We start from the raw sequence: 47,531 nt of genomic DNA, 5'->3' as shown, positions 1-47,531 counted from the left end.
CAACCGTTTCGATTTTTGGTTTTTCTATTTCGATCATCAATAAACCCTCCTTCAAAACGTCAAAACCCCGGCAAGTAAACCAAGTCACTTAAACCGAAATTCCCCATGTATACGTTCCCGCTGTGCGCAACAACTGAAAATTAATCCTCTGTAAGAACGCAAACTCAGTATTATATCCCATTATAGACAGGAATACAAAATCTATACAGAAAAATTAAACACGGCGACGTTTTGGTGGACGGCATCCGTTATGTGGAACTGGAGTTACATCTTTAATTGCAGTTACTTCTAGGCCAGCAGCTTGAAGTGCACGAATGGCAGCCTCACGTCCAGCACCAGGTCCTTTAACTGTAACTTCAAGAGTTTTCATACCATGTTCAATTGATGTTTTAGCAGCTGTTTCAGCAGCCATTTGTGCAGCGAATGGAGTGGATTTACGAGATCCACGGAATCCTAGAGCTCCAGCACTTGACCAAGAAATAGCATTACCATGAGAGTCAGTGATCGTAACGATAGTGTTATTGAATGTTGAACGAATATGTGCAATACCAGTTTCTATATTCTTTTTCACACGACGTTTACGTGTATTAGTTTTACGTGCCATGAAAAGTAACCTCCTTTACTAATTATTTTTTCTTGTTAGCTACAGTACGACGAGGTCCTTTACGCGTACGAGCATTGTTTTTTGTATTTTGACCGCGGACAGGAAGACCACGACGGTGACGTAAACCACGGTAAGAACCGATTTCCATTAAACGTTTGATGTTTAGGGAGATTTCACGACGAAGGTCGCCTTCTACTTTAAGCTTGTCAATGATATCACGAATTTTGTTCAATTCGTCTTCCGTTAAGTCACGAACGCGAGTTTCTTCAGAAACGCCTGCTTCTGCAAGAATCTTGATCGCTGTTTGTTTTCCAATACCATATATATATGTTAATGAGATAACAATACGTTTGTCACGGGGAATATCTACTCCAGCAATACGTGCCATGCTTGAGTGCACCTCCTTCTATTTAGCCTTGTTTTTGTTTATGTTTAGGGTTTTCGCAAATAACCATAACTTTACCTTTTCTGCGGATAACTTTACACTTTTCGCAGATTGGTTTGACTGATGGTCTGACTTTCATTGCTATCTAACCTCCTTATACAGATCGGAGCGTAACCGGATTATTTGAACCGGTATGTGATTCTGCCGCGAGTTAGATCATACGGGGAAAGCTCAACCGTAACTTTATCTCCAGGCAAAATGCGAATAAAGTGCATACGAATTTTACCGGATACATGAGCTAAAACAGTATGACCATTTTCTAATTCTACCTTAAACATTGCATTTGGCAAAGTCTCTTGTACTGTGCCTTCTACTTCAATTACATCATCTTTCGCCATTAAAGTGATTCTCCCTTCTCTATGCGTGAACCTATTAAAGGTGCACATCTTTCCGTCAACATTACTACAGTCCAATTATCCTCATAAGTCTTACAATTCTGCATCAAGTATTCACCATTTTGTAGAACCAGGCTTTAACTGAGGACCTTTATCAGTTGGACCGAAATGAGGAATTTATGGGTCCTCATGTAAGTCTTGACCGATTCCGTGACCGACATACTCTCGAAATAGAGAAGCAATTAGTCTCGACATAGGTTTGAATAGCATGGGAGATGTTTGAAAGGCGCACGCCTGACATAGCTTCTTTCAACCCTCTATATCACGACTCTTTAGGAATCCCAATAGAGTCACTGCATTTCTTCATCAATTTTGCCGACCGGATATGTCCATGAAGATCACTTAAAAAGTAATCGCCCAATTCAGGGAATACCAAGTACAAGAACCTGATTAATAAATGTGCGAATGCTCTCGCGAAATCCATTATACCCTTTGTATTATAGGAATGCACCAAGTTTAACTAGTAAGTTATAAAAATGGTATGAATTTCATAAATCAATACGGATGATTAATTTTGTAAAGCACCAAGCAACACATCGATATCTTCAAATACCTTATTAATATCTTGCTGTCCGTTAATGTTGACCAAGTATCCTTTGTCTCCGTAGAAGTCAAGAAGTGGCTTGGTTTGTTTCAAATTCACATCTAAGCGATTTTGAACCGTTTCCGCATTATCGTCGGCACGTTGATATAATTCTCCGCCGCAGCGGTCGCATACATCATCTTTAGCTGGAGGATTGAATACAAGATGGTATGTCGCACCACATGATTTGCAAATACGACGTCCTGTCAACCTTTCCATTAAGATGCTTTTATCAACATCGATATTAATGACAAAATTCATATTGCGATCTAAATCAGTAAGAATGCTTTCAAGTGCCTCTGCCTGTGCCACAGTACGTGGAAATCCATCAAGCAAAAACCCTCTTAGGCAGTCTTCCTTGCTTAAACGTTCACGTACGATGCCAATGGTAACTTCATCAGGTACCAATTCGCCTTTGTCCATGAATGATTTTGCCTTTAGACCTAATTCTGTTCCATCTTTGATAGCTGTTCGGAACATATCTCCAGTAGAGATATGAGGGATATTATATTTTTCTACGATTTGTTCAGCTTGAGTGCCTTTACCAGCACCCGGCAGACCCATTAACACTAGATTCAATTTTCTTCCCCCTCAAACTCTATAATGGGTAGAGGGAACAAGCCGTTCCCAAAACTCATTACTTTATAAAGCCCTTATAGTGTCTCTTCACAAGTTGTGATTCCAGCTGCTTCATCGTATCAAGGGCAACCCCCACTACGATCAGCAAACTGGTGCCACCAATCTGTGCAGATTGAGGTAGATCAGCAAGCTTAATGAAAAATACCGGTAAAACGGCAATGATGGCCAAGAATATAGAGCCTACAAACGTCAAACGGTATAAAACACGTGTTAAATATTCTTGTGTACTCTTACCTGGACGAATCCCCGGCACATAGCCACCTTGCTTTTTCAAATTCTCAGCCATTTGTTCAGGGTTAACCTGAATGAATGCATAAAAATACGCAAAAGCAATGATAAGAGCAACATATATGATCATACCAATTGGCTTGGTGTAATCAAGATTTGTTGATATCCAACTAGTCACGCTGTTCTTTCCAAAGAAAGAAGCGATTGTAGTGGGAGTAATGATAAATGCCATTGCAAAGATTACCGGAATAACCCCCGCAGCATTTACTTTCAATGGTAAATGAGTAGACTGGCCACCCATTTGCGTACGACCTACCGCAGCACGTTTCGCATACTGAATAGGAATTTTACGTAATGCCTGCTGAATGAAGATAACAGCAACCACGATTGCTAATACTGCTAAAACAATGAGGATAATCGTTATGATTCGTAAGAATAATTGATCACCGGCATTTTCAAATTGCTGAGCGTAAATCTGATTTGCCGTAGTAGGCAAACTAGCTACGATACCAGCAAAGATAATGATGGAAATCCCATTACCCACACCCTTAGCAGTGATCAGCTCCCCTAACCACAAAAGAAAAGCTGTTCCTGCCGTTAAGACAGTCGCAATAAGCAAGTATGTTGCAATTCCAGGATTTTCAATCAACTGTCCACCTGACATATTATTGAACCCATAGGACATACCAACTGCTTGGATAAATCCTAGGATAATAGTGAAGTAACGAGTGAATTGAGCTAATTTACGGCGCCCTGCTTCCCCTTGTTTAGACCATTCAGTGAACTTAGGAACAACATCCATCTGTAACAGCTGAACGATGATCGATGCCGTGATGTACGGCATGATACCCATCGCTAATATGGAGAAGTTTTGCAGTGCCCCGCCGCCAAAGGTATTTAAAAGCCCGATGACGCTCAGCTGGTCCTGTTCAGCGAGAAAATCGGCATTCACATGCGGTACAGGTATAAATGTACCGATGCGATAGACGATTAACATTAGAAGGGTAAAAATAATCTTATTCCTTATTTCACCCACGCGCATAAAATTGGAGATCGTGCGAAACATTAGATCACCTCTGTATTACCGCCAGCAGCTTCGATAGCTTCTTTAGCAGTAGACGAGAATTTGTGAGCTTTAACAGTAAGCTTTTTCTCAATGCTTCCTTTGGCAAGAATCTTGATTCCTGCTTTTTCTTTACTTACAACGCCAGTCTCAAGTAAAAGAGCTGGTGTTACTTCAGTACCGTCTTCGAAAAGATTTAACGTATCAAGGTTCACGATAGCATAGTCTTTACGGTTGATGTTGGTAAATCCACGTTTAGGTAAACGTCTGAATAGAGGAGTTTGACCCCCTTCAAATCCAAGACGCACACCGCCGCCGGAGCGAGCGTTTTGTCCTTTGTGTCCTTTACCTGCTGTTTTACCGTTACCAGATCCAATACCGCGACCTTTACGTTTACGTTCTTTACGAGAACCTTCTGCAGCTTTTAACTCATGAAGTTTCATGTTGGCACCTCCTTGTTAAGTTAAAAATTATTTTATTGTTCTTTTACAGTAACAAGATGAGCAACTTTGGTAATCATACCGCGAATCGCAGGGTTATCTTCTTGAACAACCGTTTGATGCATTTTGCGTAAACCCAAAGTGTTAACTGTAACACGTTGATCTTCAGGACGACCAATCAAGCTGCGAGTGAGGGTGATTTCTAATTTATTAGCCATAATTCGATTTCCCTCCTTATCCTAACAGTTCTTGTACTGATTTTCCACGTAACTTAGCTACGTCTTCAGCACGTTTCAATTGCTTCAATCCTTCAATTGTTGCGCGAACCATATTAATAGGTGTATTAGTACCTAGTGATTTAGACAAGATATCGCTAACTCCGCCTAATTCAAGTACCGCACGAACAGGACCACCAGCAATTACTCCTGTACCTTCAGAAGCTGGTTTCAATAGAATGTGACCTGCGCCATAGCGACCGTTCACAAGGTGAGGAATAGTAGTACCAACCATCGGTACAGTAATTAGATTTTTCTTAGCATCCTCAATAGCTTTACGGATAGCATCCGGAACTTCTTGAGCTTTACCAGTACCAAATCCAACATGACCATTTTTATCACCAACAACAACTAGTGCAGTGAAACGGAAACGACGTCCGCCTTTAACAACTTTAGCTACACGATTTACTGTAACTACGCGTTCTTCAAGTTCTAATTTATTAGGATCAATGCTACGCATCTGTTATGTCCCTCCTTATCCATTAAAATTCTAAGCCGTTTTCACGAGCAGCGTCAGCCAATGCTTTAACACGACCATGGAAGAGGTAACCACCGCGGTCAAATACCACAGCTTTGAAACCTTTTTCAACAGCACGTTTCGCAATAAGTTCGCCAACTTTTTGAGCTGCTTCAGCATTGCTACCTGCTTCGATACTGATCTCTTTATCAAGAGTTGAAGCACTTGCCAATGTTACGCCTTTTGCATCGTCAATTAATTGTGCGTAAATGTGTTTGTTTGAACGAAACACATTTAAACGAGGACGAGCTTCTGTTCCAGAAAGCTTAGCACGTACACGCGCATGTCTTTTCTGACGAGTAGCATTTTTATCAAGCTTCGTAATCATTTACGTCACTCCTTTCGTTTACTTATGCGGCATTACTTACCAGTTTTACCTTCTTTACGACGAACGAATTCGCCTTCGTAACGGATACCTTTACCTTTATACGGCTCAGGCGGGCGAACATCACGGATATTAGCTGCTAGAGCTCCTACACGTTCTTTGCTTGCACCTTTGACGATTACTTTTGTATTAGAAGGAACTTCGACTTCAACGCCAGCTTCTGGCTCTATTTCTACAGGGTGGGAATATCCTACGTTAAGGATAAGCTTGTTACCTTGCTTTTGTGCACGGTACCCAACCCCAATAAGTTCAAGTGATTTTACGAAACCTGTTGATACGCCTTCAATCATGTTAGAGATAAGTGCGCGAGTAGTACCGTGTAAAGAACGGTGAGTCTTCTCGTCAGACGGACGTGTAACAGTTAACACGTTCTCTTCAACAACGATTGAAAGGTCAGGACTGAATGATCTAGATAATTCACCTTTAGGTCCTTTAACAGTTACTTCACTTCCAGTAACAGTAACTGTTACGCCTGCAGGGATTTCAATAGGTTTTTTACCTATACGAGACATAATGTGCACCTCCATTCTTGTGAAAATGTATTACCAAACGTATGCTAAAACTTCTCCGCCAACTTGTTTAGAGCGAGCTTCTTTGTCTGTTAAAACTCCGTGAGAAGTAGAAACAATTGCGATACCTAAACCGTTAAGAACGCGTGGTACCTCTCCAGTTTTTGCATATACACGCAAACCAGGTTTGCTGATACGTTTTAGACCAGTGATAACACGTTCGTTGTTTGCACCGTATTTTAAGAAGATACGGATGATACCTTGTTTGTTGTCTTCGATTAATTCAAAGTCACGTACGAAGCCTTCACTTTTTAAGATCTCAGCAATTTCCTTTTTGATCTTTGAAGCAGGAACTTCCAGTTTTTCGTGACGAACCATATTCGCATTACGGATGCGAGTAAGCATATCTGCAATAGGATCTGTCATGACCATTATATTTTACCTCCTTCCCAAACTCGGGTTTTACCAGCTAGCTTTTTTAACGCCAGGAATTTGTCCTTTATATGCAAGTTCGCGGAAACAAATACGACAAAGTTTAAATTTACGTAATACAGAATGTGGACGTCCGCAACGTTCGCAACGTGTATATTCTTGTACTTTAAACTTCTGTTCGCGTTTTTGCTTTACGATCATAGACTTTTTAGCCACGATTTCGCCTCCCTTTATTTAGAGATTACTTTTGGAACGGCATTCCAACTTGAGTAAGTAGTTCACGAGCTTCTTCGTCAGTGTTGGCAGTCGTTACGATAACGATGTCCATACCACGAACTTTGCTCACTTTATCGTAATCAATCTCAGGGAAGATAAGTTGTTCTTTAACGCCTAATGTATAGTTTCCACGTCCGTCAAAGGATTTCTTTGAAACGCCGCGGAAATCACGTACACGCGGTAAAGATACAGATACTAGCTTATCAAGGAATTGATACATACGCTCACCACGTAATGTAACTTTCGCTCCGATAGGCATACCTTCACGCAAACGGAAGCCTGCGATTGATTTTTTTGCTTTTGTTATAACTGGTTTTTGACCAGTGATCAATGTAAGTTCTTCAACAGCTGTATCTAAAGCTTTCGAGTTAGAAACTGCGTCACCCACACCCATGTTAATAACGATTTTCTCAATGTTTGGTACTTGCATTACTGATTGATAGTTGAATTTACCCATCAATGACGGTGTAATTTCACTTTTGAATTTTTCTTTAAGGCGGCTCATTGCTTAGTGTACCTCCCTTCATTTATGACTTATTTATCTAAAGATTCACCTGATATTTTAGCTACGCGTACTTTTTTACCATTTTCGATCTTATATCCAACACGAGTCGGTTTACCTGATTTAGGATCAAGTGGCATTACATTGGATACGTGAATAGCAGCTTCTTTACTGATAATTCCACCTTGTGGATTAAGTTGAGATGGCTTGGAATGCTTTTTCACGATGTTAATTCCTTCAACAAGCACACGATTTTGTTTCGGATATGCAGAAAGAATTGTTCCTTGTTTGCCTTTGTCCTTACCAGAGATGACTACGACTTTGTCACCTTTTTTAACATGCATTAGCTTGGCACCTCCTTGAAAGGCTTTATACAAATTTTACATATTATAGAACTTCTGGAGCAAGAGAAACGATCTTCATGAAACTATTGTCACGTAATTCACGAGCAACAGGTCCAAAAATACGTGTTCCACGTGGGCTCTTATCGTCACGGATAATTACACATGCGTTTTCATCGAAACGAATGTAAGAACCGTCAGGACGACGCATACCACGTTTTGTACGGACAACAACAGCCTTAACGACTTCACCTTTTTTAACAACGCCTCCTGGTGTTGCCTGTTTAACTGTACAAACGATGATATCACCGATGTTTGCAGTCTTACGGCCTGAACCACCTAGGACTTTAATTGTTAGCACTTCACGAGCACCTGAATTGTCAGCGACTTTTAAACGAGATTCTTGTTGAATCATGTACGGTACCTCCCTTCGGAATTAGCTTAATCCGAACTAGATTAAATGATTACTGCTTTTTCTACTACTTCTACAAGACGGAAGCGTTTTGTAGCTGAAAGTGGACGAGTTTCCATGATACGTACTACGTCGCCTGCTTTAGCTTCGTTTAGCTCGTCATGAGCTTTAAACTTTTTAGAATATTTCACGCGTTTACCGTATAAAGAATGCTTTTTATAGGTCTCTACAACAACTGTAACTGTTTTATCCATTTTGTCGGATACTACGCGTCCAGTGTAGATTTTGCGTTGGTTGCGTTCGCTCATTCTGCAAACCTCCATTCATTATCGATTAGTGACACCGATTTCTCTTTGACGAACAACTGTTTTCATACGAGCAATCGATTTGCGAACTTCACGGATGCGAGCTGTATTTTCAAGTTGTCCAGTAGCTAACTGGAAACGAAGATTAAATAGTTCTTCTTTAAGAGATTTTAGTTTTTGTTCAATTTCAGCAGTGGTTAGATCTTTGATTTCATTAGCTTTCATTTGTTTCACCACCAATTTCCTCTCTTTTTACAAACTTGCATTTGATTGGAAGTTTGTGTGCTGCAAGGCGCAATGCTTCTCTTGCCACCTCTTCAGATACACCAGAGATTTCAAACATAACTTTGCCCGGTTTAACAACTGCTACCCATCCTTCAGGAGCACCTTTACCGGAACCCATCCGTACTTCAAGCGGCTTAGCTGTGTAAGGTTTGCTTGGGAAGATTTTGATCCAAACTTTCCCTCCACGTTTCATATAACGAGTCATCGCAATACGAGCTGCTTCGATTTGACGGTTCGTGATCCAGGAAGCTTCTTGAGCTTGAAGTCCAAATTCTCCGAAGTGAACTTCAGTGCCGCCCTTAGCCATCCCTCTCATCTTACCGCGGTGTTCACGACGGTATTTTACGCGTTTTGGCAATAACATATTATTTTCCTCCTTCCTCAGATTTCTTCTTAGTAGGAAGAACTTCTCCACGGTAGATCCAAACTTTCACGCCTAGCTTACCGTAAGTAGTATCTGCTTCAGCATGAGCATAGTCTATGTCTGCACGAAGTGTGTGAAGTGGAACTGTTCCTTCGCTGTAATGTTCAGCACGAGCAATATCAGCACCGCCAAGACGACCAGAAACTTGAGTTTTGATTCCTTTTGCTCCAGAACGCATAGTACGTTGGATAGCTTGCTTTTGAGCACGACGGAATGAAACACGGTTTTCTAATTGACGAGCGATGTTTTCTGCAACCAATTTTGCGTCAAGATCTGCTCTTTTAATTTCGATGATATTGATATGAACTCTTTTGCCAGTCAACTGGTTCAAAGCTTTACGAAGTGCTTCGACCTCAGTACCGCCTTTACCGATAACCATTCCTGGTTTAGCAGTGTGGACAGATACATTGATACGGTTAGCTGCACGCTCGATTTCAACTTTTGAAACAGAAGCATCATTTAGACGTTTCGCGATATATTCACGAACTTTGATGTCTTCATGCAAAAGAACTGCGTAGTCTTTATCAGCGTACCATTTGGATTCCCAGTCACGGATTATCCCGATACGCATACCGATTGGATTTACCTTTTGACCCACAGATTACCCCTCCTTCTTTTCTGATACAACGATTGTAATATGACTAGTACGTTTGTTAATTGCACTCGCACGACCTTGAGCGCGAGGACGGAAACGTTTTAATGTTGGTCCTTCGTTAACGTATGCTTCTGAAACGACTAGGTTATTAATATCCATTTCGTAGTTATGTTCTGCATTTGCGATAGCAGATTTCAGAATTTTTTCTACGACTGGAGAAGCAGATTTTGGTGTTAAGCGAAGAATCGCTACTGCTTCACCTACTTGTTTTCCTCGAATTAAATCTGCGACTAAACGCACTTTACGAGGAGCAATACGAACTGTTTTAGCGACAGCTTTAGCTTGCATGAGATGCCCTCCTCTCATTAACGTCTTGTTTTCTTGTCATCACTTGCGTGACCTTTATAAGTGCGTGTAGGCGCGAATTCGCCTAGTTTGTGACCTACCATATCTTCTGTTACATAAACCGGCACGTGCTTACGACCGTCATAAACGGCGATTGTGTGTCCGATGAATTGCGGGAAGATTGTTGAGCGACGAGACCAAGTTTTTACTACCTGTTTCTTGTCAGCTTCATTTAATTTTTCAACTTTTACCAATAAATGATCATCAACAAAAGGCCCTTTTTTTAAGCTACGACCCATGCGAGTACCTCCCTTCGTGACTGTTCTACGGTTCTATATATGAACCGTAGCTCAATCCCGTTATTTTTTACGACGACGTACGATAAATTTATCGGATTTATTTTTCTTCTTACGAGTTTTGAATCCAAGAGTAGGTTTACCCCATGGAGACATTGGTGATTTACGTCCGATTGGCGCTTTACCTTCACCACCACCGTGTGGGTGATCATTCGGGTTCATTACAGATCCACGAACTGTTGGGCGTTTACCTAACCAACGGTTACGGCCAGCTTTACCAATGTTGATAAGTTCATGTTGTTCATTACCAACTTGACCGATTGAAGCACGGCAAGTAGCAAGAATCATACGAACCTCACCTGAGTTTAAACGTACAAGTACATAACGGCCTTCTTTACCAAGTACTTGAGCAGATGTACCTGCTGAACGGACTAATTGTCCACCTTTTCCTGGTTTAAGTTCGATGTTATGAATTACTGTACCAACTGGGATGTTAATAAGAGGTAGTGCGTTACCCACTTTGATGTCAGCTTCTGGACCTGACATAACTTCCAAACCTACTTCTAGGTTTTTCGGAGCTAGGATATAACGTTTTTCTCCATCAACGTAATTAATTAATGCAATGTTTGCAGAACGATTTGGATCGTACTCAATAGTAGCAACGCGTCCTGGTATACCATCTTTATTCCGTTTGAAATCGATGATACGGTATTGACGCTTGTGGCCGCCACCTTGATGACGAACTGTTAACTTACCTTGGTTATTACGGCCGCCTTTGCTGTGTAAAGGAGCAAGTAATGATTTTTCCGGTTTGTCTGTAGTGATCTCAGCAAAATCGGAAGTTGTCATATTACGTCGACCGTTAGAGGTAGGTTTATACTTCTTAATCGCCATTTGTATTTCCCTCCTTCTCTAATGAATTAAGCCTCGAATAGCTCGATTTCTTTGCTGTCAGCAGTTAATTTAACAATAGCTTTACGGCGCTTGTTAGTATAGCCTGCATGTTTGCCCATGCGTTTGAATTTACCTTTGTAGTTCATGATGTTTACTTTCTCAACTTTAACGCCGAAAATTTCTTGAACAGCATCTTTAACTTGAGTTTTATTAGCTCTAACATCAACTTCAAAAGTATATTTCTTTTCAGCCATTATGTCTGAAGAGCGTTCAGTGATTACGGGGCGCTTAATGATATCGCGTGCATCCATTATGCAAGCACCTCCTCTACTTTTTCGACAGCTGATTTAGTCAAGATCAATTTGTTGTGTGAAACAACATCAAGAACATTAAGACCATCAGCTTCAACTACAGTAACACCAGGGATGTTACGTGCAGAAAGAGCAACTTTCTCATCTAAACCGTCAGTAACGACTAACGTTTTAGTATCTACAGAAAGGTTTTTAAGTACCGCTACAAACTCTTTTGTTTTTGGAGCTTCGAAAGACAAGCTTTCAAGTACCAAAATGTTCTCTTCCAATGCCTTTGCAGACAATGCAGATTTAATAGCTAAACGACGTACCTTTTTAGGTAGCTTGTAAGCGTAAGATCTCGGAGTTGGTCCAAAAACAACGCCACCGCCACGCCATTGTGGAGAACGGATAGAACCTTGACGCGCACGTCCAGTTCCTTTTTGTTTCCAAGGTTTACGTCCACCGCCTGCAACTTCAGAACGGTTTTTAACTTTATGAGTTCCTTGACGTAAGGAAGCTCGTTGCATGATGATTGCTTCAAATAATACGTGATTATTAGGTTCGATACCAAAGATGGATTCATTTAGTTCGATGTCGCCAACTTGTGAACCTGTTTGGTTGAACAATGTAACTTTTGGCATTCTATTGCTCCTCCTTTCTCAGAAATTACTTTGCTTTAACAGCAGATTTAACTTTGATCAATGCTTTTCTAGCACCAGGTACATTACCTTTGATCAATAGTAGGTTACGTTCAACATCAACTTTAACGATAGCTAAGTTTTGAACAGTGATTTGTTCTCCGCCCATACGTCCTGGTAATAGTTTACCTTTGAATACGCGGTTTGGAGCTACAGGACCCATTGAACCTGGGCGACGGTGGTAACGAGAACCATGAGACATAGGTCCGCGAGATTGTCCATGACGCTTGATAGAGCCTTGGAATCCTTTACCTTTTGAAATTCCTGATACATCTACTAAATCGCCTTCAGCGAAAATACTAACATTGACTTCTTGACCGATCTCATATTCAGTAAGATCCGTTCCGCGGAATTCGCGAATGAAGCGCTTAGGAGTAGTATTTGCTTTTTCAACATGGCCCTTTTCAGGTTTGTTAGAAAGCTTTTCACGTTTGTTTTCAAAACCAACTTGAACTGCTTCATAGCCATCAGTTTCAACAGTTTTCTTTTGAAGAACCACGTTATTAGCAGCTTCGATAACTGTTACCGGAATAAGTTCACCGTTTTCAGCAAAAACTTGAGTCATACCGATTTTTCTTCCTAAGATTCCTTTGGTCATAAGTCACACCTCCTAGAGTAATTGTTCATATTTATATGAATTATAATTTGATTTCAATGTCAACGCCTGATGGTAAATCTAAACGCATCAATGAGTCAACTGTTTGTGGAGTTGGGTTAACGATGTCGATTAGACGTTTATGCGTACGCATTTCGAATTGTTCACGAGAATCTTTGTATTTATGAACCGCACGTAGGATCGTATATACCGATCTTTCAGTAGGTAATGGAATCGGACCAGATACAGCCGCACCAGAACGTTTTGCAGTTTCAACAATTTTCTCAGCAGATTGATCAAGGATTCTGTGATCATATGCTTTTAAACGTATACGAATTTTTTGTTTTGCCATAATTTTCCCTCCTTTTCGCCTATTTTAAAATAGACCTTCTCAATGGAAATTTCCCACACACTCGCCATGGCAAAGCGGCCGGGTGTGTCAGCAACCTTCCATATCATCGCAGTCAAAGACCAACATTGTCTATTATACATATAACACAAGTGAAATGCAAGTCAAACTTAGATTTTTCTTGTGCAACACACTTTTATTATTATACATACTATCACAAGTATTTACAAGTACATTCTACATGGTCTTCCGTATCCATTTTCTTCATTTGAAAAACTTCTATAAACCCATTAAATCCACTGAAGGTATTATAGAAGAAAGAATGAATATTCTTTACAAATAGAAAAGAAGCAGATGGCGTCCCATCTGCTTCTTCCGGAAGGCGTCCCTTCCAATATTGTTTTATGAATCAATTATTCTTGGATTGTAGCAACTACGCCAGCGCCTACAGTACGTCCACCCTCACGGATAGAGAATTTAGTACCTTCTTCGATAGCGATTGGAGCGATAAGTTCTACAGTCATTTCGATGTTGTCTCCAGGCATAACCATTTCTACGCCTTCAGGAAGGTTACAAATACCAGTTACGTCAGTTGTACGGAAGTAGAACTGAGGACGGTAGTTTGTAAAGAATGGAGTGTGACGTCCACCTTCTTCTTTAGAAAGAACATAAACTTCAGCTTTGAACTTTGTGTGTGGAGTGATAGTGCCTGGTTTAGCAATTACTTGTCCACGTTGGATATCTTCACGGGATACACCACGAAGTAGTGCTCCGATGTTGTCACCAGCTTCAGCATAGTCAAGAAGTTTACGGAACATTTCAACACCAGTTACTGTTGTTGGTTTAGACTCTTCGTTGAAACCGATGATGTCAACAACGTCACCGACTTTAACTTGTCCACGCTCAACACGGCCAGTTGCAACTGTTCCACGACCAGTGATAGAGAATACATCCTCAACTGGCATCATGAATGGTTTTTCAGTGTCACGAGTTGGTTCTGGGATGTACTCGTCAACAGCTGCCATTAATTCATGGATTTTTTCTTCCCAAGCTGCGTCACCTTCAAGAGCTTTTAGTGCAGATCCTTTGATAACTGGAATGTCATCGCCAGGGAATTCGTATTCAGATAGAAGATCACGAATTTCCATTTCTACTAATTCAAGTAGCTCTTCGTCATCAACCATGTCGCATTTGTTCATGAATACTACTAGGAATGGTACACCTACTTGACGAGAAAGAAGGATGTGCTCACGAGTTTGTGGCATTGGGCCATCAGCAGCAGATACTACTAGGATACCGCCGTCCATTTGTGCAGCACCAGTGATCATGTTTTTAACATAGTCAGCATGTCCTGGGCAGTCAACGTGTGCATAGTGACGGTTAGCTGTTTCATACTCAACGTGTGCAGTAGAGATTGTGATACCACGTTCTCTTTCTTCTGGAGCACCATCGATTTGGTCATAAGCGCGTGCTTCTGCGCCACCAGATTTAGCAAGTACAGTTGTGATTGCAGCAGTTAGAGTTGTTTTACCATGGTCAACATGACCAATTGTTCCAACGTTAACGTGCGGTTTTGAACGATCAAATTTAGCTTTTCCCATTAGGAATTCCTCCTTAAAATTATAAATAAAAGATTAAGTATATAGGGGCTGTGAAAGAAGACTATTTCTTCCATCACAGCTTACATAAGATAGTTATACTTTAATAAGAGATGAAAATCAATTATTCACCTTTATTTTTTTTGATGATTTCTTCAGAAATGCTCTTAGGTACTTCTTCATAATGATCGAAGTGCATAGAGAATGTTCCGCGACCTTGAGTGTTAGAACGTAATGATGTAGCATATCCGAACATTTCAGATAGTGGAACCATCGCTTTAACCATTTGCGTGTTGCCGCGAGCTTCCATACCTTCTACACGACCACGACGAGATGTGATATCTCCCATGATGTCGCCTAGGTAATCTTCTGGAATAACTACTTCCACTTTCATGATTGGTTCAAGGATGACAGGACTACATTTAGATGCTGCATTTTTAAGTGCCATAGATGCAGCGATTTTAAATGCCATTTCATTGGAGTCAACGTCATGGTAAGATCCGTCGAATAATTTAGCTTTGATGTCGACTAGCGGGTAACCAGCAAGTACACCACGGTCAAGTGAATCAACTAATCCAGCTTGTACAGCAGGGATATATTCACGTGGTACTACACCACCGACGATAGCATTTTCAAATTCGAATCCTTTACCTTCTTCGTTTGGACCAAATTCGATCCATACGTGTCCGAATTGTCCACGACCACCAGATTGGCGAACGAATTTACCTTCAACTTTAGCTGAACCACGGAAAGTTTCACGGTATGCTACTTGAGGAGCACCAACGTTTGCTTCCACTTTGAATTCACGACGCATACGGTCAACAAGGATGTCCAAGTGAAGTTCACCCATACCAGCGATGATTGTTTGACCAGTTTCTTGGTCAGTATGCGCACGGAATGTTGGATCTTCATCTTGAAGCTTTTGTAAGGCTTGAGACATTTTGTCTTGGTCTGCTTTTGATTTCGGTTCAACTGATAGAGAGATAACTGGCTCTGGGAATACCATGGATTCAAGAATTACTTGGTTCTTGTCATCACATAGAGTATCTCCAGTTGTAGTATCTTTCAAACCAACGGCTGCTGCGATATCTCCTGCATATACAGTAGAAATTTCTTCACGGCTGTTTGCGTGCATTTGAAGGATACGTCCAATACGCTCACGTTTTCCTTTAGTTGAGTTGATTACATAAGATCCTGATTCTAGTGTACCAGAGTACACACGGAAGAATGTAAGTTTACCAACGTAAGGGTCAGTCATAACTTTAAACGCTAAAGCAGAGAACGGTTCAGAATCATCTGAATGACGTTCAACTTCTTCTTCTGAATCCGGTAATGTACCTTTGATAGCTGGTACATCCAATGGAGAAGGAAGGAAGTCGATAACGTTATCAAGCATTAATTGAACACCTTTGTTTTTGAAAGCTGATCCGCAAATAACAGGGAAGAATTCAACATTAACGGTTGCTGTACGGATGGCTGCTTTCAATTCAGCAATGCTGATTTCTTCGCCGCCAAGGTATTTTTCCATTAAGTCTTCATTAACTTCTGCTACTGCTTCAATTAACTTTTCACGGTATTCTTCAGCTAATTCCCGGTGTTCTTCAGGAATTTCACCGATAGTGATATCAGTTCCTAGGTCATTACCGTAGAAATGAGTTTTCATTTCAATAAGGTCGATGATTGCAGAGAATTGATCTTCTGCTCCGATCGGTAACTGAACTGGGTGAGCGTTAGCTTGTAAACGATCGTGGATTGTTCCAACTGAATACAAGAAATCTGCACCGATTTTGTCCATTTTATTTACGAATACGACACGTGGTACACCGTAAGTTGTAGCTTGGCGCCAAACTGTTTCAGTTTGAGGCTCAACACCTGATTGGGCATCAAGTACAGCTACAGCTCCATCAAGTACGCGCAAAGAACGTTCAACTTCAACTGTGAAGTCTACGTGTCCCGGTGTATCGATGATGTTTACGCGGTGACCTTTCCACTGTGCAGTTGTTGCAGCGGAAGTGATCGTGATTCCGCGTTCTTGTTCCTGTTCCATCCAGTCCATTTGTGAAGCACCTTCGTGCGTTTCACCAATTTTATGGATTTTACCAGTGTAATATAGAACACGTTCTGTTGTTGTCGTTTTACCAGCATCGATGTGAGCCATGATACCGATATTACGAGTGTTTGCTAAGGAGAACTCTCTTGCCATTTGTCTTTCTCCTTCCTTCTATAAGGATTTTATAGTGATTAATCTTACCAGCGATAATGTGCGAAAGCTTTGTTGGCTTCAGCCATTTTGTGTGTATCTTCACGTTTCTTAACTGCTGCTCCAGTATTGTTGGCAGCATCCATGATTTCATAAGCTAAACGCTCTTCCATCGTTTTTTCTCCACGAAGGCGAGAGTAGTTTACTAACCAACGAAGTCCTAGAGTCGATTTACGGTCTGGACGCACCTCAACTGGTACTTGGTAGTTAGCTCCACCCACACGGCGTGCTTTTACTTCTAGTACAGGCATGATGTTTTTAAGTGCTTGATCGAAAACTTCGATCGGCTCATTGCCAGTACGTTCTTTGATTAAATCAAATGCAGAGTAAAGAATTTTTTGTGATTTACCTCTTTGTCCATCAACCATTAATTTGTTGATTAAGCGAGTCACAAGTTTTGAATTATATATTGGATCTGGTAATACGTCTCTTTTCGTTACAGGTCCTTTACGAGGCATTATATTTCCTCCTTTCAAGAAAGTTCAATTTTGGTTTGAGATTATTTTTTTGCTGCTTTCGGACGCTTAGTACCGTATTTAGAACGGCCTTGCATACGATTGTTAACTCCAGCTGTATCAAGAGCACCACGTACGATATGGTAACGTACCCCTGGTAAATCTTTTACACGACCGCCACGGATAAGAACCACGCTGTGTTCTTGTAGGTTGTGACCGATACCTGGGATATAAGCTGTTACCTCGATACCGTTTGTTAAACGTACACGCGCATATTTACGTAACGCGGAGTTTGGTTTTTTCGGTGTCATAGTACCCACACGAGTGCAAACACCACGTTTTTGCGGAGATGATACGTTAGTTTGTGCTTTTTTAAAGCTGTTGTAGCCTTTGTTAAGTGCTGGAGATTTTGAATTAACCTCTTTAGACTCGCGTCCTTTACGCACTAATTGATTAATAGTAGGCATTACATTTTTCCTCCCTTCACGTTTTCATTTCTAGTACCACACATCCAGGTGGTTCATAAATGGGTAAAAACAAAGTCTTTGCAAATATTATTGCAAAAACATTTTTACTTTTTAATGGCAACAGTTGCTGCTCCGACATCAATACCACATGCTTTGCCAAGCATTCTCATCGAATCAACATATGTGATAGGAACATCCAATTCTTTGGCGGTCTCAACGACACGCCCAGTCAAGTATATATCTGCATCATCAGCGATGATAACTTCTTGAATTAAATTGTTTTTAAGAGCTCTAACTGCTTGCTTCGTCCCTATAATCACTGACTTTGCCTGTATTACTTTTTCATAAGACATGGTCCATATCCTCCAAAGTTACAGGGTAACATAGGAGCACCTTTGCTATAGTATCATTATTAGTCGGATACTGTCAACTTCTTTCAAAAAAATAATTCAAGCAAAAGGTTTTCCTTACATAATTCTATTAAGATTATCAATTTGCCTAAACGGAATATATCAAATTCTCATAGGCGTTTCAGTCGGCCATGAGTAATAAGAGAGACCAGCTCAATAAATTTCTGATCCTTCAGCTCCAATCGGAAACAGGAGTCGGTTTTCAGTTTAAATTATTGAGCTGGTCCTTTTTCCATTAATCCACTGTTACTGTATCGGCACTTTCGTCAACAACGACAGGGTTTGCTTTTCTGTATCTAAGCATTCCCGTTCCCGCAGGGACAAGTTTACCGATGATGACATTTTCTTTAAGTCCAAGCAATTCATCACGTTTTCCTTTTATTGCTGCATCAGTCAAGACTCTGGTTGTTTCTTGGAATGACGCTGCGGACAAGAAGGAATCCGTTTCAAGAGATGCTTTTGTGATACCTAGCAATACAGGACGGCCTGTAGCTGGTAATTTGTTGGTCAATAATGCATCAGTGTTTGCAGTAGTGAACTGGTTGACATCCAATAATGTTCCTGGAAGCACTTCAGTTTCACCTGCATCAAGCACACGGACTTTACGCATCATTTGTCTAACCATTACCTCAATGTGCTTATCACCGATTTCAACACCTTGCATCCGGTATACTTTTTGGACTTCATGAAGCAGGTATTCCTGAACAGTAAGTACGTCTGTAACCTTCAGCAATTCTTTCGGATCGATGGAACCCTCTGTCAACTCTTCACCACGACGGACAGGCGTATCAACAGATACTCTTAAACGCGCTGTGTATGGCGCAGTATACGTGCGTGATTCAACAGCACCTTGAACAACGATTTCCTGTTGTTTATCCCGAATTTCATTGATGGAAACAATCGTTCCTTCAATTTCGGAAATGACTGCTTGACCTTTAGGATTTCTCGCTTCAAATATTTCTTGGATACGAGGAAGACCTTGAGTGATATCGTCCCCAGCAACCCCACCTGTATGGAATGTACGCATCGTCAACTGTGTACCAGGTTCTCCGATTGATTGAGCGGCAATGATACCGACTGCTTCGCCCACTTCAACTTCTTGACCGGTAGCCAAGTTGCGTCCATAACATTTTTTACATACACCATGGCTGGTGTTACATGTAAAGGCAGAACGGATCCATGCTGTTTCAATTCCAAGTGATTCAATATAGTTAGCAAGATCTTCGGTAATAAGATCGTTTTCAGCCACGATTACTTCATTTGTTTCTGGATGTCTGATCGCTTTTCTTGCATAACGGCCCACTAGGCGCTCTTCAAGATGCTCAATTATTTCAGTACCCTCTCTCAAGGCTGAAATTTTCAAGCCGCGGTCAGTTCCACAATCGTCATCACGGATGATGACATCTTGTGCAACGTCAACAAGTCGACGGGTAAGGTAACCGGAATCGGCCGTTTTAAGCGCTGTATCGGCAAGACCTTTACGCGCACCATGTGTAGAGATGAAGTACTCCAACACTGTTAAACCTTCACGGAAACTTGATTTGATCGGTAATTCAATGATACGTCCAGCCGGGTTGGCCATCAAACCACGCATACCCGCAAGCTGCGTGAAGTTGGAAGCATTACCACGGGCACCTGAGTCACTCATCATGAAGATCGGGTTGCGTCGGTCCAGTGAGTCCATAAGTTTGGACTGAATGGTATCCTTGGCAGCACTCCAAATTGAAATGACGCGGTCATAACGCTCATCCTCAGTAATAAGACCACGTCTGAATTGTTTCAAGACGTTATCCACTTTGGTTTGAGCCTCAGTAATGATTTCTTGTTTTTCTTTTAAAACGACAATATCAGCCACACCAACGGTTATACCAGCTTTTGTCGAATATTTGAATCCAAGATCTTTCATCCGGTCAAGCATTTTGGATGTTTCGGTAATTTTAAAGCGTTTAAAGACTTCCGCGATGATATTTCCAAGAATTTTTTTCTTGAAAGGATCGATAGCAGGTTGAGCCTTGATCAATTCAGGGATATTAGCGCCTTTTTCCACAAAATATTTTTCTGGAGTTTTGGTTTCCAAATTATATCGTGTCGGTTCGTTAATATACGGGAATGATTTAGGTAAAATTTCATTGAAGATCAATTTACCAACAGTTGTAATTAGAAGTTGGCCATTTTGTTCTTCAGTGAATGTTTCATTATTTAGTGACGATGCATGTACGGCACAACGTGAATGTAAGTGTACATATCCGTTTTGGTATGCAAGTAATGCTTCACTTGTATCTTTAAAGATCATACCCTCACCGATAGCGCCTTCTCTTTCCAATGTTAAGTAATAGTTACCTAATACCATATCTTGAGAAGGTGTAACGACAGGTTTACCATCTTTAGGGTTTAAAATGTTCTGTGCTGCAAGCATAAGCATGCGAGCTTCGGCTTGGGCTTCAGAAGATAGAGGAACGTGGACCGCCATTTGGTCACCGTCAAAGTCAGCGTTGTAAGCTGTACATACGAGCGGATGCAAACGAATTGCGCGACCTTCAACCAACGTTGGTTCAAATGCTTGGATCCCAAGTCTATGAAGAGTCGGTGCACGGTTCAATAGTACTGGGTGTTCTCTAATGACTTCTTCTAATACATCCCATATTTCAGGAGATAAACGTTCAATTTTGCGCTTAGCGGATTTGATGTTATGCGCTAGACCTCTTTGAACAAGCTCCTTCATTACGAATGGTTTGAATAATTCAATCGCCATTTCTTTCGGAAGACCACATTGGTACATCTTTAAGTTTGGTCCGACTACGATAACGGAACGGCCAGAGTAATCAACACGTTTACCAAGAAGGTTTTGACGGAAACGACCTTGTTTACCTTTTAACATGTGAGATAAAGATTTTAACGGACGGTTACCTGGTCCAGTTACCGGACGGCCTCGACGGCCATTATCGATAAGAGCATCGACAGCTTCTTGCAGCATACGCTTCTCATTTTGAACGATGATACTTGGTGCTCCAAGATCCAGTAGTCTTTTCAACCGATTATTACGGTTGATAACACGGCGATATAAATCATTTAAATCAGATGTGGCAAAACGCCCTCCATCAAGTTGAACCATAGGACGAAGTTCCGGCGGAATGACCGGAAGCACGTCAAGGATCATCCATGAAGGCTCATTTCCGGAGTTACGGAACGCTTCAAGCACTTCCAAGCGTTTGATTGCACGGGTTCTGCGCTGTCCTTGAGCTGTTTTAAGCTCCTCTTTCAACGACTCTACTTCCTTTTCCGTATCAATATCTTGTAAAAGTTTTTTAATAGCTTCCGCACCCATGGCAGCTTGGAATTTCTTACCGTATTTTTCACGGTATGTACGATATTCCTTTTCAGAAAGAAGTTGTTTCTTCTCTAAAGTTGTATCGCCCGTTTCAGTTACTACGTAAGATGCAAAGTAAATAACTTCTTCCAAAGCCCGTGGAGACATGTCAAGAACAAGCCCCATACGGCTAGGAATTCCTTTAAAATACCATATGTGTGAAACTGGGGCTGCCAGCTCAATATGACCCATACGCTCACGACGCACCTTAGCACGAGTGACTTCAACGCCACAACGGTCACAGACTACGCCTTTATAACGAACACGTTTATATTTTCCGCAATGACATTCCCAGTCCTTTTGAGGTCCAAAAATTCTCTCACAAAATAAACCGTCTTTTTCTGGCTTTAACGTACGATAGTTGATTGTTTCTGGTTTTTTAACTTCTCCATGGGACCAAGAACGAATCTTGTCTGGTGAAGCAAGACCAATTTTCATATACTCAAAATTATTAACGTCTAACAAGGGGCCTACCTCCCTTTTAATCTCCAGGTTTAACCCTTGATTGCCGTCAAGAGGCAATCTTACACCGGATGATGGTTGATTGAATCAATAAGGCTCTAACAAGGCAGCATGATTTTCAAATGAACATCTCGCTGCCAGTCAGAGCAGGTAATATATAACTGGATATGTTTATATTTAATTTTATTCTTTGACAGGTGCCCCTACTTCGGAAGCAACCATATCTTTAGTTTCTGAATCAAGGCTTAATTTGTCTGCTTGGTTGGCTTCATCTTCATCTTCCAAATCACGCATTTCGATTTCGCGATCTTCGGCATTGAGGATTTTAACATCCAATCCTAAACTTTGAAGCTCCTTAATCAATACTTTGAAGGACTCAGGAACGCCTGGTTCAGGGACATTTTCACCTTTGACAATCGCTTCGTACGTTTTAACACGACCTACGACATCATCTGATTTAACGGTTAGGATTTCTTGTAATGTATAAGCGGCACCATAAGCTTCAAGTGCCCATACTTCCATCTCACCGAAACGCTGTCCACCAAATTGCGCTTTACCACCAAGTGGTTGCTGCGTAACAAGGGAGTAAGGTCCAGTTGAACGCGCATGAAGTTTATCATCGACCATATGCGCCAGTTTGATCATGTACATGACACCAACTGATACACGGTTGTCGAATGCTTCACCTGAACGGCCATCATAAAGGACAGTTTTTGCATCACGGGACATCCCGGCTTCTTCAATCGTACCCCAAACGTCTTCCTCAGTGGCACCATCGAATACAGGGGATGCTACATGAATACCAAGTGCGCGTGCAGCCATACCCAAGTGTAGCTCCAACACCTGACCGATGTTCATACGTGAAGGTACACCCAATGGGTTTAACATGATGTCGACTGGAGTGCCGTCCGGTAAATAAGGCATATCTTCTTCAGGAAGAATCCTGGAGATTACCCCTTTGTTACCATGTCGTCCGGCCATTTTATCGCCTTCATGGATTTTACGTTTTTGAACGATATATACACGTGCGAGTTGGTTTACACCAGGAGGCAGTTCATCGCCGTCTTCTCTGTTGAATACTTTAACATCAAGAACGATTCCTCCGCCGCCGTGAGGTACACGAAGTGACGTATCCCTTACTTCCCGTGCTTTTTCACCGAAGATTGCATGTAATAGACGTTCCTCAGCAGTCAGTTCCGTTACACCTTTAGGCGTGACTTTACCAACGAGAAGGTCTCCGTCTTTCACTTCAGCACCCACACGGATAATTCCGCGCTCATCAAGATTACGAAGCGCATCTTCCCCTACGTTAGGGATATCACGGGTGATTTCTTCAGGCCCTAATTTTGTATCGCGTGATTCAGATTCATATTCTTCAATATGAATGGAAGTGTACACATCATCTTTAACCAATCGTTCACTCATGATGATGGCATCTTCATAGTTATATCCATCCCACGTCATGAAGGCTACCAATACGTTACGTCCAAGTGCCAACTCACCTTTTTCCATTGAAGGACCATCAGCAAGAATTTCACCTTTTACGACGTTGTCGCCAACACTTACGATAGGGCGTTGATTATAGCACGTTCCTTGGTTGGAACGAATGAATTTTAATAGACGGTATTTATCAAGATTTCCTTTTACTTGCTGCCCGTCTACTTCACTTACCCTACGTACCCATACTTCACGTGATTCAACGTGCTCTACGATACCAGGGTGTTTACAGATTACGGCAGCACCGGAGTCTTTCGCAGAAACATACTCCATACCCGTTCCTACTCGAGGGGCTTCCGGTTGAAGCAAAGGAACTGCTTGACGTTGCATGTTCGCTCCCATAAGGGCACGGTTGGAGTCATCGTTTTCCAAGAAAGGAATACATGCAGTCGCAGCAGATACAACCTGTTTAGGAGATACATCCATGTAATCTACGCGGTCACGCGGAACAACGGTATTTTCACCGCGGAAACGTGCAACAACATCATTATCAAGGAATGAGCCGTCATCCGACAGTCGTACATTCGCTTGGGCAACTACATAGTTATCTTCCTCATCAGCTGTTAAGTAATCGATTTGGCTTGTAATTTTACCCGTTTCAGGGTCCACACGGCGGTATGGTGTTTCAATGAAGCCATATGGGTTCACCTTTGCAAAACTGGATAACGAGTTAATCAAACCAATATTCGGTCCCTCAGGCGTTTCAATCGGACACATGCGGCCATAGTGGGAATAATGAACGTCACGTACTTCAAAGCCAGCACGCTCACGTGTCAGACCACCAGGTCCCAATGCAGATAGACGACGTTTATGCGTCAATTCAGCCAACGGGTTCGTTTGATCCATGAACTGGGAAAGCTGCGAGCTTCCAAAGAACTCTTTAATGGATGCAATGACCGGGCGAATGTTGATTAGTTGCTGTGGAGTGATTGTATTCGTATCCTGAATGGACATTCTTTCACGGACAACACGCTCCATACGGGATAAACCAATTCTGAATTGGTTTTGCAGCAATTCACCAACGGAACGCAGACGACGGTTACCTAAATGGTCAATGTCATCCGTGATTCCCACACCATGCAATAAATTAAAGAAATAACTGATGGAAGAAATGATATCAGCCGGTGTAATGTTTTTGACCTGGTCGGTCACATAAGCATTACCGATGATATTAATCACTTTTTCGCCTTCAGCATCGTTTGGTGCAAACACTTTAATAGGTTGAAGAAGAGTTTCTTCCTCTACCACACCACCTGATGGATGGAATGTTTTGAATCCTATTCCACCTTCGATATGAGGCAGAATCCTATCAAGAGTCCGGCGATCAAGCATAGTACCTTTTTCAACGATGATTTCTCCCGTTTCAGGATCAATCAAAGTCTCTGCAATACGTTGTCCGAATAAACGGTTCTTAATATGCAGTTTTTTGTTTATTTTATAACGGCCTACATTAGCTAAATCATAACGTTTCGGATCAAAAAAGCGTGATACTAAAAGACTTTTCGCGTTTTCGACAGTAGGCGGTTCACCTGGGCGTAGACGCTCATAGATTTCTAGTAGTGCTTTTTCTACACTCTCGGTGTTATCCTTTTCAAGAGTGTTGCGAAGGTATTCGTTGTCTCCGATCAAATCGATGATTTCTTGATCAGTTCCGAATCCAAGGGCACGCATCAATACCGTAATCGGTAATTTCCTTGTGCGGTCGATTCGAACATACACAACATCCTTGGCGTCTGTTTCGTATTCGAGCCATGCGCCACGGTTAGGAATAACGGTCGCAGAGAATCCGAGCTTACCATTTTTATCCATTTTCCCATTGTAGTAAACACTCGGTGAGCGCACTAATTGGGATACAATTACCCGTTCAGCACCATTGATGACAAATGTACCTGTTTCAGTCATCAGAGGGAAATCGCCCATGAATACATCCTGGTCTTTAACTTCCCCTGTTTCTTTGTTAACAAGGCGCACTTTCACGCGAAGTGGTGCAGAATACGTAACATCGCGTTCTTTTGTTTCTTCCACAGAATACTTCGGCTCAGCTAAGCTGTAATCGATGAATTCTAACGATAAATTACCTGTAAAATCCTCAATAGGAGAAATATCCTGGAACATTTCCTTTAAACCTACATCTAGAAACCATTGATAAGAAGCTGTTTGAATTTCAATCAGATTCGGAAGATCCAAAACCTCACTGATTCTTGCATAACTTCTACGTTGGCGGTGTCGTCCATACTGAACAAGTTGACCTGTCAACTGATTCACCCCTTAAATCAAGCGTTATAAGGATCCATTTGCCTCGGAAAAGGAATCATTTCCATAGACAAAAAGAAAATGGTTTTTATTTTAAAAACCACTATTTCTCATAAAACGAACTATTATTTATATATTTTTCCCATATTATCCATTGATTATACACCAATGGTATAAAAATTGCATAGTTACGGAATTATATATATGCATTTTATAATACTAACATAGCGAAAATTTAGAGTCAAACCTTTTTGGATAATAGTATATAGTAACCTTTTTTCTTAACGGGCACTTCAACATTTCCAAATAATTGCTCCATTTTATCCATTGCGGATGGAGCCCCTTGTTTTTTTTGAATGACAACCCATAATTCTCCACCAGCTACCAAACTGCGATAGCTTTCTTCTAAAATTTCGTGGACTACACTTTTACCTGCGCGAATGGGAGGGTTCGTAAGAATCGCTGCGAATTGATTGGAGGCAACTTTGTCAAAACGATCGCTTTCGTAAATCTTCACATTTGCGATCCCATTAGAAGCAGCATTCTCTTTTGACAATTCAACTGCCCGGCTATTTATATCAATCATTTCTATCGTTCTATCGGGATAAGCTGCCGCAATCGATATTCCGATTGGTCCATAACCGCAACCAACATCGAGAATATTTCCTTCCACAGCTTCATTAAGGTTAAAACTCTCAACCAAAAGACGCGATCCGAAATCAACTTCCTTTTTCGAAAAAACACCATTATCACTTTTGAAGCGAAATGTGCGTCCCTTTAATGTGAAATCCCAAAATTTCGGATTGCTTACGACATCCGGTTTATGTGAGTAGTAATGCTCTGTCAGAGTCATCTCCCCCTATCAGAAAGGAATATTGAAGATTTAATGAGAGAAGAGAATTGAAGAATGGATGCTTGCACGCCGGAATGTTCCATTAACGAGATCCTCGTTATGAAACCATTAACGGCTAGTTTCCGCCATTTCTTTAAAAATGAAGAAAAAAAGCCCGCCAGTGATAGCGAGCTTTTTGTTTATGCAAGATTACTTAACTTCAACGCCAGCTCCAACTTCTTCAAGTTTAGCTTTGATTTCTTCAGCTTCTTCTTTAGAAGCGCCTTCTTTGATTGCTTTTGGAGTGTTGTCAACAAGTTCTTTTGCTTCTTTAAGTCCAAGACCTGTAACTTCACGTACAGCTTTGATAACTTTGATTTTTTGATCTCCAGCAGATGTAAGGATTACATCAAACTCAGTTTTTTCTTCAGCAGCAGCGCCACCAGCAGCAGCTACAGCTACAGGTGCAGCAGCAGTTACGCCGAATTCTTCTTCGATTGCTTTTACAAGGTCGTTTAATTCTAAAACAGTCATATTTTTAACTGCTTCAATGATTTGATCTTTAGTCATTTTTATTTCCTCCTCGAAATGGTTGGTTTTTTTGAATTAGCAGGCTAAATAAGTGGTTAGCTTACGCGCCTTGTTCTTCTTTTTGCTCTGCAACAGCTTTTGTAGCAAGAGCAAGTCCGCGCATAGGTGCTTGTAGCACGCTGAGTAGCATTGAAAGTAGGCCTTCGCGTGAAGGTAGTTCTGCAAGAGCCTTAATTTCTTCGGCAGTTGCAACATTTCCTTCGATAACTCCAGCTTTGATTTCTAACGCTTCATGTTTTTTCGCAAAATCGTTAAGGATTTTTGCTGGCGCAATAACATCTTCAGTTGAGAATGCAATTGCGTTTGGACCTGTTAAAGATTCGTTCAAAGCGCTAAGTTCAGCACTTTCAGCAGCACGGCGAGTTAAAGAGTTTTTGTAAACTTTAAACTCAACGCCAGCTTCACGAAGTTGCTTACGAAGTTCTGTTACTTCAGCAACAGTCAATCCACGGTAGTCAACAACTACTGTTGATTGGCTTGAAGTTAACTTATCAGAAATCTCAGCAACGATTTTTTGCTTTTGTTCAATAATTGCGTTCATCCTTACACCTCCTGTAGATTTGCTTGAAAACATTTATACCGTTTCAAAGAAAAAGCCTTCATCTCTATTGCAGACATGAAGGCAGTAATTTCAAAAGTCATAGTCCAGGACTATTATTATCGAATTACCTCGGCAGGGAATTAAGCTCGTAATGAGCACCTACTGTCTACGGTACAAATAGTATTCATTTATTTAACAACAAAACTTATTATAGCAATAATAGTTTTGGTATGTCAATTATTTATTTGAAAGTAGAAGGATCAACTTTCACACCAGGGCCCATTGTAGTTGTTACAGAAACGTTTTTCATGTAAGTTCCTTTAGCAGCCGCAGGTTTAACTTTCAATAATGTATCATAGATAGTAGTGAAGTTTTCCACTAGTTTAGCATCCTCGAAAGATACTTTACCGATTGGAGCATGGATGTTACCAGCTTTATCTACGCGGTATTCAACTTTACCAGCTTTGATTTCATTAACAGCTTTCGTTACATCGAAAGTAACTGTGCCAGTTTTAGGGTTAGGCATTAAACCTTTAGGTCCTAATACACGGCCAAGTTTACCAACTTCACCCATCATGTCTGGAGTCGCAACGATTACATCGAATTCGAACCATCCTTGTTGGATTTTGTTGATGAAGTCAGATTCACCAACGTAGTCAGCACCAGCAGCTTCCGCTTCTTTTGCTTTTTCGCCTTTAGCGAACACTAATACGCGTTGAGTTTTACCAGTACCATTCGGAAGAACAACAGCTCCACGAATTTGTTGGTCAGCTTTCTTAGGGTCTACACCTAAACGGAAAGCCACTTCAACAGTAGCATCGAATTTTGCGAAGTTTGCTTTTTTAGCAACTTCGATTGCTTCAGTTACAGCATAAGCCTTAGAAACTTCTACAAGCTTAGCTGCTTCAAGATACTTTTTACCTTTTTTAGCCATGATATAAATCCTCCTAAATTGTGGTTTTAACGGAATGACCTCCCACGAATAAAGGTTGCGAGTATCAATCGCAACCCCGTAGAAACAAATAGCAATTACATGGATTAGTCTTCGATGACAATACCCATGCTGCGAGCAGTACCTTCAACCATACGCATTGCAGCTTCAACGCTTGCAGCGTTTAGGTCAGGCATTTTAGTTTCAGCAATCTCGCGCACTTGATCACGCTTGACTGTAGCAACTTTATTACGGTTAGGTTCACCAGAACCAGACTCGATACCAGCTACTTTCTTAAGCAATACTGCAGCCGGTGGAGTTTTTGTAATGAATGTAAATGAACGGTCTTCAAATACCGTGATTTCAACAGGAATAATTAGACCAGCTTGATCTGCTGTACGAGCGTTGAACTCCTTACAGAATCCCATGATGTTTACACCAGCTTGACCTAATGCAGGACCGACTGGCGGTGCCGGATTCGCTTTACCAGCAGGAATTTGCAATTTAACCATTTTAATTACTTTTTTAGCCACGAGACACACCTCCTTATAAGTCCGTGATGTGGTAATAGGGTAATACCCTCCCACTCATCTTGAATTCTTTATATATAAATAAAGAATGCTTGTATCGTTGAGGCCTAAAAATTGAAACATACTGACCTTTGAAATTTTACCACTTTCAAAAGGCAATTTCAAGTTTTTTTCCGTTTATAATTTTTCCACTTGATTAAAATCAAGTTCAACCGGTGTATCACGGCCGAACATATTGACTAGGACCCTTACTTTCCCTTTGTCTTTATCAAGTTCTTCAATAGGTCCTGCAAAAGTTGCAAATGGTCCTTCTTTAACTTGAACCGTATCACCGATTTCAAAATCAACTTCGATTTTGCTTTCATCTACGCCCATTCGTTTAAGAACGACTTCAATTTCTTCAGGAAGCAATGCAGTCGGTTTTGACCCAGCTCCAGATGAACCCACGAAACCTGTTACGCCAGGTGTATTCCGGACAACATACCATGAATCATCCGTCATGATGATCTCAACCAACACATAACCTGGAAACACTTTCTTTTTGGTCACTTTCTTTTTTCCATCTTTCACTTCTGTTTCTTCTTCTTCTGGAACTACAACTCGAAAGATCTTGTCTTCCATCCCCATAGTTTCAACACGTTTTTCCAAGTTAGCCTTAACCTTGTTCTCATAACCTGAATAAGTGTGAACTACATACCAATTCTTTTCCATGTGTTAGGACTTTAACGTCCTTCCCTCCCTGCAATCAATCATTTTCTTTATTAATCTTTATCTTTGAACGTTTTAGCCAAAACCATACAGGCGTCATCCCGAACTAAACTAGAATATATTGTGATGATTCATATTACAGCAGCACTCGTTTTTGAACTTCTTCACTTATTAAAAAAGACAAATTAAAAAACCCGTTTCCGGGCTTTTCTGCTGACACATATTATTCTATCACTATTATACCTTATTTTCGAATCTCTTATTCAATAACTAAGCGAATTAATTCGGAAATACCCAAATCGACCACTGTAAAGAATAGAGCCATAAACAAGACAGTCGTTACTACCACAATTGTATATTTGGTAAGCTCCTTGCGTTTCGGCCAGCTTACTTTTTGCATTTCGCGAGCGACTCCGCTGAAAAATTCGGTAAAACGTTTCATGAATGTACCTCCAAGCATTAGAAGCTTCTGTCAATCTATTTATAAAACGGTTATTTCGTTTCTTTATGAATCGAGTGTGAGTTGCACGTACTGCAAAATTTCTTGATTTCCAGTCGTTCGCCGCTTGTCGATTGTTTGCTCTCATAACTATAATTTCTTGAACCGCAATCGGTGCAGGCAAGAACTATTTTCTTTCGCATTAGATACACCTATCCTATCTACTATATCCATAAAACCTTATCACGACTGTTTTTTATTGTCAATATCAAAGCGGGTTTCACCCATTAAGGACAACGCAAACCAAAACATCGGTTTACATCCTTTAAAAATCTTAGTGAATAATAAACTTCCATGTGGAGAAGGGACAGATGAAATTAAGCGGAAAAAGCGGAGGGATTATAAACTGATTTCCCTTACTTCCAGATAGCGCTCGAGCTTTCTTTTCACCCGCTGAAGGGCGTTGTCGATTGACTTAACATGCCGGTTCAACTCTTCCGAAATTTCTTGGTAGGTTTGTCCATCCAGGTAAAGAGCTAACACTTTTCTCTCAAGATCACTCAGGAGCTCGGCCATCTTTAATTCGATATCGTCAAACTCTTCTTGGTTGATGATCAGTTCTTCCGGGTCCAAGACTTTCGTACCCGATATGATATCCATTAGAGTTCGGTCCGATTCCTCATCATAAATTGGCTTGTCCAGGGAAACATAGGAATTGAGCGGAATATGTTTTTGACGTGTTGCTGTTTTGATAGCTGTAATGATCTGCCTCGTAATGCATAGTTCTGCAAATGCTTTAAAAGAAGATAACTTATCCCCTTTAAAATCACGGACGGCTTTATATAAACCAATCATACCTTCTTGCACGATGTCTTCCTTATCGGCACCAATCAAGAAATAAGTCCTTGCCTTCGCTCTTACAAAATTACGATACTTTTGGATCAAATAATCAAGCGCTTCACTGTCTCCAGTGTGCACCAACCCTATCAATTCATCATCCTCAAACTGAAGGTACTTTTCGTTCAGCTTCATTCCGAATTTGAGACCCACATTATATCCCCCTGACCTGACTCAGATAGAAATATTATACAGCAGGTAAATTTTACCCGTCAATGGTTCAAATTTTACCCCGGCGCCATTTTTCAAAAATTTCTGCCACTTCTTCACTTAAAGGAATTTTAGCAACGGGTCTTATCGTCGTTGTTTTTCTTACATCTTTCTTGATTTCGCCTTGAATTTCTTCCATTTCAATAAGCAGCTCACGAGCGGATTTCCTTAGGGCCCCTTGGCCAAAGATCACCCACTGTTCCGTAAAGTCAGAGGTTGCCACTTGAATTTGCGTTTTGACATTATTCAGTTCAATGGCCATCTTTTCTATTCTTTCATCCGCAGTCTCATTTTCTTTTGTAAAAATTACGTCAACTTTGTGATTTTTGAATATGCGGGCAATTCCCTGAACATATTGAGCATCAAATACGACAATTACACGGTATCCGGTAAATGCTTGATATTCCGCCATCATTTCTATCAATCGGTCTCTTGCAGCAGCAAGGTCGCGTTCTTTTAATTCTCTCAGTTCCGGCCAAGCTCCAATAATGTTATAACCGTCCACCAACAGAATATTCATTCCATCATTTCCCTAGAGGATTTCTTTTTCTGTAAACCTCATACATCAATAAACCGGCTGCTACCGATGCATTTAACGAAGTTACTTGTCCTGCCATTGGAAGACGGATGAGAAAATCACATTTATCCTTCATTAACCGGGCCATGCCTTTTCCTTCGCTGCCGATAACAAGTCCGATAGGCATCTTTCCGTCCATGTTACGGTAATCATCGCTGCCTTTCGCATCGGTACCGACTATCCATACCCCTCGCTCTTTCAATTCTTCCACTGCTCTTGCCAAATTTGTAACGCGAGCTACAGGAATATATTCGATTGCACCCGTCGAAGCTTTTGCCACTGTTGCCGTCAAACCCACCGCTCTTCTTTTTGGAATGATGATTCCATGGGCCCCGACAGCATCAGCCGTCCTCATGATCGAACCTAAATTATGCGGATCTTCAACCTCATCAAGGATCATGAAAAAAGGTGCTTCGTCCCGTTCAGCCGCTTTTGCGAATAAGTCATCCAGCTCCACATATTCATATGCAGCCACTTGTGCGACAACGCCTTGATGGATGCCTTCTACCATTTGGTCAATTTTTTTCTTCGGTACGATTTGCACGAATACCTTCTTTTCCTTCGCGAGACCGATGAGTGGTTGCATCGAGCCTTTTTGCGAGCCCTCGGCTATCCAAATTTTATTAATTTCCCGTTCGGAGCGAAGTGCTTCCAATACGGGGTTTCTGCCAATGATATATTCTTCGCTCATGGGTTACTCCCCTTTTCTTCTTCAATGTATTCAATGGATTTTTTGATGAGTTCTTCCATTCTTTCTATTCGACCGGATAAATACAAAAATCCCATAAGAGCCTCGAAGGCTGTACTGTAGCGATACGTTTGCACATCTGTATTCTTCGGTACAGTACCGGATTTTGCATTTCGGCCGCGCCTAACGACAGCGGATTCCTCTTCCGATAGCCAATCTGACTCCAGGAAGAAGTGGATGATTTTATTTTGCGCTTTAGCAGCTACAAAAGATGTAGCTTTTTTGTGAAGTAGATTGGGCTTGACCGCTCCTTTTTGAATGAGGTGATGCCGTATATACGTTTCGTATACAGCATCACCTATATATGCTAAAGCAAGACTGTTCAGCATTCTTGCATCTACCTTACTATCGTAATGAAGCATTAATTACCCTCTTTTCCATCTTGTACCTTGAGGGGTATCCTCTAATATGATATTCATGTTTTTCAAGCGATCTCGAATTTCATCAGATAACCCAAAATTGCGGTCTTTCCGTGCTTGAATTCTTTGCTGTATCAACCCTTCAATTTCTTCATCGAGAAGCCCCTCTTCTTCAAGGGACAAACCAAGGACAGAAAATAAGGTGTTGAATTTATCAAGGAAAGCATCAATCACTTCCTTGTCTGTGTTTTTCTCCATCAAGTAATAATTTGCCTGTTTGGAAAGTTCAAAAAGCACGGATATTGCATTAGCTGTATTGAAATCATCGTCCATTTCCTTAATGAATTGTTCATGTAAATCATTCAGCTTCTCCATCCAAACATCATTATTCTCAGTCAATCCGTCACTTACTTGAAGGCGATGCTTTAAATTTTGATAAGATGTCCTTAAACGTTCAAGTGACGCCCTTACATTTTCAAGCACTTCTTCACTATAATTGATGGGATGACGGTAATGTACAGATAACATAAAGAAGCGTAACACTTGTGGATCATGCTTCTTTATGATGTCATGCACAAGGACGAAATTGCCTAAGGACTTAGACATTTTTTCATTCTCAATATTTATATACCCGTTATGCATCCAATAATTCGCAAAGTTCTTACCCGTCAATGCCTCGGATTGTGCAATTTCATTTTCATGATGCGGGAATGCCAGATCTTGACCTCCTGCATGAATATCGATTGTATCCCCCAAATACTTTTTGACCATTGCGGAGCATTCGATATGCCAGCCAGGACGCCCCTTACCCCATGGGCTCTCCCAGGATATTTCATCATCCTTGGCCGCTTTCCAAAGGGCAAAATCAAGGGCATCTTGTTTTTTCTCCCCTATTTCAATACGTGCCCCAACTCGAAGCTCATCGATGGACTGATGTGAAAGCTTACCATATCCCTCAAACTTACGAGTGCGGTAATACACATCCCCTTCAGATTCATAAGCGAATCCTTTCTCGATTAATGCAGAGATGAATTCAATGATTGCATCCATGTTCTCCATTACGGTCGGGTGAGCGTCCGCTTTTTTGCAGCCTAATGCCGACACGTCTTCAAAATATGCCTTGATGAATCGCTCTGATATGGTCGGGACATCTTCCCCCAATTCTTTTGCCGCGCGAATCAGCTTATCATCCACGTCCGTGAAGTTCGAAACGAATTGCACATCATATCCACGGTAATCCAAATACCTCCGAACGGTATCGAATACGATTGCCGGTCTTGCATTGCCAATATGAATGTAATTATAGACAGTTGGTCCGCATACATACATCTTCACCTTTCCCTCTTCAATCGGGACGAAGGTTTCCTTTTTTCTTGTAGCTGTGTTATATAGTTTAATTGCCATATTATAGACTCCTTTCTTCCTGCTTCTGTTCAGCCAACCTCGCTCTTAAGGCCCTGATTTCACTATCCAATTCCTTAAAGCGATCAGCGATTGGATCAGGAAGATCACAATGATTTAGGTCTTTATTGATTTTGATACCATCTTGAATGACCACTTTACCTGGAATGCCCACCACTGTAGAATTAGGTGGCACTTCCTTTAAAACGACCGATCCTGCACCGATTTTTGAGTTTTCCCCAACAGTGATGGAACCCAGCACTTTTGCTCCTGTAGCTATCAAAACATTATCCTTTATCGTAGGATGACGTTTTCCCTTTTCCTTTCCTGTCCCCCCAAGGGTTACACCTTGAAAGACAGATACATTGTCGCCAATTTCACAAGTTTCGCCAATGACGATCCCCATTCCATGGTCAATAAAGAAACGACGGCCAATCGTAGCCCCTGGATGAATTTCAATTCCGGTAAAAAACCGGCTGATTTGAGATATGCTTCTCGCCAGAAAAAAGAATTTCCTCTTAAATAGTGCGTGAGCCATCCTATGACTCCAAATAGCATGCAAACCCGCGTACGTCAATATGACTTCCAAATAGCTGCGCGCAGCAGGATCTTGATCAAAAACCACTTCGATATCTTCTTTAAACATCTTTAACAAAATGATTCCCCCCTATGTTCCTTTTCCAACATCCCCTTTTGAAGCCTTTAAAGCATATAAAAAAGCGTCTCTGTCCAAATAGACAGAGACGCTTGAAGCGCGGTTCCACTCTGTTTGGAATGTACGAACCAGGTAAAACTTTCCCCTGTTTTTTCATCCCCAACTTTAATCCCTGTAACGGAGGACATTCCGCCTGTGCCTACTATAGGTTAGTTCAGCAAAGGACTCAAGGGTGCATTTCAGAAAACGAGAGGCCTGAACCACTTTCAGCAGGTTATGGTTCTCTCTAAAAAGCTTCGTTTACTTACTTCTCCCCATCTACGCGTTCTTTTGTAAGATTATTAAATACTATATTACATTTTCGACAAATTGTTAATATAAAATACTCTGAATACGCTGTTTAATTTTTTCCTTGCCCAGTAACGAAATTGCCTTAGGCAAGTCAGGACCATGTGTTTGACCCGTGACGGCAGCCCTTATCGGCATGAATAATTTTTTCCCTTTATGCCCTGTGCTTTTTTGTACGGCTTTAATCGACTTCTTGATTTCATCCGCATTAAATTCTTCAAGCCCTTCGATCTCCTGAAGGAAAGCTTTCATGACTTCCGGTACCTGTTCTTCAGCAAGCACTTCCTTAGCTTCTTGCTCGAACTCGACCTCATCCTTGAAGAACAGTTCAGAAAGCTCAACTATTTCCGCTCCATAGCTCATCTGCTCTTGAAAAAGTGAAACAAGACCATGTACCCACTCTTCTTCTTCGGCGGTCAGTGTCTCTGAAACCTTCCCGGCTTTAACTAAGTGAGGCAATGACAATTCCACTGCACGATTGACGTCCAATTGCTTCACATATTGGTTATTCATCCATGTAAGCTTTTGCTTATCGAAAAGTGCAGGTGATTTAGACAGCCGGTCAGCATCGAAAAGATTAATGAATTCTTCCTTCGTGAAAATCTCTTCCTCCCCGACCGGAGACCATCCCAGTAATGTAATGAAATTGAATAACGCTTCAGGTACATAACCAAGTTCTTCATATTGCTCAATGAATTGAATGATCGACTCATCACGTTTACTCAGTTTCTTCCTGCTTTCGTTTACAATCAGCGTCATATGTCCGAATACGGGCGGTTCCCAGCCGAAAGCTTCATAAATCATCAATTGTTTTGGAGTATTGGAGATATGATCATCACCGCGAAGGACATGGGAAATCTTCATCAAGTGATCATCGACGGCCACTGCAAAGTTATAAGTTGGAATGCCATCTTTTTTAACGATAACAAAATCACCAAAGCCATCCGTTTCAAATGAAACCTCATCCTTGACCATATCTTTGAAAGTAAGGACCTTCCCAGCTGGAACGGCAAAGCGAATGCTCGGTTTTCTTCCTTGAGCCACTAGTTCCGCTTGCTCTTCCTCAGTTAAATGCTTGCACTTCCCAGAATATTTTGGGGTTTCATTGCGTTCGACCTGTCCTTCACGCTCTGCTTCAAGCTCTTCTTCCGTACAATAGCATTTATATGCTAAACCCTTATCTAAAAGCTCTTGATACAATTCCTGATAAAGGTCGTTCCTTTCGGATTGACGATATGGCCCGTATTCACCGCCAACATCAACACCTTCATCCCAATCCATTCCAAGCCATTTCAAATATTTAAGCTGACTTTCCTCTCCGCCTTCAATATTTCTCTTTTGATCGGTATCTTCAATACGGATGATGAATTTCCCGCCTTTATTTCGTGCGTATAAATAATTAAATAAAGCAGTCCGTGCATTACCAATATGTAAATGTCCAGTCGGACTCGGTGCATAGCGAACTCGAATATCGCTGCTCATGATATATATAGACCTCCCAGTCGTTCAATTCTATTGTTTATATTATCATTTAAATACATTGGGATAAAGGCATCCACTCTAAAAACGATTTAGTTTGATTTGACCAATAAGACAACAGCCTGTGCTGCGATTCCTTCGCCCCTGCCTGTAAATCCAAGTTTCTCTGTAGTGGTCGCCTTTACATTAATCCTGTCTATCGAGGCATCTAAAAGTTCAGCAATCCTGCCTCGCATTTCCTCGATATACGGTGCCATTTTCGGGCTTTGTGCAATGATTGTACAGTCCGCATTGCCTAGGGAATATCCTTCTTTTTTTACGATCGCCCAAATATACTGCAGCAGTTTTGCCGAATCGGCATCTTTAAATTCAGGATCGGTATCTGGAAAATGCTTTCCTATATCCCCTGCACCAATTGCCCCCAAGCAGGCATCGGCAACAGTATGCAGAAGGACATCCGCATCCGAATGACCTAGCAGTCCTTTCTCATACGGAATCGTAATCCCGCCAATTATCAAAGGTCTGCCTTCCACAAGCTGATGAACGTCATATCCTTGTCCTATTCTAAACATATCATTCTCCCCAATCATCGTTTTCCATGTTGTTTATGTAAAATCGCTTCTGCAAAATAAAGGTCTTCCTGAGTCGTAATTTTAATATTATCATAATTGCCCTCAATAATAACTACCTGTTCATTGATCCGCTCTAGTAAACTTGCATCGTCCGTCCCTAAAAATGCTTCAGCTTCTGCCTGTTCATACGCACTTTTTAATATGGATACACGAAAAGCTTGTGGAGTTTGCACCGCCCACAAGCTTGATCGTTCCACTGTTTCCAATACCTTTTTGTTTGCCGCTTTTTTAATCGTATCCTTAACGGGCACTGCAATTACGGCACCTCCATGAAGGGAGGCGGCAGCAGTCAATTCACTGATTTGCCCTAGATTAATAAAAGGGCGGGCACCGTCATGGACCAGGATGATGTCTTCTTCTGCATGTTGCAGTCCATTATAAACGCTTTGTTGGCGCTCCTTGCCACCCATGACCAGTTTCTTGACCTTTTTAAGCCCATACGCTGCTATCAATTGATTGAAATAATCCTTTTCTGCCGGGTTTATCGAAAGGATAATCCCCCGACAGTCAGGATCTTCTTCGAAGACACGCAGTGTATAAACAATGATCGGGATACCCGATAGTTCAATAAAAAGTTTATTCTTGCCCGCCTTCATTCTTTTGCCTTGTCCAGCTGCAGGTATCACTACTTCATAAAACATAACGGTTTCTCCTACTCTTCTTTATAATGCTTTTTCTAATAGTTTAGGTTTAGCGAAAATCATCCGGCCTGCAGAGGTTTGCAATACACTAGTGACAAGTACATCGATCCGTTTCCCGATATGGTCACGGCCACCTTCGACAACGATCATGGTGCCATCGTCCAAATAAGCGATGCCCTGGTTCTGCTCTTTCCCGTCCTTGATGACCTGAACATTCATCTCTTCTCCAGGAAGTACAACAGGTTTTACGGCATTGGCCAGGTCATTGATATTAAGTACCGCCACATTTTGAAACTCGCATACTTTGTTTAAATTGAAATCATTTGTAACGACCATTCCGCCCGATATTTTGGCAAGCTTCACTAGTTTACTGTCCACTTCCTGAATGTCTTCAAAATCCCCCTCATACATCTCCACTTTAATCGGAAGGTCTTTTTGAATCCGATTCAAGATATCCAAACCGCGTCTTCCACGATTCCTTTTCAATGCATCAGATGAATCGGCAATGTGCTGCAGTTCGTTTAATACGAATTGAGGAATGACTATGGTACCCTCAAGAAAGCCTGTCTGACAAATATCCGCAATTCTACCATCAATGATGACACTTGTATCGAGAATCTTCAGGCGCTTGCTATACCCTTCTTCATCCTCCTCGCTTGCTTCACCATCCGTGTTCTTTTTCTTATTGCTTTTCGTGAATAAACTCAATAGCTCATCACGTTTTTTAAAGCCCACCTGAAAACCAAGATATCCAAATAAAAGCGTAAGGATGATAGGAACCACCTTGATGGCACTGAAGGCGGAGCCAACCAAGAACGCCGCAAGCAGTCCCACTAAAAGACCGAGGCTGCCAAAGATTATATCCGTAATCGGTATCTTTACAAGCTGTTCCTCCAGCCACTTCATAAAATAGATCACATGATCTACTGCCCAAAAAGTTATAAGATAAAAGATAATGGCACCCAACAGTACACTTACATAAGGATTGTTTAATAAAGCAATATCGTCTGCATGTAAAACAATTAATAATTCCGGAATAAGTAACATAGCAAGTGTTCCGCCGACTATTAAGAAGCATGCTTGTATAATGCGTTTTAACATCCCTTTCACCTCCTTCTACTCATTATTGACCAATAAAATAAAATGAAACCTTCGAAAATTCGTTTTCATTATATACGTTAAATTCACTTAAGGAATTAGTGGATTTACAAATAAGAATTCTTCTCTTTTACGTAATATTAGCCTAGCACCCTGAGTTTTGAGTGTCAAAAATAAACACCAATCAATTTCAAGCTGGTTAAGGTGATTTAAAAGGCCAGCTGCACCTTACATCCTTCTATTTGTGACAAGCTGATTTTTTAAAATGCGGAGTCCTTCTTTGATTTTATTGGCCCGGACTTCGCCTATACCCTCCACATCGTCAAGGTTTTCAACCGTAGCTTTATTGACTTCACTAAAGCTTCCGAACTGTTTCACTAAATTTTCGATGATCAAACCTGGCAAGCGTGGGATTTTATGAAGAATACGGTAACCACGGGGATGTACTGACTCATCAAGATGTATGTATCCATGATAGCCCAGCACCTTCAGAAGAATGCTTTCATCCAGTTTTTCCTGCATGGCCAACTCTTGTAGCCTAAAAATGATTTCCTCGGGATTTTCATCATTACTGGAGGTATAATCCTTGATAAGCCATTTCCCTTCCGTTTCAATATCTGCCAGGATTTCATTCATTTGCAAACGGATCAACCTTCCTTCCGTACCAAGCTCATTAAGATATGTTAGTAGCTCCGCCTTGATCCTGAGCACCATCACATAACGGTGGAATACCTGCAAAAGATCGGCATAGGTCACGATTTCCTCAAACTCGAGAGCTCCTAAAACCGATATGCTCTGCTGCAGGACCACCTTGTATTTTTCCAAGGTCTGGATGGCTAAATTAGCCTTGGCAAGTATGACTCCTATATCTTTAAGGGCATACCGGAAATTGCCTTGATATAAAGTGATGACATTCCGGCGTTGTGAGATTGCCACGACCAACGACTTGGTCTCCCTTGCCACCCGTTCCGCTGTCCTATGCCGCATTCCCGTTTCAGTGGAAGGTGTACTGTTATCAGGCACTAATTGGGCATTTGCGAAAATGATCTTATCGGCTGTTTCATTTAAAATGATGGCCCCGTCCATCTTCGCCAACTCATATAATGTGCTGGGGGTACAGCTGCAGTTGATTTCGAAGCCGCCATCCACGATCGTCCGCACCTTCTCGTTATATCCGACCACTATCAAACCGCCCGTGTTTGCCCTCAGGACATTTTCAATACCCTCCCGAAGCGGGGTACCCGGAGCTACGATTTGCAGAATTTCCAATTTTGTTTTCTCATACCCTTTTTTATCTGTCATACTTAACCCCCTAACGATTGTTTAAGAGCCTCCGAAACCGATGAAACACCAATGATCTTAATACCTTTCGGCGCGGTCCACCCTCCTATATTATTAGCCGGTATGATAACCCGCTCAAACCCTAATTTCGCTGCTTCCTGCACCCTTTGTTCAATTCGTGACACCCTTCTCACTTCCCCAGTCAGCCCCACTTCACCAATGATGCAATCGGCAGGGTTTGTTGGTTTATCCCGGAAGCTTGATGCAATGCTTATTGCGACAGCGAGGTCAATTGCCGGTTCATCCAGCTTGACACCACCAGCAACCTTTAAATACGCATCTTGGTTTTGGAGCAGCAAGCCCACTCTCTTTTCCAGAACAGCCATTAAAAGCGAAACACGATTGTGGTCAATTCCCGTGGCCATCCGCCTCGGATTGCCAAAGCTCGTAGGTGAAATCAATGCTTGAATTTCGACAAGCACCGGCCTTGTGCCCTCCATGGATGCGACGACTGTGGACCCCGAAGCTCCTTGCGACCGCTCTTCAAGGAAAATTTCCGATGGATTCGCTACCTCTTCCAATCCATGTTCTTTCATTTCAAAAATACCCATCTCATTCGTCGAACCAAAGCGATTTTTAACCGCACGTATAATTCGATATGTATGGTGTCTCTCACCTTCAAAATATAATACGGTGTCAACCATGTGCTCAAGCAGCCGTGGTCCCGCAATGGCCCCTTCCTTTGTAACGTGTCCGACGATGAAAATCGCAATCCCATTCGTTTTAGCAATGCGCATGAGTGAGGCTGTGCATTCCCTCACTTGTGAAACGCTTCCCGGGGCAGATGTAACCTCCGAATGGTAAACCGTTTGAATGGAGTCAATAATGACCAAATCCGGTTTTACATCTGTAATTGCCTGTTGGATATAGTCCATATCGGTTTCAGCATAAACGAATAGATTTTCCGACATGGTCCCAAGCCGGTCCGCTCTCAATTTGGTCTGCTTGACTGATTCTTCACCTGATATATAAAGCACTTTTTTCTGTTTATGCGCCAATTGGGATGATACCTGTAAAAGCAGGGTGGACTTACCGATACCCGGGTCCCCTCCGATCAATACAAGTGACCCCTGTACGATCCCGCCCCCAAGAGCACGATTCAATTCCATTAAATCCGTCTTAATCCTTGGTTCTTTTTCTGATTGAATAGTCGTTATGGGTGCCGCCTTCTCCCGTTCCCCGGAACCTCTAACCTCTGAATGGGTAAAAGCGCCTTTTCTAGCAGGTTTAATGATTTCGGTTTCCTCGACCATTTTGTTCCATTCACCGCATCCTGGGCATTTCCCCATCCATTTCGCGGACTCATAACCACAAGACTGACACATAAATTTTGTTTTCTTTTTTACAGCCATAAATTACTCCTCTTCCTTTGGAAAAAATATCTATATTAAGGATATTATATCTCTGTTTTATTTAAACCTTCCTAAGGCTAAGTTTTTTTAAAAAAATATTCACTTTGCTTGTCCCCTTTATACTCATATCTACCTATAGATAAAAAACAGAGGTACACTGCAAAAGAATCTGCGTGTACCTCGAAGTTTAGGCTCAGGTTATTCACTTACATTAACAGGCTCGCCTTGTCGGATTGCAAACTCATTATTCACGACATCCATTACGACCGTTTGCCCTTTTTTCACGTTGCCCTTAAGCAACTCTTCGGATAGATAATCTTCTACATGCTTCTGAAGCGCCCTGCGGATTGGCCTTGCCCCATATTCCGGATCAAAACCTTCCGTAGCAATTTTTTCTCTAGCCGCATCTGTCAGCTCCAAGTATATCTCCTGTTCTTTCAAACGGGTAGTAAGCTGATTTGACATTAATGTAACGATTTGTTTCAAATGATCCTTCTCTAATGAGTGGAACACGATTGTTTCATCAATACGATTCAGGAATTCCGGACGGAATGCACGTTTGAGTTCTTCCATCACTTTCCCTTTCATATTTTTATAGTCCTGCCCAGTATCCTGGATGTTAAAGCCGACATACTTATCAGTTTTCAAGGCCGACGCCCCTACATTCGATGTCATAATCAGAATGGTATTCCTGAAATCGACAGTACGCCCCTTGGAATCCGTCAGTCTTCCATCTTCCAATACTTGAAGAAGAATATTGAAAACATCCGGATGCGCCTTTTCTATTTCATCAAGCAGAACGACGGAGTATGGTTTCCTCCGCACTTTTTCCGTTAACTGACCGCCTTCTTCGTATCCAACATATCCTGGAGGCGATCCAACAAGACGTGAAGTCGAATGTTTCTCCATATATTCGGACATATCGATGCGGATCATGGCATCTTCATCACCAAAAATGGATTCAGCTAAAGCACGGGCTAGCTCGGTTTTACCTACCCCTGTTGGCCCCAAGAAGATGAATGAACCAATTGGACGTTTAGGATCTTTCAAACCTGCCCTTGCACGTCTTACTGCTTTAGAAACCGCAATGACGGCCTCTTCCTGCCCAATTACACGATCATGGAGAATTGACTCCATATTAAGCAGTTTGTCTGACTCGGTTTGTGCCAATTTAGTGACTGGCACTCCCGTCCAGCTGGATACGACGTGTGCAATGTCATCCACAGTCACTTCACTGTTCTCCTGCCCTTGTTTTTCTTTCCAAGTTTTTTTCGTTTCTTCTAATTGTTCTCTTAAGCGTTGTTCTGTATCGCGAAGCGAAGCAGCTTTTTCAAATTCCTGACTCTGAACGGAAGCATCCTTTTCCTTGCGAACATCATCTAGCTTCACTTCAAGTTCCTTTAGGTTAGGTGGCGTTGTGTATGAGCGCAGCCTAACCTTGGAACCTGCTTCATCAATCAAGTCAATCGCTTTATCCGGTAAAAAGCGATCGGATATATAACGGTCTGATAATTTGACTGCAGCATCAATCGCTTCGTCAGTAATCGATACGCGGTGATGTGCCTCATAACGGTCACGCAGCCCTTTGAGAATTTGGATGGATTCCTCAATAGTCGGCTCATCGACTTGGATCGGCTGGAAGCGACGTTCAAGGGCAGCATCCTTTTCAATATACTTGCGGTACTCATCCAAAGTTGTAGCACCGATACATTGTAATTCACCACGGGCCAATGATGGTTTAAGGATATTGGAGGCATCGATGGCACCTTCTGCACCACCTGCACCAATCAATGTATGCAATTCATCGATGAATAGGATGATATTACCCGCCTGACGTATTTCATCCATGACTTTCTTCAACCGGTCCTCAAATTCACCACGGTATTTAGTGCCAGCCACAACAGTACCCATATCAAGGGTCATTACGCGCTTATCACGTAAAATCTCAGGTACCTCATTATTGATAATCTGTTGGGCAAGCCCTTCAGCAATGGCTGTTTTACCAACGCCAGGTTCACCGATCAATACTGGGTTATTTTTTGTACGACGGCTTAATACCTCAATGACACGCTGTATTTCCTTACTTCTTCCGATAACCGGATCCAAGCTTCCTTCCCTGGCAATCGCCGTTAAATCACGGGCAAGGCCATCCAGTGTCGGCGTGCTTGCATTTGCAGCGGCTGAACCTTGATGACCACCTGATTCATTGCTGCCCAAAAGTTGTAATACTTGTTGTCGAGCTTTATTTAAACTTACTCCCAGATTATTCAACACGCGGGCAGCTACACCTTCCCCTTCTCGTATAAGACCTAGAAGAACATGCTCTGTCCCAACATATGAGTGACCTAATTTTCTTGCTTCATCCATGGAAAGCTCAATGACTTTCTTGGCTCTTGGGGTATAATGTATCGTTTGAGCCGTATCCTGTCCACGGCCAATTAAATTCTCCACTTCTTTCTGAATCTTCTCCGGACCCAATCCAAGAGCATATAACGCTTTGGCTGCAATACCATCACCTTCTCGGACCAGGCCCAGTAATATATGTTCCGTGCCAATATTATTATGACCTAAACGGATTGCCTCTTCTTGGGCTAATGCTAATACTTTCTGGGCTCTTTCAGTAAAACGACCAAACATCATAGGGAATTCCTCCTTAAGAATTTTCGTTTTTGAATAAAGTTGCTGGCAATTCTCTAAGTAATGGCAGGAGCTTCTTCTTGCTCCATATCTATTACATGAAATTTAATACTCCCTAAAGGGGTCAATGACCTCTATGAGGAGGAGGGTTCCGTGAAATTCAAGCGTTCCCGGATGAGTGCTGCTCTACGGATATCCCTTTCATGGGGTCTTAAAGGGCCACCTGCGTACTTTTGTAAAAATCCCGGCTGCGTCAAAATCATCAATTCATTTAGAATGCTTTTGGAAATATTCTTTATATACCCAAGATCTATCCCTAACCTAACATCCGAGATACATGTAGCCGCTTCCTTGGTCTCGATGATTCGAGCATTGGACAAAATCCCATATGAACGGAAAATTCTATCTTCTAATTGTATGTGGGAAGTCCTTGCTAATGCATCCCTCGCTGACCGTTCCTGGGCTATGATTTGTTGCACTACACTTGTTAGATCTTCAACGATATCCCTTTCCGATTTTCCAAGAGTAATTTGATTGGAAATTTGAAAAATATTCCCCAACGCTTGACTTCCCTCTCCATAAATCCCTCGAACCACCAACCCCAATTGGTTGATAGCCGGTATGATATTATTCATCTGCTGTGTAAGGACCAGGCCCGGCAGATGCATCATGACCGAAGCCCTTAATCCTGTTCCCACATTAGTCGGACAACTGGTTAGGTACCCTCTTTCTTCATCATATGCATAGTCTATGGATTCTTCAATCCAATCGTCAAGAACATTTGCAATCTTTAAGGTTTCCTTTAGCTGCAACCCGGACATTAAACATTGAATACGGAGATGGTCCTCTTCGTTTATCATGATACTTATTTCTTCATTTTCCGAGAGGAGACATGCGCTTTTCGCTGAATCTTCAACTAAATGAGGACTGATTAAATGTTTTTCAACTAGAACGCGCTTTTCCAGTGGCTGCAATTGGTCAATCTCTAATAGTTCCAGTTTTCCAATCTCTGGGGTTACTTCCTCTTCGATTCTTTTTTTGACCAATTCAATGATTTCTTTAGCTTCTTCGTTAGAAAAGGAGGTTGGGAAGGTAAAGTCTTTGAAATTCCTGGCCAGCCGAATCCGGGAACTCAATACAATATCGATTTCCGGCCCTTCGGCATTCATCCAGGAACTCAAGGCGTTTTCTACAAACTTTTCCAAGCTCATAATTCCTCGCCTCCCTCTTGTGCATCATACCTTTTTTCAAGGGAACGAACCTTATCTCTTACCTCTGCCGCTTTCTCAAACTCCTCTTGATCAATGTGGACCTTTAAAACTTCTTTCAAATCCAAAATTTGCTTTCGAAGATATATGGTGCCACCAATCCTTTTTGGAATCTTCCCTATATGTGCTGTATTGCCGCTATGAACCCTTTTTAAAATGGGATTTAACTGTTCATTGAACGTTTTATAACATTCGGCACAGCCAAACTTACCAATATGGACAAATTCTTTATAAGATCGATGACAATGCGGGCAACGCCTCTCTTCCGTTTTAGGAAATGCATTTGCCTTTGTCTGTTGAATATTCGACTCCATATTCAACAATCCTGCTAATAAATTATTTATTGAAAAACCAGGTCCCCCTGCTTCCATGAACATTTCACCTTTTTCCTGAGCACATTTCTCACAAATCATGACTTCAGTCTTTTTTCCATTGATGATTTTGGTGAAGTGCAGAGTAGCAGGCCTTTGATGACATTCTTGGCAAATCAACGTTCATCACCTCTGCCAGTTTCATTTATATTTTAAAGTCGTAAGCATCGCAGTTAAAATTCTTGCCCTAAGCTCATCGCGGTCAGGTAGGTCGATATAAATCACCGATCTATCTATGACGCTCATCATAATCTTTGCTTCTCTTTCATTAATGACATCTTCATTCATCAGCCGTGAAATTACTCCCTCAGCCATCGATTGAGTTACCCTGGAACCAATTAGAGATAATAATTGGTTGATAAGTTGCACGGAATCCTGTGATTCCACTTTCATAATGCGTATATAACCGCCGCCTCCACGCTTACTCTCTACAACATAACCTCTCTCGATGGTAAACCTGGTATTGATTACGTAATTGATTTGAGAAGGAACACACTGAAATTTATCTGCTATTTCACTTCTTTTAATCTCCAAGATATCTTTTTGACTTATTTCAAGTACTTGCTTCAAATAAGTTTCGATAACATCAGATATGTTTCTCACTCAGCCTCCTCCATTCTGACTTTGACTATATTTGACTATTATTATACAAGGAATAATGCATTTTGCAACTTAAACGCACTTTCTTTCTGTAATATCCATTTTCTCCAAATTATATGTAGTTACATACCCCATTGAACATTAAAGTTGAAATATCTTACATAAATACCCTAAAAAAATAGATGCAAAACCTGATATTTTTCTTCTCCTTAAAGTTTCCCCACTTAAATTCTGCCCAATTTCCCCAGTTCACCCATTCCTCCTCGATATTGTAACCAATTCAAATAAGGCTAGCCCCATGCTGCCCCAGAAAATGAAGAACCCTTTTTAATTACAAACATCAAAAAAGACCAGCCGATGGCTGATCTTTTTAAATGGCTTGGCGGCGTCCTACTCTCACAGGGGGAAACCCCCAACTACCATCGGCGCTGAAGAGCTTAACTGCCGTGTT

At 41.5% G+C, this 47,531-nt stretch carries 58 protein-coding genes, 1 rRNA gene, 1 pseudogene and 2 other annotated features; all 60 genes and pseudogenes read right to left on the bottom strand.

The genetic code is table 11. The features are described 5' to 3' along the window. Positions 1 to 214 precede the first annotated feature (214 nt). On the bottom strand, positions 215 to 604 hold the full coding sequence (gene rpsK / locus ACIQ0C_RS22835) for a 30S ribosomal protein S11 (protein WP_028390438.1): 390 nt from the start codon (positions 602 to 604) through the stop codon (positions 215 to 217). A gap of 22 nt (positions 605 to 626) precedes the next feature. Further along, positions 627 to 992, bottom strand: coding sequence for a 30S ribosomal protein S13 (gene rpsM, locus ACIQ0C_RS22830; RefSeq protein ID WP_034304978.1), 366 nt, complete (start codon positions 990 to 992; stop codon positions 627 to 629). Positions 993 to 1,014: 22 nt separating this feature from the next. Then, positions 1,015 to 1,128, bottom strand: a complete 114-nt coding sequence (gene rpmJ, locus ACIQ0C_RS22825) for a 50S ribosomal protein L36 (protein WP_003156543.1) — start codon at positions 1,126 to 1,128, stop codon at positions 1,015 to 1,017. A 40-nt stretch (positions 1,129 to 1,168) separates the two neighbouring features. Continuing rightward, entirely contained in the window at positions 1,169 to 1,387 is a 219-nt protein-coding gene (gene infA, locus ACIQ0C_RS22820) for a translation initiation factor IF-1 (protein ID WP_028390440.1), read from the bottom strand. 42 nt (positions 1,388 to 1,429) lie between these two features. Next, a pseudogene (locus ACIQ0C_RS22815) lies at positions 1,430 to 1,782 on the bottom strand (M24 family metallopeptidase); the annotation flags it as partial. A 170-nt stretch (positions 1,783 to 1,952) separates the two neighbouring features. Continuing rightward, a complete protein-coding gene (locus ACIQ0C_RS22810) occupies positions 1,953 to 2,606 on the bottom strand; it encodes an adenylate kinase (RefSeq protein ID WP_063595510.1) in 654 nt (217 codons plus the stop codon). Positions 2,607 to 2,664: 58 nt separating this feature from the next. After that, complete coding sequence (gene secY / locus ACIQ0C_RS22805) at positions 2,665 to 3,960, bottom strand: preprotein translocase subunit SecY (RefSeq protein WP_034304981.1); 1,296 nt, start codon at positions 3,958 to 3,960, stop codon at positions 2,665 to 2,667. Continuing rightward, complete coding sequence (gene rplO, locus ACIQ0C_RS22800; RefSeq protein ID WP_034304982.1) at positions 3,960 to 4,400, bottom strand: 50S ribosomal protein L15; 441 nt, start codon at positions 4,398 to 4,400, stop codon at positions 3,960 to 3,962. The genes secY and rplO overlap by 1 nt, the downstream gene beginning before the upstream one ends. 32 nt (positions 4,401 to 4,432) lie before the next feature. Next, positions 4,433 to 4,615 carry a 50S ribosomal protein L30 gene (gene rpmD / locus ACIQ0C_RS22795; protein ID WP_034304984.1) on the bottom strand — a complete coding sequence of 61 codons (183 nt, stop codon included), beginning with the start codon at positions 4,613 to 4,615 and terminating at the stop codon, positions 4,433 to 4,435. 16 nt (positions 4,616 to 4,631) lie between these two features. After that, on the bottom strand, positions 4,632 to 5,132 hold the full coding sequence (rpsE, locus tag ACIQ0C_RS22790) for a 30S ribosomal protein S5 (RefSeq protein ID WP_034304987.1): 501 nt from the start codon (positions 5,130 to 5,132) through the stop codon (positions 4,632 to 4,634). Positions 5,133 to 5,154: 22 nt separating this feature from the next. Further along, entirely contained in the window at positions 5,155 to 5,517 is a 363-nt protein-coding gene (gene rplR / locus ACIQ0C_RS22785; RefSeq protein WP_076372859.1) for a 50S ribosomal protein L18, read from the bottom strand. Positions 5,518 to 5,549: 32 nt separating this feature from the next. Continuing rightward, complete coding sequence (gene rplF / locus ACIQ0C_RS22780; protein ID WP_048677892.1) at positions 5,550 to 6,086, bottom strand: 50S ribosomal protein L6; 537 nt, start codon at positions 6,084 to 6,086, stop codon at positions 5,550 to 5,552. Between the two features lie 30 nt (positions 6,087 to 6,116). Continuing rightward, positions 6,117 to 6,515 carry a 30S ribosomal protein S8 gene (gene rpsH, locus ACIQ0C_RS22775; protein WP_034304995.1) on the bottom strand — a complete coding sequence of 133 codons (399 nt, stop codon included), beginning with the start codon at positions 6,513 to 6,515 and terminating at the stop codon, positions 6,117 to 6,119. Positions 6,516 to 6,545: 30 nt separating this feature from the next. Then, the gene (locus ACIQ0C_RS22770) at positions 6,546 to 6,731 is read right to left on the bottom strand and encodes a type Z 30S ribosomal protein S14 (RefSeq protein WP_034304998.1); all 186 of its coding nucleotides are present in this window, start codon (positions 6,729 to 6,731) and stop codon (positions 6,546 to 6,548) included. A 25-nt stretch (positions 6,732 to 6,756) separates the two neighbouring features. Beyond that, on the bottom strand, positions 6,757 to 7,296 hold the full coding sequence (gene rplE, locus ACIQ0C_RS22765; protein ID WP_048677889.1) for a 50S ribosomal protein L5: 540 nt from the start codon (positions 7,294 to 7,296) through the stop codon (positions 6,757 to 6,759). Between the two features lie 29 nt (positions 7,297 to 7,325). Further along, positions 7,326 to 7,637: a 50S ribosomal protein L24 gene (rplX, locus tag ACIQ0C_RS22760; protein WP_034305002.1), complete on the bottom strand. Its 312-nt coding sequence runs from the start codon at positions 7,635 to 7,637 to the stop codon at positions 7,326 to 7,328. Positions 7,638 to 7,680: 43 nt separating this feature from the next. Continuing rightward, positions 7,681 to 8,049 (bottom strand): 50S ribosomal protein L14, encoded by a 369-nt coding sequence (gene rplN, locus ACIQ0C_RS22755; RefSeq protein ID WP_034305005.1) that lies wholly within the window; start codon positions 8,047 to 8,049, stop codon positions 7,681 to 7,683. Between the two features lie 41 nt (positions 8,050 to 8,090). Continuing rightward, positions 8,091 to 8,354, bottom strand: a complete 264-nt coding sequence (gene rpsQ / locus ACIQ0C_RS22750; RefSeq protein WP_048677887.1) for a 30S ribosomal protein S17 — start codon at positions 8,352 to 8,354, stop codon at positions 8,091 to 8,093. Positions 8,355 to 8,372: 18 nt separating this feature from the next. Continuing rightward, on the bottom strand, positions 8,373 to 8,576 hold the full coding sequence (rpmC, locus tag ACIQ0C_RS22745) for a 50S ribosomal protein L29 (RefSeq protein WP_034305010.1): 204 nt from the start codon (positions 8,574 to 8,576) through the stop codon (positions 8,373 to 8,375). Beyond that, positions 8,566 to 9,000 (bottom strand): 50S ribosomal protein L16, encoded by a 435-nt coding sequence (gene rplP / locus ACIQ0C_RS22740; protein WP_034305012.1) that lies wholly within the window; start codon positions 8,998 to 9,000, stop codon positions 8,566 to 8,568. The genes rpmC and rplP overlap by 11 nt, the downstream gene beginning before the upstream one ends. Position 9,001: 1 nt before the next feature. Continuing rightward, a complete protein-coding gene (gene rpsC / locus ACIQ0C_RS22735) occupies positions 9,002 to 9,658 on the bottom strand; it encodes a 30S ribosomal protein S3 (protein WP_034305014.1) in 657 nt (218 codons plus the stop codon). 3 nt (positions 9,659 to 9,661) lie between these two features. Continuing rightward, positions 9,662 to 10,003, bottom strand: a complete 342-nt coding sequence (rplV, locus tag ACIQ0C_RS22730; RefSeq protein ID WP_034305017.1) for a 50S ribosomal protein L22 — start codon at positions 10,001 to 10,003, stop codon at positions 9,662 to 9,664. A 17-nt stretch (positions 10,004 to 10,020) separates the two neighbouring features. After that, complete coding sequence (rpsS, locus tag ACIQ0C_RS22725; RefSeq protein WP_034305018.1) at positions 10,021 to 10,299, bottom strand: 30S ribosomal protein S19; 279 nt, start codon at positions 10,297 to 10,299, stop codon at positions 10,021 to 10,023. Positions 10,300 to 10,359: 60 nt separating this feature from the next. Then, positions 10,360 to 11,190: a 50S ribosomal protein L2 gene (rplB, locus tag ACIQ0C_RS22720; protein ID WP_034305021.1), complete on the bottom strand. Its 831-nt coding sequence runs from the start codon at positions 11,188 to 11,190 to the stop codon at positions 10,360 to 10,362. Positions 11,191 to 11,216: 26 nt separating this feature from the next. Continuing rightward, a complete protein-coding gene (gene rplW, locus ACIQ0C_RS22715; RefSeq protein ID WP_034305023.1) occupies positions 11,217 to 11,501 on the bottom strand; it encodes a 50S ribosomal protein L23 in 285 nt (94 codons plus the stop codon). Next, positions 11,501 to 12,124, bottom strand: coding sequence for a 50S ribosomal protein L4 (gene rplD / locus ACIQ0C_RS22710; protein ID WP_034305025.1), 624 nt, complete (start codon positions 12,122 to 12,124; stop codon positions 11,501 to 11,503). Before rplD ends, rplW begins: the two co-directional genes overlap by 1 nt. Before the next feature lie 25 nt (positions 12,125 to 12,149). Next, a complete protein-coding gene (rplC, locus tag ACIQ0C_RS22705) occupies positions 12,150 to 12,779 on the bottom strand; it encodes a 50S ribosomal protein L3 (RefSeq protein ID WP_076372869.1) in 630 nt (209 codons plus the stop codon). A 40-nt stretch (positions 12,780 to 12,819) separates the two neighbouring features. Next, entirely contained in the window at positions 12,820 to 13,128 is a 309-nt protein-coding gene (rpsJ, locus tag ACIQ0C_RS22700; RefSeq protein WP_019244375.1) for a 30S ribosomal protein S10, read from the bottom strand. A 410-nt stretch (positions 13,129 to 13,538) separates the two neighbouring features. Next, the gene (gene tuf / locus ACIQ0C_RS22695; RefSeq protein ID WP_402843035.1) at positions 13,539 to 14,726 is read right to left on the bottom strand and encodes an elongation factor Tu; all 1,188 of its coding nucleotides are present in this window, start codon (positions 14,724 to 14,726) and stop codon (positions 13,539 to 13,541) included. Positions 14,727 to 14,847: 121 nt separating this feature from the next. Then, on the bottom strand, positions 14,848 to 16,926 hold the full coding sequence (gene fusA, locus ACIQ0C_RS22690) for an elongation factor G (protein ID WP_101225871.1): 2,079 nt from the start codon (positions 16,924 to 16,926) through the stop codon (positions 14,848 to 14,850). Positions 16,927 to 16,970: 44 nt separating this feature from the next. After that, entirely contained in the window at positions 16,971 to 17,441 is a 471-nt protein-coding gene (gene rpsG / locus ACIQ0C_RS22685; protein ID WP_048677878.1) for a 30S ribosomal protein S7, read from the bottom strand. A gap of 41 nt (positions 17,442 to 17,482) precedes the next feature. Next, on the bottom strand, positions 17,483 to 17,905 hold the full coding sequence (gene rpsL, locus ACIQ0C_RS22680) for a 30S ribosomal protein S12 (RefSeq protein WP_034305038.1): 423 nt from the start codon (positions 17,903 to 17,905) through the stop codon (positions 17,483 to 17,485). A gap of 104 nt (positions 17,906 to 18,009) precedes the next feature. Then, positions 18,010 to 18,258 carry a 50S ribosomal protein L7ae-like protein gene (locus tag ACIQ0C_RS22675; protein WP_034305040.1) on the bottom strand — a complete coding sequence of 83 codons (249 nt, stop codon included), beginning with the start codon at positions 18,256 to 18,258 and terminating at the stop codon, positions 18,010 to 18,012. Between the two features lie 292 nt (positions 18,259 to 18,550). Beyond that, positions 18,551 to 22,147, bottom strand: coding sequence for a DNA-directed RNA polymerase subunit beta' (gene rpoC / locus ACIQ0C_RS22670; RefSeq protein ID WP_402843039.1), 3,597 nt, complete (start codon positions 22,145 to 22,147; stop codon positions 18,551 to 18,553). 180 nt (positions 22,148 to 22,327) lie between these two features. Further along, complete coding sequence (gene rpoB / locus ACIQ0C_RS22665; RefSeq protein WP_048677874.1) at positions 22,328 to 25,897, bottom strand: DNA-directed RNA polymerase subunit beta; 3,570 nt, start codon at positions 25,895 to 25,897, stop codon at positions 22,328 to 22,330. Positions 25,898 to 26,135: 238 nt separating this feature from the next. Next, positions 26,136 to 26,741, bottom strand: coding sequence for a class I SAM-dependent methyltransferase (locus tag ACIQ0C_RS22660; protein WP_402843082.1), 606 nt, complete (start codon positions 26,739 to 26,741; stop codon positions 26,136 to 26,138). 195 nt (positions 26,742 to 26,936) lie between these two features. Continuing rightward, positions 26,937 to 27,296 (bottom strand): 50S ribosomal protein L7/L12, encoded by a 360-nt coding sequence (rplL, locus tag ACIQ0C_RS22655; RefSeq protein WP_241593942.1) that lies wholly within the window; start codon positions 27,294 to 27,296, stop codon positions 26,937 to 26,939. Positions 27,297 to 27,357: 61 nt separating this feature from the next. Beyond that, positions 27,358 to 27,858, bottom strand: coding sequence for a 50S ribosomal protein L10 (gene rplJ, locus ACIQ0C_RS22650; protein WP_241593940.1), 501 nt, complete (start codon positions 27,856 to 27,858; stop codon positions 27,358 to 27,360). A 39-nt stretch (positions 27,859 to 27,897) separates the two neighbouring features. Then, positions 27,898 to 28,048, bottom strand: a sequence feature (ribosomal protein L10 leader region). A 51-nt stretch (positions 28,049 to 28,099) separates the two neighbouring features. Then, complete coding sequence (gene rplA / locus ACIQ0C_RS22645; RefSeq protein ID WP_402843046.1) at positions 28,100 to 28,792, bottom strand: 50S ribosomal protein L1; 693 nt, start codon at positions 28,790 to 28,792, stop codon at positions 28,100 to 28,102. 104 nt (positions 28,793 to 28,896) lie between these two features. Further along, positions 28,897 to 29,322, bottom strand: coding sequence for a 50S ribosomal protein L11 (rplK, locus tag ACIQ0C_RS22640; protein ID WP_034305057.1), 426 nt, complete (start codon positions 29,320 to 29,322; stop codon positions 28,897 to 28,899). A 174-nt stretch (positions 29,323 to 29,496) separates the two neighbouring features. Continuing rightward, complete coding sequence (gene nusG / locus ACIQ0C_RS22635; RefSeq protein WP_048677866.1) at positions 29,497 to 30,030, bottom strand: transcription termination/antitermination protein NusG; 534 nt, start codon at positions 30,028 to 30,030, stop codon at positions 29,497 to 29,499. A 256-nt stretch (positions 30,031 to 30,286) separates the two neighbouring features. Next, on the bottom strand, positions 30,287 to 30,469 hold the full coding sequence (secE, locus tag ACIQ0C_RS22630) for a preprotein translocase subunit SecE (RefSeq protein ID WP_214751063.1): 183 nt from the start codon (positions 30,467 to 30,469) through the stop codon (positions 30,287 to 30,289). A gap of 50 nt (positions 30,470 to 30,519) precedes the next feature. Further along, complete coding sequence (gene rpmG, locus ACIQ0C_RS22625; protein WP_081113075.1) at positions 30,520 to 30,669, bottom strand: 50S ribosomal protein L33; 150 nt, start codon at positions 30,667 to 30,669, stop codon at positions 30,520 to 30,522. 196 nt (positions 30,670 to 30,865) lie between these two features. Beyond that, positions 30,866 to 31,498: an RNA polymerase sporulation sigma factor SigH gene (gene sigH / locus ACIQ0C_RS22620; protein WP_094246690.1), complete on the bottom strand. Its 633-nt coding sequence runs from the start codon at positions 31,496 to 31,498 to the stop codon at positions 30,866 to 30,868. Between the two features lie 85 nt (positions 31,499 to 31,583). Then, a complete protein-coding gene (locus ACIQ0C_RS22615; protein WP_034305067.1) occupies positions 31,584 to 32,093 on the bottom strand; it encodes an NYN domain-containing protein in 510 nt (169 codons plus the stop codon). Between the two features lie 4 nt (positions 32,094 to 32,097). Beyond that, a complete protein-coding gene (rlmB, locus tag ACIQ0C_RS22610; protein ID WP_402843052.1) occupies positions 32,098 to 32,841 on the bottom strand; it encodes a 23S rRNA (guanosine(2251)-2'-O)-methyltransferase RlmB in 744 nt (247 codons plus the stop codon). Next, positions 32,838 to 33,260, bottom strand: a complete 423-nt coding sequence (locus tag ACIQ0C_RS22605; protein WP_402843055.1) for a Mini-ribonuclease 3 — start codon at positions 33,258 to 33,260, stop codon at positions 32,838 to 32,840. The genes rlmB and ACIQ0C_RS22605 overlap by 4 nt, the downstream gene beginning before the upstream one ends. A gap of 3 nt (positions 33,261 to 33,263) precedes the next feature. Next, the gene (gene cysS / locus ACIQ0C_RS22600) at positions 33,264 to 34,661 is read right to left on the bottom strand and encodes a cysteine--tRNA ligase (protein WP_403064236.1); all 1,398 of its coding nucleotides are present in this window, start codon (positions 34,659 to 34,661) and stop codon (positions 33,264 to 33,266) included. Between the two features lies 1 nt (position 34,662). Further along, a complete protein-coding gene (gene cysE / locus ACIQ0C_RS22595; protein ID WP_034305073.1) occupies positions 34,663 to 35,313 on the bottom strand; it encodes a serine O-acetyltransferase in 651 nt (216 codons plus the stop codon). Positions 35,314 to 35,394: 81 nt separating this feature from the next. Then, positions 35,395 to 35,643, bottom strand: a binding site (T-box leader). Positions 35,644 to 35,685: 42 nt separating this feature from the next. Continuing rightward, on the bottom strand, positions 35,686 to 37,143 hold the full coding sequence (gene gltX / locus ACIQ0C_RS22590; RefSeq protein WP_402843062.1) for a glutamate--tRNA ligase: 1,458 nt from the start codon (positions 37,141 to 37,143) through the stop codon (positions 35,686 to 35,688). Positions 37,144 to 37,232: 89 nt separating this feature from the next. Then, positions 37,233 to 37,712 (bottom strand): 2-C-methyl-D-erythritol 2,4-cyclodiphosphate synthase, encoded by a 480-nt coding sequence (gene ispF, locus ACIQ0C_RS22585; protein WP_034305078.1) that lies wholly within the window; start codon positions 37,710 to 37,712, stop codon positions 37,233 to 37,235. A 14-nt stretch (positions 37,713 to 37,726) separates the two neighbouring features. After that, positions 37,727 to 38,413, bottom strand: coding sequence for a 2-C-methyl-D-erythritol 4-phosphate cytidylyltransferase (gene ispD, locus ACIQ0C_RS22580; protein ID WP_403064233.1), 687 nt, complete (start codon positions 38,411 to 38,413; stop codon positions 37,727 to 37,729). Between the two features lie 21 nt (positions 38,414 to 38,434). Then, a complete protein-coding gene (locus ACIQ0C_RS22575; RefSeq protein ID WP_403064230.1) occupies positions 38,435 to 39,514 on the bottom strand; it encodes a PIN/TRAM domain-containing protein in 1,080 nt (359 codons plus the stop codon). A gap of 225 nt (positions 39,515 to 39,739) precedes the next feature. Then, positions 39,740 to 40,813 carry a DNA integrity scanning diadenylate cyclase DisA gene (gene disA, locus ACIQ0C_RS22570; RefSeq protein WP_402843070.1) on the bottom strand — a complete coding sequence of 358 codons (1,074 nt, stop codon included), beginning with the start codon at positions 40,811 to 40,813 and terminating at the stop codon, positions 39,740 to 39,742. Between the two features lie 2 nt (positions 40,814 to 40,815). After that, positions 40,816 to 42,204 (bottom strand): DNA repair protein RadA, encoded by a 1,389-nt coding sequence (radA, locus tag ACIQ0C_RS22565; RefSeq protein WP_402843072.1) that lies wholly within the window; start codon positions 42,202 to 42,204, stop codon positions 40,816 to 40,818. Positions 42,205 to 42,402: 198 nt separating this feature from the next. Next, a complete protein-coding gene (gene clpC / locus ACIQ0C_RS22560) occupies positions 42,403 to 44,844 on the bottom strand; it encodes an ATP-dependent protease ATP-binding subunit ClpC (RefSeq protein WP_034305090.1) in 2,442 nt (813 codons plus the stop codon). 131 nt (positions 44,845 to 44,975) lie between these two features. Beyond that, a complete protein-coding gene (gene mcsB / locus ACIQ0C_RS22555) occupies positions 44,976 to 46,052 on the bottom strand; it encodes a protein-arginine kinase McsB (protein WP_402843074.1) in 1,077 nt (358 codons plus the stop codon). Continuing rightward, entirely contained in the window at positions 46,049 to 46,600 is a 552-nt protein-coding gene (gene mcsA / locus ACIQ0C_RS22550) for a protein-arginine kinase activator protein McsA (protein ID WP_402843077.1), read from the bottom strand. The genes mcsB and mcsA overlap by 4 nt, the downstream gene beginning before the upstream one ends. A gap of 21 nt (positions 46,601 to 46,621) precedes the next feature. Continuing rightward, on the bottom strand, positions 46,622 to 47,083 hold the full coding sequence (locus ACIQ0C_RS22545; RefSeq protein ID WP_048677843.1) for a CtsR family transcriptional regulator: 462 nt from the start codon (positions 47,081 to 47,083) through the stop codon (positions 46,622 to 46,624). 374 nt (positions 47,084 to 47,457) lie between these two features. Further along, positions 47,458 to 47,531 (bottom strand): 5S ribosomal RNA (rrf, locus tag ACIQ0C_RS27305); the annotation flags it as partial.

The sequence above is a fragment of the Peribacillus sp. NPDC096448 genome (genome assembly GCF_044762675.1).
GTDB classification, from domain to species: domain Bacteria; phylum Bacillota; class Bacilli; order Bacillales; family DSM-1321; genus Peribacillus; species Peribacillus frigoritolerans_B.
The sequence above is the reverse complement of the archived record's forward strand: the minus strand, read 5'-3'. Positions and strand labels throughout refer to the sequence as shown.

Bases quoted from the DNA above. Each gene is read 5' to 3' on its own strand.
- rplF (WP_048677892.1), bottom strand. From the start codon at position 6,086: ATGTCTCGTATAGGTAAAAAACCTATTGAAATCCCTGCAGGCGTAACA.
- rpmD (WP_034304984.1), bottom strand. From the start codon at position 4,615: ATGGCTAATAAATTAGAAATCACCCTCACTCGCAGCTTGATTGGTCGT.
- rpsG (WP_048677878.1), bottom strand. From the start codon at position 17,441: ATGCCTCGTAAAGGACCTGTAACGAAAAGAGACGTATTACCAGATCCA.
- rpsL (WP_034305038.1), bottom strand. From the start codon at position 17,905: ATGCCTACTATTAATCAATTAGTGCGTAAAGGACGCGAGTCTAAAGAG.
- radA (WP_402843072.1), bottom strand. From the start codon at position 42,204: ATGGCTGTAAAAAAGAAAACAAAATTTATGTGTCAGTCTTGTGGTTAT.
- rplO (WP_034304982.1), bottom strand. From the start codon at position 4,400: ATGAAACTTCATGAGTTAAAAGCTGCAGAAGGTTCTCGTAAAGAACGT.
- rpmG (WP_081113075.1), bottom strand. From the start codon at position 30,669: ATGCGAAAGAAAATAGTTCTTGCCTGCACCGATTGCGGTTCAAGAAAT.
- rpsM (WP_034304978.1), bottom strand. From the start codon at position 992: ATGGCACGTATTGCTGGAGTAGATATTCCCCGTGACAAACGTATTGTT.
- rplW (WP_034305023.1), bottom strand. From the start codon at position 11,501: ATGGATGCACGCGATATCATTAAGCGCCCCGTAATCACTGAACGCTCT.
- cysS (WP_403064236.1), bottom strand. From the start codon at position 34,661: ATGGCAATTAAACTATATAACACAGCTACAAGAAAAAAGGAAACCTTC.
- rplL (WP_241593942.1), bottom strand. From the start codon at position 27,296: ATGACTAAAGATCAAATCATTGAAGCAGTTAAAAATATGACTGTTTTA.
- rplC (WP_076372869.1), bottom strand. From the start codon at position 12,779: ATGACCAAAGGAATCTTAGGAAGAAAAATCGGTATGACTCAAGTTTTT.
- rplB (WP_034305021.1), bottom strand. From the start codon at position 11,190: ATGGCGATTAAGAAGTATAAACCTACCTCTAACGGTCGACGTAATATG.
- rlmB (WP_402843052.1), bottom strand. From the start codon at position 32,841: ATGAGCGAAGAATATATCATTGGCAGAAACCCCGTATTGGAAGCACTT.
- rplA (WP_402843046.1), bottom strand. From the start codon at position 28,792: ATGGCTAAAAAAGGTAAAAAGTATCTTGAAGCAGCTAAGCTTGTAGAA.
- infA (WP_028390440.1), bottom strand. From the start codon at position 1,387: ATGGCGAAAGATGATGTAATTGAAGTAGAAGGCACAGTACAAGAGACT.
- ACIQ0C_RS22575 (WP_403064230.1), bottom strand. From the start codon at position 39,514: ATGTTAAAACGCATTATACAAGCATGCTTCTTAATAGTCGGCGGAACA.
- disA (WP_402843070.1), bottom strand. From the start codon at position 40,813: ATGACAGATAAAAAAGGGTATGAGAAAACAAAATTGGAAATTCTGCAA.
- rpsS (WP_034305018.1), bottom strand. From the start codon at position 10,299: ATGGGTCGTAGCTTAAAAAAAGGGCCTTTTGTTGATGATCATTTATTG.
- rplE (WP_048677889.1), bottom strand. From the start codon at position 7,296: ATGAGCCGCCTTAAAGAAAAATTCAAAAGTGAAATTACACCGTCATTG.
- rplX (WP_034305002.1), bottom strand. From the start codon at position 7,637: ATGCATGTTAAAAAAGGTGACAAAGTCGTAGTCATCTCTGGTAAGGAC.
- rplD (WP_034305025.1), bottom strand. From the start codon at position 12,124: ATGCCAAAAGTTACATTGTTCAACCAAACAGGTTCACAAGTTGGCGAC.
- sigH (WP_094246690.1), bottom strand. From the start codon at position 31,498: ATGAAGCTGAACGAAAAGTACCTTCAGTTTGAGGATGATGAATTGATA.
- rpsK (WP_028390438.1), bottom strand. From the start codon at position 604: ATGGCACGTAAAACTAATACACGTAAACGTCGTGTGAAAAAGAATATA.
- clpC (WP_034305090.1), bottom strand. From the start codon at position 44,844: ATGATGTTTGGTCGTTTTACTGAAAGAGCCCAGAAAGTATTAGCATTA.
- mcsB (WP_402843074.1), bottom strand. From the start codon at position 46,052: ATGAGCTTGGAAAAGTTTGTAGAAAACGCCTTGAGTTCCTGGATGAAT.
- rpsQ (WP_048677887.1), bottom strand. From the start codon at position 8,354: ATGAGCGAACGCAACCAACGCAAAATCTACACTGGACGCGTAGTATCC.
- rpmC (WP_034305010.1), bottom strand. From the start codon at position 8,576: ATGAAAGCTAATGAAATCAAAGATCTAACCACTGCTGAAATTGAACAA.
- rplV (WP_034305017.1), bottom strand. From the start codon at position 10,003: ATGCAAGCTAAAGCTGTCGCTAAAACAGTTCGTATTGCTCCTCGTAAA.
- rplR (WP_076372859.1), bottom strand. From the start codon at position 5,517: ATGATTACGAAGCTTGATAAAAATGCTACTCGTCAGAAAAGACATGCG.
- rplP (WP_034305012.1), bottom strand. From the start codon at position 9,000: ATGTTATTGCCAAAACGCGTAAAATACCGTCGTGAACACCGCGGTAAG.
- secE (WP_214751063.1), bottom strand. From the start codon at position 30,469: ATGAAACGTTTTACCGAATTTTTCAGCGGAGTCGCTCGCGAAATGCAA.
- rpsJ (WP_019244375.1), bottom strand. From the start codon at position 13,128: ATGGCAAAACAAAAAATTCGTATACGTTTAAAAGCATATGATCACAGA.
- rplJ (WP_241593940.1), bottom strand. From the start codon at position 27,858: ATGAACGCAATTATTGAACAAAAGCAAAAAATCGTTGCTGAGATTTCT.
- rplN (WP_034305005.1), bottom strand. From the start codon at position 8,049: ATGATTCAACAAGAATCTCGTTTAAAAGTCGCTGACAATTCAGGTGCT.
- fusA (WP_101225871.1), bottom strand. From the start codon at position 16,926: ATGGCAAGAGAGTTCTCCTTAGCAAACACTCGTAATATCGGTATCATG.
- secY (WP_034304981.1), bottom strand. From the start codon at position 3,960: ATGTTTCGCACGATCTCCAATTTTATGCGCGTGGGTGAAATAAGGAAT.
- ispD (WP_403064233.1), bottom strand. From the start codon at position 38,413: ATGTTTTATGAAGTAGTGATACCTGCAGCTGGACAAGGCAAAAGAATG.
- tuf (WP_402843035.1), bottom strand. From the start codon at position 14,726: ATGGGAAAAGCTAAATTTGATCGTTCAAAACCGCACGTTAACGTTGGA.
- rpsH (WP_034304995.1), bottom strand. From the start codon at position 6,515: ATGGTCATGACAGATCCTATTGCAGATATGCTTACTCGCATCCGTAAT.
- rpsE (WP_034304987.1), bottom strand. From the start codon at position 5,132: ATGCGTAGCATTGATCCTAATAAATTAGAACTTGAAGAACGCGTAGTT.
- nusG (WP_048677866.1), bottom strand. From the start codon at position 30,030: ATGGAAAAGAATTGGTATGTAGTTCACACTTATTCAGGTTATGAGAAC.
- rpmJ (WP_003156543.1), bottom strand. From the start codon at position 1,128: ATGAAAGTCAGACCATCAGTCAAACCAATCTGCGAAAAGTGTAAAGTT.
- ACIQ0C_RS22675 (WP_034305040.1), bottom strand. From the start codon at position 18,258: ATGTCTTATGAAAAAGTAATACAGGCAAAGTCAGTGATTATAGGGACG.
- gltX (WP_402843062.1), bottom strand. From the start codon at position 37,143: ATGAGCAGCGATATTCGAGTTCGCTATGCACCGAGTCCGACTGGACAT.
- ispF (WP_034305078.1), bottom strand. From the start codon at position 37,712: ATGTTTAGAATAGGACAAGGATATGACGTTCATCAGCTTGTGGAAGGC.
- ACIQ0C_RS22605 (WP_402843055.1), bottom strand. From the start codon at position 33,260: ATGCTTCATTACGATAGTAAGGTAGATGCAAGAATGCTGAACAGTCTT.
- ACIQ0C_RS22615 (WP_034305067.1), bottom strand. From the start codon at position 32,093: ATGAATATTCTGTTGGTGGACGGTTATAACATTATTGGAGCTTGGCCG.